This window comes from Sphingobacterium sp. HJSM2_6 (assembly GCF_049316305.1).
In the GTDB taxonomy this organism is placed as follows: domain Bacteria; phylum Bacteroidota; class Bacteroidia; order Sphingobacteriales; family Sphingobacteriaceae; genus Sphingobacterium.
Window position 1 is genome coordinate 1 of record NZ_JBMOXB010000012.1, and the last position, 57,671, is coordinate 57,671.

General features: G+C 36.7%; 46 protein-coding genes and 1 tRNA gene (1 of these 47 running past the window's edge). 35 read left to right on the plus strand and 12 right to left on the minus strand.

Features of this window, described 5'->3' with window-relative positions:
• The 3 genes from ACFRAE_RS11465 to prmC form a co-directional block, all read right to left on the minus strand.
• The coding region (locus ACFRAE_RS11465; RefSeq protein ID WP_422797296.1) for an Arm DNA-binding domain-containing protein at positions 1 to 185 on the minus strand (185 nt) is incomplete at its 3' end.
• A gap of 218 nt (positions 186 to 403) precedes the next feature.
• Positions 404 to 476 (minus strand) — tRNA-Lys (locus tag ACFRAE_RS11470).
• 132 nt (positions 477 to 608) lie between these two features.
• Positions 609 to 1,472, minus strand: coding sequence for a peptide chain release factor N(5)-glutamine methyltransferase (gene prmC, locus ACFRAE_RS11475; protein ID WP_422797297.1), 864 nt, complete (start codon positions 1,470 to 1,472; stop codon positions 609 to 611).
• 64 nt (positions 1,473 to 1,536) lie between these two features.
• Here prmC and ribD point away from each other — a divergent pair, with 64 nt between their 5' ends.
• Together ribD and ACFRAE_RS11485 are read left to right on the plus strand one after the other, a co-directional pair.
• Positions 1,537 to 2,586, plus strand: a complete 1,050-nt coding sequence (gene ribD, locus ACFRAE_RS11480) for a bifunctional diaminohydroxyphosphoribosylaminopyrimidine deaminase/5-amino-6-(5-phosphoribosylamino)uracil reductase RibD (protein ID WP_422797298.1) — start codon at positions 1,537 to 1,539, stop codon at positions 2,584 to 2,586.
• Between the two features lie 44 nt (positions 2,587 to 2,630).
• Positions 2,631 to 3,914, plus strand: a complete 1,284-nt coding sequence (locus ACFRAE_RS11485; RefSeq protein WP_422797299.1) for a DUF2851 family protein — start codon at positions 2,631 to 2,633, stop codon at positions 3,912 to 3,914.
• On the opposite strand, the gene ACFRAE_RS11490 is transcribed toward ACFRAE_RS11485, so the two are convergent.
• Positions 3,915 to 4,565, minus strand: a complete 651-nt coding sequence (locus ACFRAE_RS11490; protein ID WP_422797300.1) for an ankyrin repeat domain-containing protein — start codon at positions 4,563 to 4,565, stop codon at positions 3,915 to 3,917.
• A gap of 592 nt (positions 4,566 to 5,157) precedes the next feature.
• Between ACFRAE_RS11490 and ACFRAE_RS11495 the strand changes: the two genes are divergently transcribed.
• The 9 genes from ACFRAE_RS11495 (at position 5,158) to ACFRAE_RS11535 (ending at position 11,866) form a co-directional block, all read left to right on the plus strand.
• Positions 5,158 to 5,724 carry a UbiX family flavin prenyltransferase gene (locus ACFRAE_RS11495; RefSeq protein WP_422797301.1) on the plus strand — a complete coding sequence of 189 codons (567 nt, stop codon included), beginning with the start codon at positions 5,158 to 5,160 and terminating at the stop codon, positions 5,722 to 5,724.
• 210 nt (positions 5,725 to 5,934) lie between these two features.
• Positions 5,935 to 7,200 (plus strand): dihydroorotase, encoded by a 1,266-nt coding sequence (locus ACFRAE_RS11500; RefSeq protein WP_422797302.1) that lies wholly within the window; start codon positions 5,935 to 5,937, stop codon positions 7,198 to 7,200.
• Between the two features lie 3 nt (positions 7,201 to 7,203).
• Positions 7,204 to 7,872 carry a hypothetical protein gene (locus tag ACFRAE_RS11505; protein ID WP_422797303.1) on the plus strand — a complete coding sequence of 223 codons (669 nt, stop codon included), beginning with the start codon at positions 7,204 to 7,206 and terminating at the stop codon, positions 7,870 to 7,872.
• A gap of 3 nt (positions 7,873 to 7,875) precedes the next feature.
• Positions 7,876 to 8,505 (plus strand): DUF4199 domain-containing protein, encoded by a 630-nt coding sequence (locus tag ACFRAE_RS11510; RefSeq protein ID WP_422797304.1) that lies wholly within the window; start codon positions 7,876 to 7,878, stop codon positions 8,503 to 8,505.
• Positions 8,506 to 8,571: 66 nt separating this feature from the next.
• The gene (locus tag ACFRAE_RS11515; protein ID WP_422797305.1) at positions 8,572 to 9,522 is read left to right on the plus strand and encodes a glycosyltransferase family 2 protein; all 951 of its coding nucleotides are present in this window, start codon (positions 8,572 to 8,574) and stop codon (positions 9,520 to 9,522) included.
• A 3-nt stretch (positions 9,523 to 9,525) separates the two neighbouring features.
• On the plus strand, positions 9,526 to 10,539 hold the full coding sequence (locus tag ACFRAE_RS11520; protein ID WP_422797306.1) for a glycosyltransferase: 1,014 nt from the start codon (positions 9,526 to 9,528) through the stop codon (positions 10,537 to 10,539).
• Between the two features lie 36 nt (positions 10,540 to 10,575).
• On the plus strand, positions 10,576 to 10,848 hold the full coding sequence (locus ACFRAE_RS11525) for a hypothetical protein (protein ID WP_422797307.1): 273 nt from the start codon (positions 10,576 to 10,578) through the stop codon (positions 10,846 to 10,848).
• Entirely contained in the window at positions 10,845 to 11,609 is a 765-nt protein-coding gene (locus tag ACFRAE_RS11530; RefSeq protein WP_422797308.1) for an MBL fold metallo-hydrolase, read from the plus strand. Before ACFRAE_RS11525 ends, ACFRAE_RS11530 begins: the two co-directional genes overlap by 4 nt.
• A 104-nt stretch (positions 11,610 to 11,713) precedes the next feature.
• The gene (locus ACFRAE_RS11535; protein WP_422797309.1) at positions 11,714 to 11,866 is read left to right on the plus strand and encodes a lmo0937 family membrane protein; all 153 of its coding nucleotides are present in this window, start codon (positions 11,714 to 11,716) and stop codon (positions 11,864 to 11,866) included.
• Here ACFRAE_RS11535 and ispD read toward each other — a convergent pair.
• Positions 11,863 to 12,558 carry a 2-C-methyl-D-erythritol 4-phosphate cytidylyltransferase gene (gene ispD / locus ACFRAE_RS11540; RefSeq protein ID WP_422797310.1) on the minus strand — a complete coding sequence of 232 codons (696 nt, stop codon included), beginning with the start codon at positions 12,556 to 12,558 and terminating at the stop codon, positions 11,863 to 11,865. The genes ACFRAE_RS11535 and ispD overlap by 4 nt on opposite strands.
• A 541-nt stretch (positions 12,559 to 13,099) precedes the next feature.
• A complete protein-coding gene (gene queA / locus ACFRAE_RS11545; protein ID WP_422797311.1) occupies positions 13,100 to 14,149 on the minus strand; it encodes a tRNA preQ1(34) S-adenosylmethionine ribosyltransferase-isomerase QueA in 1,050 nt (349 codons plus the stop codon).
• A 260-nt stretch (positions 14,150 to 14,409) separates the two neighbouring features.
• Here queA and ACFRAE_RS11550 point away from each other — a divergent pair, with 260 nt between their 5' ends.
• The 7 genes from ACFRAE_RS11550 (at position 14,410) to ACFRAE_RS11580 (ending at position 28,046) form a co-directional block, all read left to right on the plus strand.
• A complete protein-coding gene (locus ACFRAE_RS11550) occupies positions 14,410 to 16,869 on the plus strand; it encodes a glycoside hydrolase family 31 protein (protein WP_422797312.1) in 2,460 nt (819 codons plus the stop codon).
• 23 nt (positions 16,870 to 16,892) lie between these two features.
• A complete protein-coding gene (gene glgB, locus ACFRAE_RS11555; RefSeq protein ID WP_422797313.1) occupies positions 16,893 to 18,812 on the plus strand; it encodes a 1,4-alpha-glucan branching protein GlgB in 1,920 nt (639 codons plus the stop codon).
• A complete protein-coding gene (locus ACFRAE_RS11560; RefSeq protein WP_422797314.1) occupies positions 18,809 to 20,224 on the plus strand; it encodes a glycogen synthase in 1,416 nt (471 codons plus the stop codon). The genes glgB and ACFRAE_RS11560 overlap by 4 nt, the downstream gene beginning before the upstream one ends.
• Position 20,225: 1 nt before the next feature.
• Positions 20,226 to 21,497, plus strand: a complete 1,272-nt coding sequence (locus ACFRAE_RS11565) for a glucose-1-phosphate adenylyltransferase (RefSeq protein ID WP_422797315.1) — start codon at positions 20,226 to 20,228, stop codon at positions 21,495 to 21,497.
• Positions 21,498 to 22,067: 570 nt separating this feature from the next.
• Positions 22,068 to 25,235: a SusC/RagA family TonB-linked outer membrane protein gene (locus ACFRAE_RS11570; RefSeq protein WP_422797316.1), complete on the plus strand. Its 3,168-nt coding sequence runs from the start codon at positions 22,068 to 22,070 to the stop codon at positions 25,233 to 25,235.
• 8 nt (positions 25,236 to 25,243) lie between these two features.
• A complete protein-coding gene (locus tag ACFRAE_RS11575; protein ID WP_422797317.1) occupies positions 25,244 to 27,073 on the plus strand; it encodes a RagB/SusD family nutrient uptake outer membrane protein in 1,830 nt (609 codons plus the stop codon).
• Between the two features lie 13 nt (positions 27,074 to 27,086).
• Positions 27,087 to 28,046, plus strand: a complete 960-nt coding sequence (locus tag ACFRAE_RS11580; protein WP_422797318.1) for a discoidin domain-containing protein — start codon at positions 27,087 to 27,089, stop codon at positions 28,044 to 28,046.
• A gap of 161 nt (positions 28,047 to 28,207) precedes the next feature.
• Here ACFRAE_RS11580 and ACFRAE_RS11585 read toward each other — a convergent pair whose 3' ends face one another.
• On the minus strand, positions 28,208 to 29,350 hold the full coding sequence (locus ACFRAE_RS11585) for an EamA family transporter (RefSeq protein ID WP_422797319.1): 1,143 nt from the start codon (positions 29,348 to 29,350) through the stop codon (positions 28,208 to 28,210).
• A gap of 6 nt (positions 29,351 to 29,356) precedes the next feature.
• Complete coding sequence (locus tag ACFRAE_RS11590; protein WP_422797320.1) at positions 29,357 to 29,872, minus strand: Lrp/AsnC family transcriptional regulator; 516 nt, start codon at positions 29,870 to 29,872, stop codon at positions 29,357 to 29,359.
• Between the two features lie 182 nt (positions 29,873 to 30,054).
• Between ACFRAE_RS11590 and ACFRAE_RS11595 the strand changes: the two genes are divergently transcribed.
• From ACFRAE_RS11595 to ACFRAE_RS11620, 6 genes are all read left to right on the plus strand, one after another.
• Positions 30,055 to 32,973 (plus strand): FAD-binding and (Fe-S)-binding domain-containing protein, encoded by a 2,919-nt coding sequence (locus ACFRAE_RS11595; RefSeq protein ID WP_422797321.1) that lies wholly within the window; start codon positions 30,055 to 30,057, stop codon positions 32,971 to 32,973.
• 44 nt (positions 32,974 to 33,017) lie between these two features.
• Positions 33,018 to 33,650: a hypothetical protein gene (locus ACFRAE_RS11600; protein WP_422797322.1), complete on the plus strand. Its 633-nt coding sequence runs from the start codon at positions 33,018 to 33,020 to the stop codon at positions 33,648 to 33,650.
• A 115-nt stretch (positions 33,651 to 33,765) separates the two neighbouring features.
• Positions 33,766 to 34,644, plus strand: a complete 879-nt coding sequence (locus ACFRAE_RS11605; protein WP_422797323.1) for a hypothetical protein — start codon at positions 33,766 to 33,768, stop codon at positions 34,642 to 34,644.
• An 11-nt stretch (positions 34,645 to 34,655) separates the two neighbouring features.
• A complete protein-coding gene (locus ACFRAE_RS11610; protein ID WP_422797324.1) occupies positions 34,656 to 35,462 on the plus strand; it encodes an alpha/beta hydrolase in 807 nt (268 codons plus the stop codon).
• Positions 35,463 to 35,590: 128 nt separating this feature from the next.
• Positions 35,591 to 37,948, plus strand: coding sequence for a TonB-dependent receptor (locus tag ACFRAE_RS11615; protein WP_422797325.1), 2,358 nt, complete (start codon positions 35,591 to 35,593; stop codon positions 37,946 to 37,948).
• Positions 37,949 to 37,954: 6 nt separating this feature from the next.
• Positions 37,955 to 38,764 carry a DUF4249 domain-containing protein gene (locus tag ACFRAE_RS11620; RefSeq protein WP_422797326.1) on the plus strand — a complete coding sequence of 270 codons (810 nt, stop codon included), beginning with the start codon at positions 37,955 to 37,957 and terminating at the stop codon, positions 38,762 to 38,764.
• 10 nt (positions 38,765 to 38,774) lie between these two features.
• Here ACFRAE_RS11620 and ACFRAE_RS11625 read toward each other — a convergent pair whose 3' ends face one another.
• Positions 38,775 to 39,383 carry a polysaccharide deacetylase family protein gene (locus tag ACFRAE_RS11625; RefSeq protein WP_422797327.1) on the minus strand — a complete coding sequence of 203 codons (609 nt, stop codon included), beginning with the start codon at positions 39,381 to 39,383 and terminating at the stop codon, positions 38,775 to 38,777.
• Positions 39,384 to 39,453: 70 nt separating this feature from the next.
• Here ACFRAE_RS11625 and ACFRAE_RS11630 point away from each other — a divergent pair, with 70 nt between their 5' ends.
• Both ACFRAE_RS11630 and ACFRAE_RS11635 read left to right on the plus strand, forming a co-directional pair.
• On the plus strand, positions 39,454 to 40,353 hold the full coding sequence (locus tag ACFRAE_RS11630) for a helix-hairpin-helix domain-containing protein (protein WP_422797328.1): 900 nt from the start codon (positions 39,454 to 39,456) through the stop codon (positions 40,351 to 40,353).
• A 2-nt stretch (positions 40,354 to 40,355) separates the two neighbouring features.
• Entirely contained in the window at positions 40,356 to 40,889 is a 534-nt protein-coding gene (locus tag ACFRAE_RS11635) for an adenine phosphoribosyltransferase (protein ID WP_422797329.1), read from the plus strand.
• Between the two features lie 69 nt (positions 40,890 to 40,958).
• Here ACFRAE_RS11635 and ACFRAE_RS11640 read toward each other — a convergent pair whose 3' ends face one another.
• A complete protein-coding gene (locus ACFRAE_RS11640; protein WP_422797330.1) occupies positions 40,959 to 41,489 on the minus strand; it encodes a hypothetical protein in 531 nt (176 codons plus the stop codon).
• 13 nt (positions 41,490 to 41,502) lie between these two features.
• Positions 41,503 to 43,038: a 2,3-bisphosphoglycerate-independent phosphoglycerate mutase gene (gene gpmI, locus ACFRAE_RS11645; protein WP_422797414.1), complete on the minus strand. Its 1,536-nt coding sequence runs from the start codon at positions 43,036 to 43,038 to the stop codon at positions 41,503 to 41,505.
• A 165-nt stretch (positions 43,039 to 43,203) separates the two neighbouring features.
• On the opposite strand from gpmI, the gene ACFRAE_RS11650 reads away from it, so the two are divergent.
• The 7 genes from ACFRAE_RS11650 (at position 43,204) to ACFRAE_RS11680 (ending at position 51,843) form a co-directional block, all read left to right on the plus strand.
• Complete coding sequence (locus ACFRAE_RS11650) at positions 43,204 to 43,617, plus strand: DUF4783 domain-containing protein (RefSeq protein ID WP_422797331.1); 414 nt, start codon at positions 43,204 to 43,206, stop codon at positions 43,615 to 43,617.
• A gap of 74 nt (positions 43,618 to 43,691) precedes the next feature.
• The gene (nadC, locus tag ACFRAE_RS11655) at positions 43,692 to 44,549 is read left to right on the plus strand and encodes a carboxylating nicotinate-nucleotide diphosphorylase (RefSeq protein ID WP_422797332.1); all 858 of its coding nucleotides are present in this window, start codon (positions 43,692 to 43,694) and stop codon (positions 44,547 to 44,549) included.
• A gap of 13 nt (positions 44,550 to 44,562) precedes the next feature.
• The gene (gene plsY / locus ACFRAE_RS11660; protein ID WP_422797333.1) at positions 44,563 to 45,213 is read left to right on the plus strand and encodes a glycerol-3-phosphate 1-O-acyltransferase PlsY; all 651 of its coding nucleotides are present in this window, start codon (positions 44,563 to 44,565) and stop codon (positions 45,211 to 45,213) included.
• 149 nt (positions 45,214 to 45,362) lie between these two features.
• Entirely contained in the window at positions 45,363 to 46,166 is an 804-nt protein-coding gene (locus tag ACFRAE_RS11665) for a M48 family metallopeptidase (protein ID WP_422797334.1), read from the plus strand.
• Positions 46,167 to 46,343: 177 nt separating this feature from the next.
• Positions 46,344 to 47,228 carry an ABC transporter ATP-binding protein gene (locus tag ACFRAE_RS11670; RefSeq protein ID WP_422797335.1) on the plus strand — a complete coding sequence of 295 codons (885 nt, stop codon included), beginning with the start codon at positions 46,344 to 46,346 and terminating at the stop codon, positions 47,226 to 47,228.
• Complete coding sequence (locus ACFRAE_RS11675) at positions 47,221 to 50,868, plus strand: ABC transporter permease/M1 family aminopeptidase (protein WP_422797336.1); 3,648 nt, start codon at positions 47,221 to 47,223, stop codon at positions 50,866 to 50,868. Before ACFRAE_RS11670 ends, ACFRAE_RS11675 begins: the two co-directional genes overlap by 8 nt.
• A gap of 264 nt (positions 50,869 to 51,132) precedes the next feature.
• Positions 51,133 to 51,843, plus strand: a complete 711-nt coding sequence (locus ACFRAE_RS11680; protein ID WP_422797337.1) for an AAA family ATPase — start codon at positions 51,133 to 51,135, stop codon at positions 51,841 to 51,843.
• Between the two features lie 465 nt (positions 51,844 to 52,308).
• On the opposite strand, the gene ACFRAE_RS11685 is transcribed toward ACFRAE_RS11680, so the two are convergent.
• Positions 52,309 to 53,934, minus strand: a complete 1,626-nt coding sequence (locus ACFRAE_RS11685) for an ABC-F family ATP-binding cassette domain-containing protein (protein WP_422797338.1) — start codon at positions 53,932 to 53,934, stop codon at positions 52,309 to 52,311.
• Positions 53,935 to 54,924: 990 nt separating this feature from the next.
• Between ACFRAE_RS11685 and ACFRAE_RS11690 the strand changes: the two genes are divergently transcribed.
• Both ACFRAE_RS11690 and ACFRAE_RS11695 read left to right on the plus strand, forming a co-directional pair.
• Positions 54,925 to 56,382: an alanine/glycine:cation symporter family protein gene (locus ACFRAE_RS11690; protein WP_422797339.1), complete on the plus strand. Its 1,458-nt coding sequence runs from the start codon at positions 54,925 to 54,927 to the stop codon at positions 56,380 to 56,382.
• A 393-nt stretch (positions 56,383 to 56,775) separates the two neighbouring features.
• Positions 56,776 to 57,671, plus strand: the 5' portion of a protein-coding gene (locus ACFRAE_RS11695; RefSeq protein WP_422797340.1) for a Na+/H+ antiporter NhaC family protein. 418 nt of this gene lie beyond the right edge of the window; the window shows 896 of its 1,314 coding nt (coding positions 1-896); the start codon lies at positions 56,776 to 56,778; its stop codon lies beyond the right edge, outside the window.

The following is a 57,671-nucleotide window of genomic DNA, read 5'->3' on the forward strand; positions in this document are numbered from 1 at the left end:
AAGCAGCCATATACACGCTTTGTTTTGCTGTTCCAATTTTTTGCAGGAATTTTCTTTCCAATGGAAAATTCTGACTCTGAAGAATCAACCGTAATACGGCAAATAATGGGTGCTGAACCTGTTTCATCTGCTTTGGATTTTCTGTGCCAAAAAAGGACAGTTAATTTTTGATTGTTTTTCATCATTTTTAAGTTATTTTGAATAATAAAAAAGATGTTCTTACACACTGAATTACAGTGGATTAACACAAAAAGTACTGCCCTAATTTAGTGATTTAAAAAGGGCACCACTTTGGGCACCACTTTTTATGATTTGGAATGACCTATTCTGATTTACAAATCTGCGCTGAGAGCGTTTAAAGCGATATTATAAACAAAAAAGGCGCTATTTCTAGCGCCTTTTGTGATCCCGCTGGGATTCGAACCCAGGACCCATACATTAAAAGTGTATTGCTCTACCAGCTGAGCTACGGAATCTTTTAATTCTTTTTGAGAACTACTTCCTTGTTTGAAGTGATGCAAAGGTAGAAAAATACCCCATACACTCCAAATATTTTAAGGTAATTTTTCCTTCAAACAAAATAAGTGCTTAATATTCAGTTTGAAAAATTACAGCATTAAATCCCATGCTTTGATCATTCTTGCGGCATGATTGATATCTTGAATCACTTCGACATGTTGAAAACCCTTTTTGAGCAATAGTACTTTCGTTTCTTCCGCCAGGTACTGATTCACTTCAAAATATAAAATCCCATTCCGTTTAAGTTGCTGTTGAGCGAAGCTGCTGATCACATCATAAAAGAGTAGGGGATGCTCATCCTCTACGAACAAGGCGCTATCAGGTTCAAAGTCCAAAACGTTACGATGCATATTCAATTTTTCCTGCTGCGTAATATAAGGAGGATTACTTACGATCACATCAAATTGTTCATTCCATAAGGTTAAGTCCCATTCCAATATGTCCAAGCAGCGAAACTCCACATCTGCCCCCAAGCTTTTAGCATTGTCTTTTGCTACGGCAATTGCATCAGCAGAAATATCCACTGCGATCAGCTGACTGTGCGCGAGATGTTTTTTTAAACTAATTGCGATACAGCCAGATCCGGTCCCAATATCGATCAGTTTTAAAGGAATTTTGGTCGAGTGTTGTTTCAAAATTAAATCCACCAGTTCTTCCGTTTCAGGACGTGGTATCAGGGTATGTTCATTCACTCGAAAATCCATCCCATAGAAAGGTGCTTTGCCTAAGATATGCTGAATTGGCTTTCCTTGGGTCAGTTCCTGCAATGCTTCCAGCATTATTTTCAGCTGTGGTTCCAATATATGCTCGTGTAGCCTTAACGGAATCTGTATTTTCGGAATTTGCAGATATTCCAAGCAAAGCAACTGAAATAGTTGTCTAATTTCTTCCTCATCATAACTTGAAGATAATTGATCCTTAAATGCCGAACGAAGATTAGCGAGCGTTTCCATACTACAAACCTACGAAAAACAGGAGAATCTCCATTTTCTAATGAATATTTGATAGTTTTGCACTATGAACAAGGATCAATTGATGATGCAGCGCTGCTTAGATTTGGCGGTATTAGGGGCAGGGAAAACCAGTCCAAACCCCATGGTTGGTGCAGTTATTGTTTATCAAGATCGCATTGTTGGAGAAGGGTATACCGCTCCCTATGGAGGTCCGCATGCCGAGGTGAATGCCATTCAAGAAGTAATCGCTAAGTTCCCAGGACAAGAAGCACAGATTTTTCGCGATAGTACCCTGTATGTATCCTTAGAGCCCTGTGCACATTTTGGTAAAACCCCACCCTGTGCAGACTTAATCGTTTCGAAAAGATTCAAGCGAGTAGTAATCGCTTGTCAAGATCCCTATGCAAAAGTCAATGGTCTAGGCATACAGAAAATTAAAGATTCCGGCATAGAGGTGTCAGTAGGAGTGTTAGAAGACGAAGCAAAGTGGCTTAATCGTAGGTTTTTTACACGTGTTGCCCTTAGTAGGCCCTACGTTATTTTAAAATGGGCAGAGACAGCCAATGGTCTATTTGCGCCCCTAGATGGAACTCAACGATGGATTAGTTCCCCCGCTAGTAAACAATTAGTGCATCAATGGCGAACCCAAGAAGATGCGATTTTAGTGGGAAGGAATACAGCCAAAATAGATAATCCCAGCTTAACAGCACGGGAGTGGGAGGGAAAACAACCCAAACGAATTTTGATTGATCGGGATTTAGACCTTTCTTTAGAAGCGAAGCTATATGATGATGCCGCGGAAACCATTATTTTTAATGCAAAGAAAACCGATTGGAATGGACATTTAAAATTTATTGAATTGGAAAACTTTGATTGGTACCTTCCGCAACAAATTTTATATCAATTATACCTCATGGATATTCAGTCCCTAATTATCGAAGGAGGAGCAAAAACCTTACAACTCTTTATAGATGCGGGGCTATGGGATGAGGCTCGGATTTTTATAGCTCCAGTGAATTGGGAAGAAGGGATGCCTGCTCCTCAATGGAAGGGCACGTTACTTTCAGAAACGAAAGTAGCCTCTGATACATTAAGAATTATTCAAAATAGTTAATCTAAAGTTAATTTACACTTTTAGTTAAGATAGTATATTTAGGGATGCGTGTCCCCGAAGAATTAATTCATTGCATTTGGCAGCATCGATTGTATGCCAGCTCCACACTTACCTGTCAACATGGCCAACAACTAGCGGTCATTTCTCCCGGACAATACCATCAAGATGCAGGTCCTGATTTTCTTTTTGCACACATTCAAATGGATGGCCAGGCATGGCATGGACATGTTGAGATACATGTGTTATCTAGTGATTGGCAAATCCACCATCACGAACAAGATCCTGCCTACAATTCTGTGATTCTGCATGTGGTTTGGAAAGATAATGGCAGTTGTTATGCTGCGGATGGAGCAGAAATCCCAACCTTGGAACTTTCAAAATATGTAAATCATGAATTGCTGCGCAAAGCGCATGAATTACTTAATAATAGCCATTGGATCCCCTGTGCTTACCAACTTAAGAATGTACCCATTTACATCAAAGTGCAAGCAATGCAACGGATGGCTATTGAGCGATTGGAAATACGGTATGAGCAAATTTTGGATTGGTTAAAACAAGGTCGAGGCGATTGGGAACGTGTGACCCTGATGTTATTGGCTTCCAGTTTTGGTATGCGTGTGAATAAAGCTTCCATGATCGATCTAAGTCAAATCATTTCCTTGAAACTAATCCAAAAATTAAAACATCAACCCTTGACTATTACGTCCCTCTTTTTCGGACAAGCTGGGTTTTTAACGGCTATGGATTTGGCAGATCCTTATGTCAAAAAACTGAAAATAGCATATGAGTATTTAAAGCGCTGCTACCAGTTGAAAGAAATGTCGCTCTTTCAGTGGAAGTTTTTACGTATGCGGCCTGGTAATTTTCCCACATTTAAATTAGCCCAACTTTGTGGAATGTATATGCATCAAAGCCAATGGTTTTCGACAATTGTTGAGGCTAAAGAACTAACAGCTATTTTTGAAGTATTACAACAGGTGCATGTTCATTCCTATTGGGAGACACATTATCATTTTTTAAAAATTAGTAAAGGACATGAAACGCAAATCAGTTCAAGCTTAGAGCAGGCTTTAGCGATCAATTGTTTTGCGCCTTTACGATTTGCGTACGCGAAGCATAGGGGAGATCTTGAAGGAATGGCTATAGCAATCCAATGGTTGGAAGCCATTGCGATGGAAGAGAATGTAATTAGCAAGAGGTTTCGAAAAGCGGGTATGCCTTGTTATAGTGCGCTAGAAAGCCAAGGCTTGTTGCAATTGAGGGCAATGTATTGTGAGCCTAAAAAGTGTTTACAATGCCCTATTGGCTTATCAATCTTAAAGCGATAGCTAAGCTTTTAATATGGTTGCAATTTCGTGAAATCCTTTTTCTGCCGCTAGATCAGAAGCTGTTTGTCCCAAATCATTTCGAACTTGGATGTCGGCACCGTGCTCCAAAAGTACAATAATCAAATCTACATTTCCTAGCTGCGCGGCTAAGTGCAATGGACTAATGTTGGAATGTTGCAACACATTGACTTCAGCTCCTGCCTCGAGTAGCATTTTCACAATGAGGTCATGTTGATTCCCTAATGCAGCGTGAATGGGGAAAACATGATAACCATTTTGTGATGAAGCATTTGGATTAGCACCTAGACGCAATAGTATACGAACAATTTCTTCTTTTCCAAAATGGGCAGCTATTCCCAAAGGGTAAAATCCATGGGACGAGATTTCATGGATTACCTCTGGTTTCTGATCCAACATTAGCTGAACTTGTTCCAGTAAACCTGCAGCACATGCTTCATGAATTGTAATGGTGCTTATGTATTTGAGGATAACCTGAATGATCTGGTTTTTTTGATAATAACAGGCAAGTAATAAAGGCGAAATATCGTGGCTGGTGTTTTCCTTCGTTAAATTCGGCTGCCTACTCAACAATAAATCCAGGTCTTGGTAATTTCCGGTCTCAATATATTCTTCCAATTCAGATAAACTCATGTTCGGGATGTTTTGTTACGAAATAAAGAAAAAAAAGTTAATTTTATATTTCCAGAACTCAAAATGTGGAAAAATACCCCAATATCAGCTGCTTATCTCAAAAGAAAATTAAGCAAATAATAAATGTCTCTATAACACTTTTTTTTAACGTTAACGAATACTATTTAATTTTTGTAGCTATTCGTCTACAAAATGTTAAATAGAATTATATTTATTATAAATATTTTACATTAATAATTACTTTTGTAATGCCCTCCCCAAGGGCATGTTTTTCATAGGTAGATGTAGGGTCGAATAAATCTTATTCGACCCTTTTTTATGGCCTTTTATTAGCATTATTAACATTATAGGTTTAAGAGACGGCCACTTTATTTTCTTGCTATAAGGCTGTTTATGGCTATTGTTTACTTACAAAAAGCTATTTTGTAGCTAACTGTTAATTTAATTTCTTGAGGATATGTTGTTGTTTCTTAATTGAAATGTTCGTGTCAGCGGAAGAATTTCATCTTAAAGCGCCTTCACAATATTCTGAATTAAGTCATAATAATGACATCAGCCTGTTTAATTCCAGAGTATTTTCTAGTTTTGCTATATGTTGAAGAAGAAAAAGTTGGTCGTTGCCATTACTGGAGCATCAGGTTCCATATATGCTAAAGTGTTATTGGATAAATTAGTGCTCTTGTCGGATCAAATCGATGAAGTAGGTCTGGTGATGTCGGATAATGCGAAGGATGTTTGGAAATTCGAATTAGGAAATGATCAATATCAACAATATCCTTTTAAGGTGTATCAAAAGCACGATTTCATGGCTCCCTTCGCATCGGGATCTGCCAATTTTGATAGCATGATTGTCGTTCCATGCTCCATGGGAGCACTAGCACGTATGGCCCATGGGATTTCTTCCGATTTAACAAGTCGAGCAGCCGATGTCATTTTAAAGGAACGTAGAAAATTAATCTTAATCTGCAGAGAAACTCCACTTAGTTTAATCCATATCCAAAATATGCAACTCATCACGCAAGCAGGGGCTATTGTTTGCCCGGCTTCCCCTTCTTTCTACAGTAAACCAAGCAGTTTTGAAGAACTTGCTGCCACGGTGGTCGATCGGGTATTGGAAATTGCGGGCTTTAATTTAAAAACTTACCGCTGGGGAGAATAGATTTTATTGTTTTTTATAAAAGGGTATGCAAAGGATTTTGTACTTTTGTTTTTTAATGAAACAGCTGTATATATCCTCACATCAGGTTATTGGGCAATTGGAGCAGATCCTAGCGAATGCTCATTCAACAAATTATCCGTTGAACCATGCTGTTATTCCATTTTTAATTTCTACTAGTTCACTTTACCTATTTGATTTTCAACGAATTTCATGGCAACACTAATCATCACTTCTGCAACCCTAATTTCCTCTTCACATCCTTTGCATTTATCCAAAGTGGATGTGCTTATAAAAAATGGGAAAATTGAGCAATTGGCAAATCACATCCCTGTGGATCCTAAAGTTCAACATATGGATGGAACGGATTGTTATCTTTCCGCTGGTTTCTTTGATTTGAATGTCAATCTAGGAGAACCAGGATATGAAACTAAAGAGGATATTAGCACTGGTACAGCCGCTGCCGCAGCAGGTGGGTTTACGGCGGTTGCGGTACATCCCAACACCAATCCACCAATACATTCTCGTGCCGAAGTGGCTTTAATCGTCAATACTGCAAAAGGTAATTTGGTCGATGTGTATCCTATTGGGGCGGTTAGTAAGAAACGGGAAGGACATGAGCTGGCAGAGCTTTATGATATGAAACAAACTGGCGCACTTGCATTTAGCGATGGTAACCACAGTATTCAACAAGCGGGTTTAATGGGACGTGCCTTATTGTACGCCAAAGGTTTCAACGGCTTAATCATGACATTAGCTGAAGATGAGTCTGTTGCTGGCGGAAATCAAATGAATGAAGGAGTCGTGAGTACGTATTTAGGGATGAAAGGAAAACCGAATTTAGCCGAATCTATTATGGTGTCCCGGGATTTATTTCTTGCTGAATACAACGAATCTAGCATTCACTTCAGCACCATATCCACAGAAGAATCGGTAGACTTAATTAAAAAAGCAAAAGCAAAAGGAATACAAGTAAGTTGTGATGTGGCTGCCCATAATTTATATTACACCGATGATGCGGTAACTTCATTTGATAGCCATTATAAAGTGAACCCTCCCTTGCGCACTAAAAAGGATGTTAAAGCCTTATTGAAAGGCTTGAAAGATGGTGTCATCGATGCTATAGTTTCGCAGCATACCCCCCATGAAATTGAATATAAAAATGTCGAGTTCCAAATAGCAAAAAACGGAATCATTGCTTCACAAACGGTACTTCCCTTATTGTTAAAAGCAGGCCTTTCGCCTGAACTTATTGTCGAGAAGTTAGCCGTAGGACCTAGAAAAATTGTTAATCTGCCTATTCCAAGTATGGAAGAGGGTGAGCAGGCTAATTTAGTGCTTTTTAATCCGCATAAAAAATGGCTGTTCAATGCACAATCCAACCGGTCAAAATCTTCAAATTCCCCGTTATTTAATCAAGAACTTACTGGACAAGTAGTTCTAAGTATCAATAATAATCAAGTCATTTTTAATAAATAAACTATGGATGCTAAAGTAAAAAGTGCATTAGACGCGAGTTTGAACGCGTATGCTGCTAATGAAAATATAGACGCTGCCTTAATTCAACAATCCTTATACCGTATTTTTGATGCAGACGATACATTCATGGGCAAAGTAGCTCAATTGGATGGATTGTTTGATGATCATCAACGTTTTGAAGAATTAAGAGAACATTATTTCGACCTATTAATGATCAACTTCTTTGCAGAAGATGTTCAGAAATTAGAAGAAGATTATTTGGATTCTGAAGAATGGGAAGCTATTGAGGAAGAAACCATCGATCGTGGGTCTGAACTATTGAATGTGTTATTATATTTAAGGGAGTGTTCGGATGATGAGGTTGAACCTTCATTAGATGATTTCTTAAAGGAATTTTTATTGGTGGAAGAGGATGAATTTCAAGATGAGTATGAAATTTATGAGGTAGTTATTGCAAATCAATTATTGATGGAAAGTAACTATGCGCAAATTGCTCAAGTTGCTAATGGTTTAACTGAAAAAGATGAATTACAAGAACTGTTTTATCCCTTGATGTCCTTTTTCTTAGAACCTCAACCAAAACAAGATCAGTTGACTGAATATTCCAATTCGGCAGCAAATAAATCCTTATCTTTGGCTCTTTACCAGTTAATTGTTCATTTTAATAACTAATCTATGAGTTTGGAAAATAATGAAACTCCAAATATATTGAAGAAAACCATTATCTATGGTGTTCTTTTGGGTGTTTTCTCCTTGATTACTTCTGTAATTTCGTTATACATTACCAAAACTGCGACAGGATTAATTACCTCAGCCATTCTAGCAGGAGTGATTAATTATGTGTTGTTTATTGCAGTGGCGGTGTTTTTTACCATCGCATTACGTAAAGCTATTGGTGGATACTGGTCTTTTTCAACGGCCTTGAAAACTATATTTATCATGTTTGCTATCAATACAGTCATTAGTACCTTAGGTACGATGATGGTGAATCAAATGATGCCAACATTGCAAGAAGAGTCTATTGATAATACGTTGAATTTAACCATCGAATTATTGGAGTCTACAGGTGTAAGTGATGAACAAATTGATGCTAAAATTGCTGAGATTGAACAACAAAAAGAGGATTTGGCAAACTTGACTATTGGGCAACAAATTAAAGGATTAATGGTGTATTTTCTATTGTATTTTGTCGTTGCTTTAATATTTGCAGCTATCTTTAAAAAGGAAAAACCTATTTTTTACAAAGTTCCTGCTTCAAACCCTGCTTTTCCCGAGGATGATAATCAAATATCTCCAAATTCTTAAGCTTAATCATTAAAGATATAATAAAAGGTATCAGTTAAAATTGATACCTTTGTTTTTTTATTAATTATGGATATTTCAGTCGTTATACCTTTATACAATGAGGAAGAATCGCTTCCCGAATTATGTACATGGATAACTCGTGTAATGGATGCCAATCAATTTACTTACGAAATCATACTTGTCGATGATGGAAGTAAGGATTCATCCTGGAAAGTGATTCAATCTTTAAAAACGCAAAACGAACATATTTCTGGTATTCGATTTAGACGAAATTACGGTAAATCTGCCGCATTAAATGTAGGATTTGCTGCTGCGCAGGGGGATGTTGTCATTACCATGGATGCAGATTTACAAGACAGTCCAGATGAAATCCCTGAATTATTTGACCGTATTAAGCATCAAAATGCAGATTTAGTTTCCGGTTGGAAAAAGAAACGGTATGACCCATTATCGAAAACTATTCCGACCAAACTGTTTAATTCCGTCACTCGGAAAATGTCGGGAATTGATAACCTTCATGATTTCAACTGTGGATTAAAAGCCTATAAAAAGGATGTAGTGAAAAGTGTCGAAGTCTATGGCGAAATGCACCGTTATATCCCTGTTTTAGCCAAATGGGCGGGGTTTAACAATATTCAAGAACAGGTTGTTCAGCATTTCCCTCGAAAATATGGCACTACTAAATTTGGTCCGGGTCGTTTTGTTAAAGGCTTTTTAGATTTAATGTCTATCTTTTTTGTTGGAAAATTTGCGAAAAGACCGATGCATTTCTTTGGCCCATTAGGGGTATTGAGTTTTTTGCTTGGGTTCTTTATTACACTTTACCTCATTTTTGATAAACTGATGAGTATCGCTAACGGTACAGCGTATAGAAATGTAACCGATCAACCTTTATTTTTCCTATCATTAGTTGCTATTGTCATTGGATTTCAGTTGTTTCTAACTGGATTTGTGGCGGAATTAGTGTCTAGAAATGGAACAGATAGAAATAAATATCATATTGATCAGGTGATTTAAGGTATGTTTTTTTCGATAATTATTCCTTTATATAATAGACCAGTAGAGATCAAGGAGTTGTTAGACTCTATGTTGATGCAAACCTATCGGAATTTTGAAATCATCATTGTAGAGGATGGTTCGTCCCTATCTGCCGAATCTATTGTAGCGAATTACCAAGATCAGTTGGATGTGCATTATTATTATAAAGCGAATGAGGGGCAAGGCTTTGCGCGGAATTATGGTTTTGAACGTGCGAAAGGTGATTTTTTCATCGTGTTTGACTCAGATATTATTGTACCGGCTGATTATCTGGTAAAAGTACAGCAAGGCTTAACCTTAAATCAGTTGGATGCATTTGGTGGTCCAGATGCAGCACATGAATCTTTTACGGATATTCAAAAAGCTATTTCTTATTCCATGACGAGTCCTTTTACCACAGGGGGGATCCGAGGTAATAAGAAGCATATTGGTCAATTTCATCCCCGAAGTTTTAATATGGGGATTTCTCGAAATGTGTGGAACGAAACACAAGGCTTCAAACTTTCTCGTCGTTCCGAAGATATGGAATTTAGCATACGGATGATTAATCAAGGATTTAAGGTAGGTTTACTCAACGAAGCTTTTGTGTATCATAAACGAAGGACGAGCTTCATGCAATTTTTCAAACAAACGTATAATTTTGGTAAAGGTAGGATTGATATATACCAACGCTATCCTAAGGAATTAAAGGCTGTGCATGCATTACCAAGTGTTTTTGTCCTTGGTTTAACCTGCTTGTTGATACTCTTACTTGTCAATGGCCTAACTGCTGGTCAATTACCCTTTATTTCTGGGTTAACTAGCTTGGGTACACTAGCAATTGGATTATACATAGGCCTATTATTTATTCATGCATTAGGGAAAACAAATCGTCTAAAGGTTGCTGGCTTAGCATTAGTTGCCGCTTTTACTCAATTGATTGCTTATGGAACAGGCTTTATCGTTCAGTACATCAGCAGTTGTATTTTACATAAAAATGCTCATTCACTTGTTTAATAACTTTGCCTTCATTAAATTGGTAGGAAATACAGTATGATTGCGTTAACACAAACTAGTTTAGATAAATTAGAAGTGATATTCAAAGATTTAGGGTATCGCTTACGGTTTGAAAAAGGATCTTTTCGTACAGGAGCATGCACATTGCAGGATTCCAAAGTTATCGTTATCAATAAGTTTTCAACAGTGGATATGAAGGTGCAATCGTTAATTCAGATCCTTCAAACCTTGCCTGTTGATGAAACGCTAATTTCAGAGAAATTACGTTCATTTTATCAACAAATAAAACAAATAAAATTATCAATTTGAAAGTAACATTTCTAGGTACAGGTACATCACAGGGTGTTCCGGTTATTGCCTGCCATTGTCCCGTTTGCACATCCACAGATGTCAAAGACAATCGCCTTCGTTCAGCAGTATTACTGGAATACAATGGCTATTCGGTCGTGATCGATACTGGTCCTGATTTTCGCTATCAAATGTTACGTCAACAAGTCAATAGATTAGACGCAGTCTTGATGACCCATTCGCACAAGGATCATGTGGCTGGCCTGGATGATGTGCGCGCATTTAACTATCAACAGCAACAATCCATCCCGATTTATTCGACCAAGGCAACTCATGAGGCATTAAGAAAAGAATTTTATTATGCCTTTTCCGAACATAAATATCCAGGGATTCCACAATTGGAACTGGAAGAGGTATTCCCAGGAATACCATTTGAACTGTACGATCAACAGATCTTACCGATTGAAGTAATGCATTATAAAATGCCTGTATTAGGCTTTCGGATTGGAGACTTCGCTTATATTACGGATGCCAAAACAATCTCCGAAGCGTCTATGAAGGCGCTGGAAGGTGTGCAAGTTTTAGTATTAAATGCCTTGCAAAAAGAACCCCATATTTCCCATCTCACCATGGATGAAGCGATTGAAGTTGCGCAACAAGTTGCTGCCAAACAAACTTACTTCACCCATATCAGCCATCGTTTTGGTCTGCATCAGGATATCCAATCTTGGCTTCCAAAAGATATTTTTTTAGCTTATGATCAGCTAGTTATCGAAATTTAATAAAATTATTTGGCGATTTAAAACAATTTTTAGGCTGATTTGTTGAACATTTTAGAATCAACAGGTTAATAATTAATAATTGTTAAATTAAAATTTTATCTATTATGGGAAATATGCTGTATTTGATCGCTGTAATTTTAGTAATAATTTGGGCAATCAGTTTCTTTGGAGGCTTCGCGACAGGTGGTATAATCCATATTTTGTTGGTAATAGCCATCATTGTCGTATTGTTAAGAATTATCCGAGGAAATGCTTAACTAAATTTATTAAATAAATAATGAGCAATAATTAAATCTTCTTCGTAGGTGATTTTAAGGTTATGGTTTTCACCCGGGATAAGATGGATAATATTGCTCATTTTTTCTACCACGGATGCATCATCCGTAAATAAGAGGTCTTCTTCCTGCTGATAGGCTTCCATCAGCAATTCTCCTAAAAATGTTTGTGGAGTTTGTACCTGCCAGACCTGATTTCGGTCGATGGCTCGGCTATTATGTTGATCTCCAATTCGAATGGAATTGCTGCTCGCTACGGCGGGAATAACTGCAGGTCTCGAACTGTCGCAGGTTGAATAAAGTTGATCGATCAATTGACTTGTTATTAATGGACGTGCCGCATCATGCACCGCAATTTTCGTGTCTTTGGTTATTTTAAACTGTTCTTGTATATATATTAATGCATTTTTCACACTTTGAAACCTGCTGGAACCTCCTACACAGCTATAATGCTCCAGTTCAAACTGGTGTTTTTGACACAATTCATCCCAAAGAGCTTCCATGCCTTTAGCAAGTACCACAATAATTTTTGGATGTATTTGACTAGTTGAAAATTTCAAAATAGTCTGCATCAGGATGGGTTTATCTGCTAATAGCTGGTATTGCTTTGGTAAATCCCCTCCTAAACGAGTGCCAGTTCCTGCAGCGACTATAATGACGAAATGTTGGTTCATAGGCATGGGCGATTTGCGCTAAGCGGTATGTAAAAGTGGATATTTCATTGATTGGCTAAAAATAAGGATTATTTCCTTGTGTTGGAATCTCCTTGTTGAATTTATCCTTTGTACTTTGGAAAAACTATTAAGAGGCTTTGTCTTTATTCCTTTCATGCAATTTTAAGGTTGATTTGTGTAGTTCAACAGGCATTTTAGGCTTTTATTCGTTCTGTAGGATTTCCTCTTCAGGCAGCTACTCGGCTGCTCTTTTCTTCGGATCTTGTTCGGATCTCGTTTGCATTTGGCTAGGAAATCATTTGAAAATTACCGAACAATATCCAAAGGAGTCTCGTTCGAGTTCCATAGGAAAATAATCCATACAGAAATAGCTGATTAAATAAATTGAACGTGTACTACGCTATTTCATGAATTCGATAAATGGAGAAGAAAATTAATAGGAAGCATAGTATGTCTTTTGGAAAGGGAGGGTTTATTGCCTAAAAAAAACAGGTTTGTATTTTATGTAAATACAAACCTGCTTATCCTATTTTGGAATTCCTTATATAATTAACATGGCATCACCATAGCTATAGAAACGGTATTTTTCTTTAACCGCAATTTCATAGGCATTCATGGTGTTTTCATAACCAGCAAACGCAGCAATCATTACTAATAAGGTAGATTGTGGGGTGTGGAAATTCGTTATCATGGAATTTGCAATGCTGAAATCGTAAGGAGGATAAATAAATTTACTCGTCCAATCGTTTGCTGCTTTTAAATGCTTATCTGCAGAAACGGAAGATTCTATAGCACGCATAGACGTTGTACCTACTGCACATATTTTTCTTTTCGAATCTATACCTTTATTGACAACACGAGCGGCTTCTTCTGAAATAATAAACTGCTCGGAATCCATTTTATGTTTTGTTAAATCTTCTACTTCGACTGTACGGAAAGTTCCTAAGCCTACATGTAAGGTAACTTCAGCAAAATCTACTCCTTTTAATTCAAGGCGTTTCATTAATTCTCTAGAGAAATGCAAGCCTGCAGTAGGAGCAGCAACTGCACCTTCATTTTTAGCATAAATTGTTTGGTAGCGGAATTTGTCTTCTGGAGTAGCTTTTCTTTTGATGTATTTTGGAAGTGGAGTTTCACCTAATATTTCGATGTTTTTGCGAAATTCTTCATCAGTACCATCAAATAGGAAACGAATAGTACGTCCACGAGAGGTGGTATTGTCAACAACTTCAGCAACTAATAAATCATCATCACCGAAATATAATTTATTTCCTACACGAATTTTACGAGCTGGATCTACTAATACATCCCATAAGCGTAATTCTTTGTTTAATTCTCTTAACAAGAAAACTTCGATCGTAGCACCAGTTTTTTCTTTATTTCCGTACATACGGGCAGGAAATACTTTGGTGTTATTCAGAATCATGACATCTTTATCATCAAAATAATCCAGTACGTCCTTAAAAATTTTATGTTCTATTTTACCAGTTTCACGATGTAATACCATCAAACGTGATTCATCTCTTTGTTCAGAAGGTTCAGATGCTAGTAATGATTCAGGAAGATTGAAGTTGAATTGTGATAATTTCATATTATAAACATGATGTTATATTCCCTCTAGCCTTACTGGGGCTAGAATTTAAAAAGGAATACAAAAATAAGAAATTTTAAATAATTACAAGGTCATTTCTTTTTAGCTGTTTAAACAATGAAAATCGCTTGTAGGCAATCCTAGACAAATTATTCCTTAAAGGTTAACTATTTTCTAATCTATAATGGTTTTGTACAAAATATATTGTAATTTAAAACGACAATTAAGACTTGTCCTTTACTAATCATGATTTTATAACTATGGCTGATACTACAAAAAAGGAAGATTTTGCGAACGACCTTTTACCGCACACGGATTCGTTGGAAGACGGAATACAACACGTAAATAACCCAGTTCTCGATTTACCAAGGATAGAAAAACAGTTTTTGAGTCGTGTAAGTGGCTATGTGCAGGATGGGAGTGCATTCTATTTTACAGACGGACGTTCTAAAGTAGAAGTTAAGGTATTTACAGAGGAAATTATTCGGGTACGTTTGGCACCTGAAGGTGTTTTTTTAGCTGATTTTTCTTATGCCATCAGTTCTAAAACAGAATTTTATGTGCATTGTGAAGTGGAGGAGAATGAGGAGTACTACCTGGTAAAAACAAGTGCTGTCACTTGCTTTGTCAAAAAGTCAAACTTCTTTATCTCTTTTGGTGAACAAGAGGATCAGCAAATCAATACAGATTCAGCGGCGATGCACTGGGAGGAAAATCCAGATTTTGGTGGATACTATGTGTATTGTTCGAAAGAAGCGAAAGCAGATGAAGTGTTTTTTGGACTTGGAGATAAAGCTTCCAATCTGAATCTAAGGGGAAGAAGGGTTAAAAACTGGAATTCTGACACCTACTCTTATGCTTTCAACCAAGATCCATTATATAAAACCATTCCGTTTTATTTAGGAGTTACCGAAGGAAAGGCTTACGGGATATTCTTTGATAATACGTTTAAAACATACTTTGATTTTGCCTCAGAAAATCCGACACAGACGAGCTTTTGGTCGGAGGGTGGCGAGTTACAATATTACTATATTCATGGGCCACAATTAATGGATGTGGTGAAACGATATCATCGTTTGACCGGAACACATTATATGCCGCCACTTTGGGCTATAGGTTATCATCAATGTCGTTGGAGTTACTACCCAGAAAATAAGGTTCGTGAAGTAGCTTATGAATTCAGAAAAAGGGAAATTCCTTGCGATGCCCTTTACTTGGATATCGACTATATGGATGGTTATCGCTGTTTCACTTGGAATAAGCGCTATTTCCCGGATCCGAAAAAAATGATTGCCGACTTGCAAGCGAATGGCTTTAAAACAGTGGTAATGATTGACCCAGGGATTAAAGTGGATGATAATTATTGGGTTTTCAAACAAGGTCAGGAAAATAATTATTTCTGCCGACGTGGGGATGATTATTTTATGGAAGGATTTGTATGGCCTGGACGTTGTCAATTTCCCGATTATACCAATCCGGAGGTCCGCCAATGGTGGGGAACCTTATATAAAGGGCTCGTTGAAGATGGTGTTGCTGGATTTTGGAATGATATGAATGAACCTGCAGTCTTTGGCCGTGGGACCTTCCCTGATGATGTACGGCATCAATTTGATGGTAACCGTGGATCACACCGCAAAGCCCATAATATCTATGGAATGCAAATGGTACGCGCGACTTATGACGGGTTAAAGAAATTATATAAAAATAAGAGACCTTTTACTATTACGCGTGCAGCATATGCAGGTACGCAACGTTATTCATCGGTTTGGACAGGGGATAATGTAGCCACTTGGGAACATTTAAGAATAGGAACTTTACAGTTACAACGATTGTCGGTGTCTGGCTTGTCGTTCTGCGGTACGGATATTGGAGGATTTACGGGAGAACCTGATGGGGAATTATATACGCGGTGGATGCAGTTTGGGGTATTTTCACCATTTATGCGTGTGCATTCTGCCGGAGATACTCGGGATCGGGAACCTTGGAGTTTTGGTCCTGAATGGGAAGCGATATGTAAGAAATTTATAGAACTCAGGTATCAATTGTTGCCGTATATCTACAGTACTTTTTGGTTACAGCATAAATATGGAGAACCTATTTTGCGTCCAATAGCCTTGTTGGAGCAACATATTGATAAAAATTTACAGCGAGAAGAAGAGTTTGGTTTTGGACATCATATCCTCGTATCTCCAGTTTTACATCCTGGTCAAGTGAGTAAAATTGTTTACCTGCCTGAAGGGTTATGGTATTATTATTTTAATCAAAAAGCGTATGTTGGTGGACAAGAACATACGGTGGCTACACCTATGGATGAAATGCCAATTTTTGTTCGTGGCGGAAGTTTAATTCCTGAATTTCCTGTGATGCAATTCACTGGTGAACGAAAATTGGATTCTTTGAAATTGACTTTATATTATGCGTTAGGGCAACATGAAACTTATTTGTATGTCGATCATGGCGAAACTTTTGCGTATGAACAAGATGTTTACACCGAAAAGCATTTGATGATGGACTGTCAAGCTATGTCATTATCTATTGTTCAAGGGGAGCAAGGCTTATATACCCCACATTTCAGTGATTTTCATTTATATCTCATTGGTTTACCTTTTCAGGTGAATCAAATTACCGTAGACGGAAGAAAATTAGCCATTCAACAAGATGCCGAAGGGTTAAATTATGTATCTGTGGAACAGGATTTTAAGAAAGTGATTATTCAATAACAATAGGACAAATAAACCTACATATGACAAATCCCGTACAAGTATACTCCTTACTATCAGATTTTGATGTTTCCTTATTCAAATCAGGAAGACATTATAAACTATATGAGAAATTTGGTGCTCATGAACTGATCGTAGAAGGAATTAAAGGAGTTTATTTTGCGGTATGGGCTCCTAATGCAGCCCAAGTATCCGTCATAGGAAATTTTAATGGTTGGAATCCATATTCCCATCCTTTGCATGTTCGATGGGATAGTAGTGGGATATGGGAAGGATTTATTCCCGACCTTGGAAATGGGGAGGTTTATAAATATAAAATTAAATCTAATACTGGAGAGCTGCTTGAAAAAGCGGATCCATTTGCATTAATGGCTGAAATACCGCCTAGTACCGCTTCTATTGTGTCAAGTACCTGGTTTGCCTGGGAAGATTCAGAATGGTTGTATAACCGGCGGGAAACGAATGCGCTAGATCGGCCATTTTCGGTCTATGAATTGCATTTGGGGTCTTGGATGCGAAAGGCAGATTCACCAGATCAGTTTCTCAGCTACTTGGAACTTGCAGAACGTTTGGTTCCTTATGTGAAAGAAATGGGGTTTACACATGTGGAATTCATGCCGGTCATGGAACATCCATACTACCCGTCTTGGGGGTATCAAATAACTGGCTTTTTTGCTGCCAGCTCGCGATATGGAGGTCCTCAGGAATTAATGGCATTGATTGATGAGCTCCATAAGCATCAAATTGGGGTGATCTTAGATTGGGTCCCATCGCATTTTCCGGGAGATAGTCATGGACTTTATCAGTTTGATGGTACACACTTGTACGAACATGAGGATCCTAAAAAAGGATATCATCCGGATTGGAAATCCTACATTTTTAATTATGGTAGGAATGAAGTGAAATCCTTCTTGATCAGCAATGCTTTTTTCTGGTTAGAACGATACCATATCGATGGTTTACGGGTAGATGCAGTCGCATCGATGTTGTATTTGGATTATTCTAGAAAAGAGGGCGAATGGGAGCCTAATGAGTTTGGAGGAAATGAAAATTTAGAGGCGGTTACATTTTTGAAAGAACTAAATGAAGGTGTATCCAAATATTTCCCTCAAGTGCAAACGATCGCCGAAGAGTCTACTTCTTGGCCAGGGGTGAGCCGAGCCACTTTTCAGAATGGGCTAGGTTTTGGAATGAAATGGATGATGGGTTGGATGCATGATACTTTGTCGTATTTTAAAGAAGATCCGATCAATCGAAGTTTTCATCATCAAAAACTAACCTTTGCTACCGTTTATTCTTTTACAGAAAACTTTATGTTGCCCTTATCTCACGATGAGGTCGTCTATGGGAAACAGTCGTTGATTTACAAAATGCCTGGTGATGATTGGCAAAAATTCGCCAATCTAAGGTCTTTGTTTTTTTATATGTATACGTTTAGTGGAACCAAATTACTTTTTATGGGTGGTGAATTTGGTCAGACTTCCGAATGGAATGTGAATCAATCCTTAGATTGGCATTTGTTGCAGTATAAACCACATGCCGGATTGCAAAAATTAGTTAAAGAATTAAATCGAGTTTATAAAACGTATCCTGCATTATATGAAAAGGCATTCAGTCCAGAAGGATTTTTTTGGATTGACAATAATGATCAACAGCACAGTGTGTTTGTTTATGTCCGAAGAGGACATGATCTAGACAACGATTTGTTGATTGTGCTAAATTTAACACCAGTGGTTCGGACCAGTTTCAGGGTTGGAGTACCCCATTTGGACCAGTGGGAGTTGGTACTCAATTCGGATGATCTGTCTTTCCATGGGAGCGGAGTTGGTATTCGGAGTAGCGTTAAAGCGGAAGCAATTCATTGGATGAATCAATCGCAATCGATGGTCATAGATTTGCCTCCTTTAAGTGGTTTAGTATTTAAAAGAAAATTAGGATCATGAAAGTTATCCATTTAAGCGTAGAGTGTTTTCCAGTCGCAAAGGTTGGAGGATTGGCGGATGTGGTAGGGGCATTGCCCAAATATTTAAGAAACTTGGGGGTTGACGCCTCCTTGATCATGCCTTTTTACGATCGTAAATTTACGCAAGAACAGGAATTTGATCTGGTCGCTGAAGGAACTTTTTTTCAAGGCTCTAATCCATTGACCTATGAGGTCTTAAAAGAGAAAACGGATATACTTGGATTTCCTTTATACTTGATCCGAATCGTTAATTTATTGGATCGAGCAGAAATCTATTGTTATCCGGATGAGGCGGAGCAATGGATCGCTTTTCAGCATGCTTGCTTACATTATTTAAAAGTAAATAATATTCAACCTGATATCATACATTGTCATGATCATCATGTGGGTTTAATTCCATTCTTGACTAAGCATAGTACTGAATTCAACGTATTTGCTTCGGTGAAAACGGTGTTTACAGTGCATAATGGCCAATATCAAGGTTGGATGAATTGGAATAAAGGAATTATTCTTCCAGGATTTGATACTTGGAAATGGGGACTGCTTGATTGGGGGGGATTGATTAACCCTTTGGCCACGGCTATCAAGTGTTGTGATGCCTATACGACTGTGTCTGAAGGGTATTTAACCGAATTGTATCAAGAAGCTAATGGACTGCAAGATTTATTTTTTGATGAACGCGGAAAAAGTACAGGAATTGTAAATGGAATCGATGTGGCCTATTGGGATCCTGCCATTGATCGATTAATTCCATCCAATTACCAAAAAGAAACCGTAGAGGAAGGTAAATATCGCAACAAATTAGCTATAACTAAAGAATATCAACTTGATCCAGAGTTACCTTTAATCAGTTATATAGGGCGGTTTGCCGCAGAAAAAGGGGCTGATTTGTTAGCGGAGATTGTAAATCTTGTATATGATCAGCATGATGGGCAGGTAAATATATTTATTTTGGGTTCAGGTGATGAACTGATTCAAGAACAAATAAGTCAATTGAAATCAGCTTATCAAAAACATCTAGCAGTATATTTTGGTTATAATGAACAATTGGCCCATCAGCTATATGCAGCCTCGGATATGTTATTGATGCCCTCACGAGTAGAACCCTGTGGTCTGAATCAATTGTATGCATTGAAATATGGTACCATACCAGTGGTTCGAAAAATTGGAGGATTAAAAGATACGGTTATAGATTTATCGGAAGATGGCTATGGGTTTGTTTTTGATGAAGTGGATGCCAGAGAGGCAGCCTTAGCGCTAGATAGGGCAATAGGAGCATGCTTGAACAAGGATATTTTGAAATTATTAAGGCAGCGAGCGATGGAATTAGATTTTTCCTGGGATCGATCGGCAAGTAAATACATCGAGTTATATAATCAATTACTTAAATGATATGGCGCATAAAGTTGTTTCCATTGTACTAGGCGGCGGTAGAGGTACACGTCTTTATCCGCTTACCGATCAGCGTTCAAAACCCGCTGTTCCAATTGCTGGAAAATATAGGTTGGTGGATATTCCTATTTCAAATTGTTTGAATTCAGGATATAATAAGATTTTTGTGCTTACCCAGTTTAATTCAGCATCGTTGAATAAGCACATCAAAAATTCCTATAATTTTTCCATTTTTAGTAATGGGTTTGTAGACATTCTTGCTGCAGAACAAACGAGCGAAGGTGATTCTTGGTTTGAGGGCACGGCAGATGCAGTTCGTCGCACTCAAAAAAATCTAATTAATGTAGATTATGACTATGTGCTCATTCTTTCTGGAGATCAACTTTATCAGATGGATTATTCGGCTATGGTCGATTTTCATGTCAAAAATGGCGGAGAAATTACCATTGCTACCATTCCCGTGACGGCAAAGGAAGCCACAGGTTTTGGTATTTTAAAATCCAATGAAGTCAATGAAGTGGTGTCTTTTATCGAAAAACCAGCTAAGGATTTATTGCCTGAATGGACTTCAGAAGTACCTGATGAATTGCAACATCAAGGGCGTAATTACCTGGCTTCCATGGGTATCTACGTTTTTACGAAAGGTGTCATGCGTCGTTTATTGGCGGAAAACAAAGGGATGGATTTCGGTAAAGAAATTATTCCAGATGCTATTGATAATTGCAAAGTATTAAGCTATCAGTTCGATGATTACTGGACTGATATTGGAACAATTTCTTCCTTTTTTGAAGCGAATATTGGCCTGACAGAAGATATCCCATCCTTCAATTTATTTGGGGAAACAGTCTATACTCGAGCAAGGATGTTACCCCCTTCGAAAGTTTCTGGTACGACCTTGAATAATACGATTATTGCAGATGGTTGTATATTATTGGCAGAAAAAATACAACAATCTGTCATCGGTATTCGGTCTCGAATAGGCAGTGGATCGGTGATTAAAAAGGTGTATATGATGGGTACCGATTACTATGAAGAACTTACCGATGTAGTAGAAATGACGAACAGTCAGCAACCTCCACCGATAGGAGTTGGCGAACGCTGCTATATTGAAAATGCCATTTTAGATAAAAATTGCCGCATAGGAAATGATGTCCGAATTAAAGGTGGTATTCATTTACCAGATGGTGATTTTCCGGAATATACGATTTGTGACGGTATTGTTGTAGTGAAAAAGAATGCTGTAATTCATCATGGGCAAACGATAGGATTCTAAACGGATTAAACATCTATCGTGGTTGGCCACAATAGATTATTTTAGGTTACCTCGTCAAGCGATTGACGAGGTTTCTTTTTGCTTAAAAAGATTGGGTTGCTTCATTATTTAATCTCTTGTTTTCGTGTATTTTATTTACAAATGAAACTCTGGCCCTAAATTATTTCTTCAAAATTTTAAATTAAATATCTTCTTTACATGTAATTGTGACAACAGCGCATATCAATAAGTCTGTTTAATTTATTGTTTCACAATAAATTAAATTTGCTAGCTGAAGTGCATTTTTGCTTGGATTTACAGTTGATATATTTTCAATTCGCAGACCTAAACGTATAATTATTAACCCTAATCCTGTTTAAACCACTTATTTAATAAAATAATACCTAATCATTAAACAAGTGGTTAAACAACTATATGTTAATTAAAAAAAATTCATGCAAACGATTGCTTAATTTAAACATTAAATATAAGGTTAAAAGTTTGTTAAAATTGCGCAAACGTTTGCAGTTTTTTATTTAAAATTTACTCTGTATAATTACGATTATAATCAAAAAAACCACTAATTATCAGATGAAAAAAAGTAAACCAATTAACAAACCATGGGTTACTGCAGTCAAGCATTTCCCTCATTATGGTCGAGCATCCATTGTTGCTTTATTGTTAAGTCAGATGTACCCAATAGGTACCAGTGCTGCTTTTCATGAACGTACTTTGTCTTCGTATGATGTTTCAGAAGCTTATTTACTACAGAGTTTATTTACAGGTACGGTTAAAGATGCCGCTGGAAACGTATTGCAAGGCGTTACGGTTTCTTTAAAGGGACAAACTAAAGCGTTTACATCCACAGATGTAAACGGTCGATTTGTCGCGGAAGTTCCAAACAATACTGTGCTAACATTTAAGCTTGTCGGATTTATTGTCCAAGAAGTTACTGTCACTGAAAGTCAGAAGGACATTACAGTTACCTTGGAGGAAGATTTGGCGGGTATTGATGAAATTGTAGTTGTGGGTTTTGGTACTCAGAAAAAAGCAAGTAACGTAGGTTCACAAGCCACGATTAAAAGAGAGGAACTAAAAGTTCCTGTAGCCAACTTGTCAACCGCCATTGCGGGGCGATTAGCAGGGGTAGTGGCGACTCAACGAAGTGGTGGACCCGGAAGTGGTGGTGCAAATTTATTTGTACGTGGGGTAGCTACTTTTGCCAGTTCTCCACAATCTCCATTATTGATTGTGGATGGAGTTCCTGACCGCGATATCAATAATATTGATCCAGAGGATATCGAAAGCTTTACGATATTGAAAGATGCTACTGCAACGGCCGTTTATGGTACACGTGGAGCAAACGGGGTAATTATTGTCAATACGCGTAAAGGAAAAGCGGGAAAGCCTCAAATTTCTGCCGAACTACAGCAGGGGATTACCGGTTTTACCTATTTACCTGAATTCGTTGATGGACCGACGTTCATGGAATTGTTCAATGAAGGGCTTACTATGCGGGGTAAAAATGCATTTTATGCACCAGATATCATTGAAAAACATCGTACAGGAGAAGATCCAGATTTATACCCGAATGTGGATTGGTATAAGGAGTTGTTTAAAAATAATGCCACGAATAATCGGGCTAACTTAAATATTACAGGAGGAGCAGATATTGCACAATACTACTTATCTTTAGGATACTACAATGAAACCGGACAGTTTAGAACGGCAGATATTGAAAACTACAATTCAGCATTAAAAGAAGATCGTTTTAATTTCACGAGTAATTTAACGGTCAACGTAACACCTAATACTAAAATAGATTTTGGTATTAACGGTTATTTGAAAAACTTTAATGAACCCGCTCGTGGAAGAGATTATATTTTCGCACTCGCTACACAAACTTCGCCTCATGTGATTCCAGTTCAATACTCGACAGGTGAATGGTCTTTTGTAAAAGGAGCTACTGAAAATCCTTACAAAGCCCTAACGCAATCGGGTATTAATAACCGATATGATAATGTGGTTCGTTCAAATATGCGATTGACTCAGCAACTTGGGTTTATTACGGAAGGATTAAGTGCCAATGTATTGTTTGCATTTGATGCTACGGTAGAATCCATACTTACTAGAAGCAGGAATTTGCCTTCTTATTTTGCAGAGGGTAGAGATCCTGATGGGAATTTAATCTTAACCAATACAGAAACAGGTTCACCTGATTTGAGTTTTGGTTTAGGTCGCTCTTCTACTCGTCGTTTGTATTCGGAAGGTTCCTTAAATTATGGTCGTTCGTTTGGCTTACATGATGTTTCTGGATTGTTATTATTTAATCAATCGGATTTCTCTGATGCGGCTACTAGAGTCGATAATTATACCAAAGCAATTCCATACCGCGCTCGTACATTAGTAGGACGTGCTACTTATGGCTATAATACCAAGTATTTATTTGAAACCAACTTCTCGTACTCTGGATCAGATAATTTTACGCCAAATAATCGTTTTGGATTATTCTCTTCTGTCGGTTTAGGATGGGTTGTTTCGAATGAAGCGTTCTTTGAACCATTGAAAGAAACGATAAGTCATTTGAAATTGCGGTATTCTTATGGTACTTCAGGAAATTCAAATACCAATGATCGTTTCTTGTTCTTGACGCGCTATGCGCAAGAAGGAGGAGGTTATAATTTTGGTCTTCCAGGATCTCAACGTGGATTTAGCGGATATACGGAATCTTTATTGCGTGGTGATGTAACCTGGGAAACATCGTTCAGACATAATATTGGTTTTGAAATCAATTTATTTAACAACGAATTGCAATTTATTGCGGAATTATTTAAAGAAGATCGTGAAGGTGTGTTAATGCGTGGCTTGGATATTCCTTATGTTTCTGGCTATAACTCAGGCAATGTGCCTTATAGAAATATTGGAGAAACTGCAAATAAAGGGATTGATTTGACGCTTGAATACAATAAGCAAATGGAAAACGGTTTCTTTATGGCACGTGGTACTATGAATTACAATTCCAATAGAGTTGTGAAAGATAATTTACCACCTTGGGCATTTCCATATTTAGATCGTGAAGGGCATCGTATTTCACAACGTTTTGGATATATCGATCAAGGATTATTTAAAACAGATGATGAAATTGCAAATTCAGCTTCTCAAGCAGGTGATGTGCGTGTTGGAGATATCCGTTATAAAGATTTGAACGGTGATGGAATCATCAATTCAAATGACCAAACAGCTATAGGTTATGGTTCAACACCATTACTTACTTATGGTATTACTTTAGGTGGTGGTTATAAGGGTTTCGATATGAGCTTATTTTTCCAAGGAGCCGGAATGGTGGATTTAAATTATTCTAGTGGATTCTCCGTAACTCCATTTTCTCAAGGAGCTACCTATGGAAATATGTATACAAGTTTATTAGATCGTTGGAATCCGGAAAACCCAGATGCTGAAACACTATATCCTCGATTGTCAACAAATGAGACTGTGACAACCAATTATTATGGCAGTACCTGGTGGATTAACCGTGCAGACTATATCCGTCTTAAACAAGCAGAATTTGGCTATAACTTTACAGAAAAAGGTTGGTTGAATCGTTTGGGATTGGCAAAACTTCGTTTGTATGTGAATGGAAATAATTTATTCACCGTATCAAAATGGGATTTCTGGGATCCAGAAATTGGCGATGGAAGAGGAGTTGTCTATCCTATTACCAGAGTATATAACATGGGATTAAGACTTAACTTTAAATAAGACTAGTGATGAAATTAAATTATAAGAGTATACAAGTAGCCTTGTTATTGACAGCATCGTCACTAACTTTCACAGGCTGTAATGATAAATTTTTTGACGCACAACCGGATAATTTACTAAATATTGAAACTATATTTTCCAATCGTGCGCAAACCGAGAATTATTGGGGAGGATTATATTCACCTATCGAAGATGTTTGGGATCAACCTTATGGGTTTTATTGGTCAGCAATTACAGATGAGATGGATATTTCCAATTGGCAGGAATTTGCACAAAACTCTGGCGCCTTGTCGGCAGATAATGTGACGACTTCCTACGTCACGTACTATAACAAAATAAGACAATGTCAAATATTTATCGATAATGTAGATAAATGTGATGAATTGCTATTGGCTGAGAATGGTGCGACTCTTGTGAAACAATACAAAGCTGAAGCACGATTTTTAAGAGCCTATTATTATTGGGCTGTCATGAAAATGCATGGACCTATTGTTATCATGCCTATGAATGTGGATGAAGCAGCTGCAAGCAATTATCAAATTCCTCGTAGTTCATGGGATGAATGTGTGACCTTTGTTTTGGGATTAATAGATGAAGCATTGGTGGATCTTCCTGCGGAGCACTATCAGTTATCGACCAATACACCTGATGGTACCCAATTGGGACGAATTAATAAGATGGTCGCAGAGGCAGTGAAATCTGAAATAACTTTGTTTAATGCCAGTCCATTGTATAATGGAAACACCGATATGTCCAATTGGAGAAATTTGGATGGTAAACAATTGATTAATCCAACTTATGATGCTTCCAAGTGGGGAGTAGCAGCAACTCAAGCTAAAGCTGCTATAGATTTGGCTGAAGCAAATGGCAAAGGTTTATTTGTTAAACAGGGAGCAGATGCGTATGAAACCGCCTTTAACTCGGTTCGTGATGTGTTCTGGGATGGTTATCAAAAAGAAGGTGTGTGGATTAGACCAAATACGCAAAGAGAGCAATGGGAGCGTCATGCGGCACCTAGAGCGGTAGTTGGAACACCATATAATGGTTTGGCTGCTGTTCAAGAGTTGGTGGATGATTTCCGAATGGATAATGGTTTGACCATTAGTCAAAGTTCCAGTTATAATGAAAACACATATGCTTCTACTGGAAATAAATATTATGTGAATGGCACAAATACGATGTACACCAATCGTGAACCCCGTTTCTATGCTTACATCACTTTTAATGGATCGATCATACCAGGGATTGCTAAAGCCAATATGACTCGTGTAGAGTTTTATTCTTCGGGTAACTCAGGTAAAAATGGAGCACCACGTGACTGGCCTAAAACTGGATATACTGCAAGAAAAAATCTTCATCCTGGATACGGTTTTAATCCACCGAGTGTAACCAATAGAGCCGCGATGTTGATTCGTATGTCGGAGCTGTACTTGAATTATGCAGAAGCATTGAATGAGTCTCAACCCAATCATGCGGATGTATTACTTTACTTAAACAAAGTAAGAACTCGTGCAGGATTACCAGCATTGGAAAGTGGATTGTCGCAAGCAAGGGTACGTGAAGAAATTCGCATGGAACGTCGTATAGAATTATGTTTTGAAGGTAAACGTTATTTTGATGTTCGTCGTTGGAAAGTAGCTGATCAAGATGGTTATAGACAGGGCGGTGCAATTACTGGAATGGATATGACGAAGGGAACTTCTTTGAGCGATCCTGGTTTTCATAAGCGTGTAGTGGCCGTGAATCGTGCCGTATGGAACGATAAAAACTACTTTATGCCTTGGCATCAAATGGAATTAGATCGAAACAAACAATTGGTTCAAATTCCTGGATATTAATCAGTTTAACATTATGAAAAAAATTAATCAATCAATAATAGCAATTTGTCTCGGATTGTGCAGCTTAACTTCTTGTAAAGAAGATGTGCCAACCTATGAAGAGAATAATGACACCCGAGAGCAAGCTTGGTTGTCGGTGCAAAAGGCAGCTAATGGAGTTCAAGACTTGGTTTTGTTTCCTCAAATTGAAGAGCGTAAGGATGCTTTTCGAGTAAATTATGGTGGGGTAGGTTATCCTGCTGAAGATATTGAAGTTACTTTTACTCAAGATCCTTTAGCCTTAGATAGTGTAAATAGAGTGCGTGAATTGTCTGGCTTGGAACCGTATTTGCCTTTTCCAGCTGGAAGTTACAGCATCGATAAATCTTCTGCGGTTATTAAAGCAGGGACAACGAATTCAGACTATTTAACTATCACCTACAATCCTACAGATTTTGACTTATCCAAACAGTATATGCTCGCATTGAAAGCAGATAATACAATTGGTTATAAATTTAGATCTGGAAGTAGTACTATATTATACCTTGCGGCAGTAATCGAAAAAGCGCATGCAAAAACAGGTTGGACAGCTAAGGTTTCTTCCATTCATACGGGAGAATCGACTGGGGTACCTGGTGCAATCGTGGATGGTAATACAGCTACCTTTTGGCATACACCATACGATGCGGCAGCACCTAATTTTCCACATTGGGCAGAGATCGACTTTGCTGGGGAGATTTACGTTACTAAAATCGGGTTGACTAAACGTCAAGGTAATTCTACTGGATTTAAAACTTTCGATATCTTAGGATCCAAAGATGGAACAACTTGGATCACATTGGCTGAGAATCAAGTGATGCAACAGTTTGAAGATGCTATGCAAACTTTCGATATTGAACCTCAATATTTGAAAAAAATCAAATTGAATCTGAAAGATAATTTTGGAACTCATGCATACACGCATCTTGCAGAAGTAGATGCATTAGGATATTAAAATTAGGGTAGAATACATAAATGAAACGGCTGGAGCAATTGTTCCAGCCGTTTATTTTTTGAAGATCTTCAAAGTTGGGTTATTTTGTTCATGCTAATCCAACAAATTACCAGAAGTGAATGATTCCTACCATACGAATGGCGGACATTAGTTTCTATTAGTTAAGGATTCAGATCTGGAGTTTGATTTGGGTTGTGCTCTGTTTTTGGATTTTTTGGTTTCTTTTTCCCAAATTCAGCCACTTCTATAATACGTGGGATGCTGCTCTTAGGAGCCATGTTTCGAAGCTTTTGAATTTTACGTTTCCTTTTGTAGTTTTTAATCATGGAACTGTTGACATATAAATTCCAATTCATAAGCAATACACTGAATAATACGACAGCCAAACCAATGATTTGCATTCTACTAACTAAATGGTCGGTAAAAAAATGAACCAATATTAGAGCGACAATAGGATTTACATAGGCGTAAGTACTAACTTCAGTAGCAGGACGTACTTGTAATAAAAAGATGTAACAGCTAAAGGCTAGAATCGACCCCATTAAAGCGAGATAAATCATAGTTGCCCAATATTCAGGTTCTACAAGCTCGGGTTGGAACCGACTATATTCCCCATTTAATAAAGCGACGGTGGTAAACGCTATTCCTGCAACGACCATTTGCCAAGCCGTTTTGACCATGACATGTAAATCTTCTTCCTGATTTTTAGGATGATCTTTTTCTTGATTTTTTTTCTTTTTATTTTCTTTACTGTATTTGGAGAGCAAAGATCCTACTGTCCAGCCAATCGTTCCAATGGTTAGGACAATCATGGCAATCAGCTTATTTTCACTTTGTGCAGACTCTGCTTCAGGAGCGAAAATCTGCTCGGCAAATAGCATCAACACACCTATAAATCCTAAGATTAATCCAAGCAGCGTGGGCACTGATGAAAAGTTTTCTTTCCATTTTGGTTTATCTAGAATTATAAACCAAATGGCAGTTGCTGCGGATAGTATGGATACAATGGCACTTGAAATGTATTGTTCGGACCATATAATCGCAGCCATATCAATAAAAAGAAGTAAAAATCCGACCATGGCAGCATCCTTAACGGGCTTTTTAAGGTATAAGGTATATCCTTTAAACTTACAATAGGCCATTAATAATGCGCCGGCAATAATAAAGCGGATGGAACCCAATACAAATGGAGAAAAAGCATGTAATGCTTTCTCAATAAAGAAAAAGGTAGACCCCCATACGATATAGACTACTGCGTATGCAAATATGATTGTTCCTACAGTCGGACTTGCAGATTTAACCATGCTTACTTAATCTTTACTCGGAATAACTAATTTATTATCTTCTTTTACTGTTTCTAAAACAATGGTGGTACGTGTAGAGATAATTCCTTCAATTTTACTTAAGGTATTTCTCATTAAATCTACCAAACCTGCAGAATCATTGGTTCTAACTTTGATCAGGTACCCGTCTTCACCAGCAATGTCGTGAACTTCTAATACGTCTGGGATTTCTGCTAAAAGTAACCCTACTTTTTGTACTCCGATGATATCTTGTGTTTTGATAAAAATAAAAGAAAGCATTTTTTGATCTAATGCTGCAGGGTTTATTCTTGCGTTATATTGCAGGATTACATCCTTTTGCTCTAGTTTTTTTACGCGTTCAAGGATAGCAGATGGAGCCATGCCTAATTCACGGGCGATATCCGCATTGTTAGTACGTGCGTTATCTTGCATGATTCTTAGGATCTGTAAGTCAATCTGATCGAGGGAGTATTCTAATTTTGCCATAGCTTGCGAATATCGGTAATTCCGAATTAAATTCAAAATTTATAGTTAAATTTAGAATTTTATTCAGAGAGAAATTTTAGTGTTCAATCGGTATATCCTAGTATCGATAATGGTTAATAGTTGTTAAACATCCTAAAAATGGATATTAAATGAGTTTCCAAGCTTATTTTTTGTGAAACAATGTGTAAGTTTGTTTATCAATCTATCTTATAGTGTCTGTGAAATTAAAATTAGAAGCTCTTGCTCAATCTCTAATTGGAGAATTGTTTTATGATGAAAATTTAAGTCTGCATCAAACTATGCGGTTAGCATATGCTACTGATGCTTCTGTTTATCAACAAATACCATTAGCGGTTTGTATCCCTCATGAAACTGGCGATTTGAAAAAATTAATTCAATTTGCTCATGAAGAACACGTAACCTTAATCCCTAGGACTGCTGGGACTTCCTTGGCTGGTCAAGTGGTAGGAGATGGTATTGTTATCGATATTTCTAGGTTTTTCAATAACATATTGGAGGTAAACGTAGCCGAAAAATGGGCTAGGGTACAACCAGGGGTTATTAGGGATGATTTGAATGCTTATTTAAAACCCATGGGCTTAATGTTTGGTCCTGAAACATCGACTGCAAATCGGGCGATGGTTGGCGGCATGATCGGTAATAATTCTTCGGGACTGCATTCGATCGTATGGGGAGATACGCGTCAAAACTTATTGAGCGCTCAAGTTTTATTAGACAATGGACAGGAAGTATTGTTTGAATCGCTGACTGAACAGAGTTATTTTCAGAAATTATCCTCTCATGGTCGTGAAGGTGAAATCTACCGTTCCATCAACGAATTATTAACGAATAAGGAAAATATAGACGCTATCCAATCTGGATATCCAAAGAAAGATATTACGAGAAGAAATACAGGTTATGCGTTGGATGTGTTGATGGATCAATCGGAACCATTCAATTTATGTAAAATACTCGCAGGATCAGAAGGAACTTTAGGAATTATTACGGAAGCGAAAATCCAGTTAATGGCGCTACCTCCAAGTGAAATTGGCCTGTTATGTGTTCATTTCAACGATATGGTGGAATGTATGCATGGGAATGTGGTTGCCTTGAGAAATCAGCCTGAGGCTTCTGAATTAGTGGATAAGTATATTTTAGATTTCACGAAAGGACATCCAACTTACCAATATAATCGATTTTTTATTGAAGGGGATCCCGAAGCTTTATTAATTATTGAATTTAGAGGAAATACCAGTGAAGAAATTCATGATAAAGCGACGAAACTGACCGAAGAGTTGAAAGCCTTGGGATTAGGCTACGCGTATCCTTTTATCACAGGGGTAGCTAAAACAAATTTAGTTTGGGATGTTCGTAAAGCTGGTTTAGGGTTGATTCGTAATTTACCTGGTGATAGCCAACCGGTCAATTTAATTGAAGATTGTGCGGTATCACCTATTGATTTACCCAATTATGTACGGGATGTTCAGCAGTTATTGCAGGAGGAACAGATTCATGCTTCGTACTATGCACATGCGGGAGCTGGTGAATTACACATAGAACCATTCATTAATTTAAAAACGAATGAAGGTCGCCAACAGTTTAGACGAGTACTTGAAAAAACGACGGATCTTGTGTTGAAGTATAATGGCTCATTGAGTGGAGAACATGGAGACGGAAGGTTGAGAGGGGAGTTTATTGGTAAAGTATTGGGAGAGAAGGTTTATCATTTGCTATTGGAAGTCAAGCATATATTTGATCCAAATGCTATATTTAATGCCAAGAAGATTGTCGATACTCCACCCATGGATACGCAATTACGCTATGATGTTGTGCAAGACGGAAAAGGGATTAAAACCTACTTTGATTTTACGAAAGATGAAAGCATTCTCCGTTTAGCTGAAAAATGTTCGGGCTCTGGCGATTGTCGTAAATCGGAAATTAGTGGTGGAACGATGTGTCCATCTTTTATGGCTACCCGTGATGAAAAAGATACAACTCGAGCTCGTGCAAATATGTTGAGGCAGTTTTTGACCAATTCAACGCAGCAGAATAAGTTTGATCATGAGGAATTGAAGGAGGTGATGGATTTATGTTTAAGCTGCAAAGGCTGTAAAACTGAATGTCCTTCCAGTGTGGATATCGCGAAGATGAAAGCCGAATTTTTACAGCATTATTACGATGCGAACGGAAGTTCCTTTCGCTCTAAGTTGATTGCCAATTTTACGCAATCGCAGAAATTGGGTTCAATGGTTGCACCTATTTATAATTTCTTTGCAACCAATTCATTTACTTCTTCGATCATAAAGTCTGTGGTTGGATTTGCGCCGGAGCGCTCTTTGCCAGCGGTTGCAGGTACGCCATTTTCTGTATGGGCAAGAAAACAGCAAGTGATTTCCTCCGCTCGTAAGGTGTATTTATATAGCGATGAATTTACAGATTTTAACGATAGTGAAATTGGAAAAACAACCTACAAATTATTAACTGCATTGGGTTATGAAGTTTTGGTTCCAAAAATAGGGGAAAGCGGACGTACATTTTTGTCTAAAGGATTTGTAAAGAAAGCGAAAGAAATTGCTATTAAAAATGTAGCTCAAGCTTCAAAGATCATTTCTGGGGATACCCCGCTAATAGGTATTGAACCTTCTGCCATATTAACTTTCCGCGATGAATATTTGGATCTTGTAGATGATTCGATGAAAGTAGCAGCTAAGACGCTGGCATCGCATACGTTTATGATCGATGAATTCCTAGTGAAAGAAATGGATGCTGGAAGGATTCATCAGGAGCAATTTACAGCGCAAGTACAAAAAATAAAGCTGCATGGGCATTGCTATCAAAAAGCATTTAAACTAGTGGATTATACCAAACGCTTATTGTCTTTACCAATGAATTATGAGGTTGAGGTAATTCCTTCGGGCTGTTGCGGTATGGCGGGTTCATTTGGCTATGAGAAAGAACATTTCGAAGTGTCACAAAAAGTGGCTGAATTGGTTCTTTATCCTACTATCCGTAAAACGGAAGAATCAACTTTAATTGCTGCATCTGGAACTTCTTGTCGGCATCAGATCAAGGATGGCTTGGCAAGGAAGTCTTACCATCCGGTGGAAATTATGTATAACGCCTTAATTAAAAAATAATAAACTTTATATTTATCAAGTTGTTTAACAAGGAAAGAATAAATATGAAAAAGTTGGCTATTGTATTATGTTTGAGCATAGGGCTTTCAATAAGCTCATGTAATCAAGCTGCGAAACAAGCGGATGGACAATCCGAAGCTCATGGATCTGCTAAATTAGTAGCACTGACCAATAGTACTTCCGCTGATAAGGTACATTTGTATTTTCAAATCAATGAAACAAATCAAACGGATTCTTCGGTTATTTACGAGGCTAAGTCTCAATATAAAGAAGATACTGTAGGATTGAAGGTTGAAGTGTTGAAAAACATTGTACCCGGATTAAATGTGGACGGAAGTCCTAATGGGGAAGTTGGTTTTCATAAAGGAAGTGTACGAATTAGTTCTATTGGCGCTGCTTCGGATAATTTAGTAAAGGGATTAGGTGAATTGTTTCAGATGCCTACCACAGCTAAGATGACTTCTGAAACCTTAAATCCATTGGTCTTTTCTTCCAATAAGGATGCTGTAGATCTTAGCAAAGCAAGTACCTACTCGTTTAAATACTTTTTTGATAACTCGACTGGTAAAGAGGCCGAGTTATTTGGCGTATTGGATACGTATAAGAAATCTTTCGAATTGACTGAAAAAGATTCCACATACCGAGCAGCGATTTTAGCTACCTTTACAGGTAATTAATTACTTTAGTTATTGTGGTTAAAATTTTAAGAATCAATAAAATATCTATTTATTAGCAGTCTTTCTTTTCCTTTTAGTTCTCTTGAATAGGAAAAGAAAGATTTTTTAGTTTTGCATGAATATTCAACTTAAGATCCTAATAATAATTATATCCGTATGTATTATTAATCCTTCTAAAGGACAGGATCTGATTACCGTTCCTAGAATCCCTTTGGGTAAAGTAACTGCGCCAGAATTGAATGAACTATCGGGCTTGATTAGTTCCAAAACACACCCAAATTGTTATTGGGTTCATAATGATAGTGGAGATCAAGCCAGAATATTTCTTATAGATCAGCAAGGCAAACTAGTGAAGATTTTGAATCTATCAGGTATCGTATCGGTTGATATCGAAGATATAGCCTGGTTGGAGAAGGATAATAAGTCGTATCTGGTAATAGCAGATATTGGCGATAATCGAGGAGTTCGCAAACAAATTAAATTGTTTGTGATCGAAGAACCTGTGTTTGAATTATTGGATGGGAAAGAATACCATTTGAAACAAGAACAAATCGAAGTTAAGACCTTGGTTTATGCAGATAAAGCGAAAGATGCCGAAGCCTTGTTTATTGATCCATGGACCCATGGTTGTTACCTCATTAGTAAACGTGAGTTTCAAAGTACCTTATATTTCACGAATATCTTTAATCTAAATCAGCCTACAGATACGTTAAAGCCAATCAGTAAATTTCCTTTCACCTTTGTGACTGCAGCGGATATTTCGAGAGATGGCTCTCAAGTCATTGTGAAGAATTTGAAAACTATATATTATTGGAAAAGAGATCAACAAGAATCTATAGTTGAAGCAATGCGTAAACCCTATAAACGCTTGAGCTACCAACCCGAACCACAAGGGGAAGCCATAGGCTTTGATTTAAAAGGAGCGCATTTTTTTACAATAAGTGAGCGTCCTTTTGGTTTAGAGTCTTATCTTTATCAATACAACTTAAACTAGTTAGCGTACGTATGAGAAAAACATGGACATTATTGTTTTTATTGGTAGGAATTCAATTTGCATTTGCCGCAAAAGTAGATACCGTGGCCGTACATAGCAAGGCTATGGGCAAAGACATTAAAGTCGTCGTTATCCAACCGGATCAACCTATCAACAAAAATCTTCCAACAGTATACCTGTTGCATGGATATTCAGGCAATTATGCCGATTGGGTTACTAAAGTACCTGCAATTAAATCCTTAGTTGATCAATATCAAATAACCGTGGTATGTCCAGATGGTGGCTATAGCAGTTGGTATTGGGATTCGCCCCTTGACAAAAACTTTCAATATGAAACTTTTGTGGCTAAGGAATTAGTTAGCTACGTAGAAGGCCATTACCCAGTAGCTAAAGATAGAAAGCAGCGTGGTATTACAGGACTAAGTATGGGGGGCCATGGTGCCTTGTATTTGGCAATAAAACATCAGGATGTGTTTTCTGCTGTAGGCAGTACAGCTGGAGGGGTAGATATTCGCCCATTTCCTAATAACTGGGATATGGCTGCTAAAATAGGCGAATACAGTGAAAATAAGGAACGCTGGGAAAATCACACCATTATAGAAATGACTCATTTATTAAAGCCCAATTCATTGGCTATATTTCTTGATTGCGGTGTCAATGACTTTTTTCATGATGTCAACCATAAGTTACATGAAAAACTGACTTATTTAAATATTCCGCATCGCTATTTGAGTATGCCTGGGGCACATAATTGGGATTATTGGAGTACTTCTATTTTATATCAAATGGCATTTTTTAAAGATTATTTTTCTAAATAGGATTATAATGGCTTTAATGGATAATTGTTTTGCGCTATTGAATAATATTAATATATTTGGTCACGTAATTTGATTATAAACCTACACAAGCCATTTTGAACTTCAGAATGGCTTTTTTATTTTTAATAATGATGTATTTATTTAGGTTGCAATACGGCCATCAAATTGGCAAAATTTTTAGTTTATTTCTTCTAATGATGCTGTTTTGTCATCAAGGAATTAGTCAGGAAAAGGTGACTTTAAGTGGGTACATCAAAGACGCTAATTCTGGGGAAACGTTGATAGGTGCGGTTATTCGAATTACCGAATTGAAAACCAGTAGTTACACCAATAACTATGGATTTTATTCGTTAACTGTTCCATCAGGTACTTACAACTTGGATATTAGTTATCAGGGGTATCAGGGATTGAGTAAAGTGGTCACGTTGAATGAAAATCAACAGTTTACATTTGAACTGAATTCACGTTCTAGTGTGATCGAGGAAGTTGTGATTACAGGTAAAAAAGAAAATGAAAATGTGACTTCCGCGCAAATGGGAACATTGAAATTTTCGATGGAAGAATTGAAATCTGTACCTGTCATATTTGGGGAGAAAGATATATTAAAAACAATTCAATTAATGCCTGGTATAGCCTCAGGAGGTGAAGGTAGTTCTAGTTTTTACGTGCGTGGTGGTGGAGGTGATCAAAATTTGATTCTTTTAGATGAGGCTACAGTTTATAATTCCTCACATCTACTGGGTTTTTTCTCAACGTTTAATTCCGATGCAATAAAAGATGCAACCCTTTATAAAGGAGGTATTCCTGCACAGTTTGGAGGTCGAATTTCATCCGTAATGGACATTAGCATGTTGGATGGGAATAACAAAAAGTTTGCTGGAGAGGGTGGTATAGGACTTATTGCTTCTAGGTTGAAATTAGAAGGGCCAATTGTAAAAGACAAGAGTTCTTTTATGTTGAGTGGTAGAAGAACATATGCGGATTTGTTTCTTAAGCTTTCCAAGGATGAAACAGTCAATCAGAGTAAATTGTATTTTTATGATTTGAATGCCAAAATGAATTATAAGTTTAACGATCGCAATACGTTATACTTATCCGGATATTTTGGAAAGGATGATTTAGGTTATTCTGATTTGTTTGGGTTTAATTGGGGAAATGCGACGGCTACTGTTCGCTGGAATCATGTATTAAATAATCAATTGTTTAGTAATACCACCTTGATTTATAGTGATTTTACCTATAATGTGAATGTAAATAACGATGATTCAAACTTTACGATTGCATCTAAAATCAGAAATTGGAATCTAAAACAAGACTTTTCTTATTATCCAAATAATAACCATACCTTAAAATTCGGCGTAAATGTATTAAATCAGCATATTGAACCAGCTAGTTTAAATGCGAATGAAGAATCGGCCGTGAATTCTATATTCGTGGATGATAGGCGTGGAATAGAAGCGGCAGCTTATATATCCCATGAGTGGAAGCCTACAGAAAATTTATCGATGATCTATGGTGTACGTTTAAATGATTTCATGGTTCGAGGTCCTGGTACCTTTTATCAATTTGATCAAGATGGTGAAGTTGTGTCGGAGGAACTGTATGACGCATCCATCATTAAACATTACTTAAATGTTGAGCCACGAGTATCATTAGCCTATTTAATGAGCCCTGCACATAGTTTGAAGGCAAGCTTTAACCGGATTGCTCAGAATTTACATCAATTGACAAATACGACCTCAAGTTTACCTACAGACCAATACGTGGTGAGCAGTTTGAATATTAAACCTCAAATCGCCGACCAAGTTGCTTTAGGATACTTTAGAAATTTCGCCAATAATAGCTATGAGTTTTCTGTAGAAACCTATTATAAATTTATGGGAAATCAAATTGATTTTAGAAATGGAGCCGATTTGCAAGCTAATAAATATTTTGAAGGCGATTTATTAAATGGGATAGGCCGTGCGTACGGGGTAGAGTTTTTACTAAGAAAAAATAAGGGAAAATTAAACGGATGGCTAAGTTATACTTTAGCGCGAAGCGAACGTCAATTTGCTGAAATCAATGACGGAAATTGGTATGCAGCACGTCAAGATCGTACACATGATATTTCTTTAGTTGGAATTTATCAGGTGAGTCCACGCTGGAGCTTAGGAGCTACCTTTGTCTATAATACGGGCAATGCCATTACCTTCCCTAGCGGTAAGTATCAAGTAGATGGTACTACGATGTTTTATTATACAGAACGAAATGGATATCGTATGCCTGCTTACCACCGATTAGATTTATCGGCAAATTTAGAACCTAAAGATAAAAACAAGAAATTCAATTCAAGTTGGTCATTTGGGTTATACAATGCTTATAATCGTAAAAATGCATATATCATTGATTTTAGAGAAAACGAACAAAACGCCAATGTGACTGAAGCCTATAAAATTGCTTTATTTGGAATTATCCCATCGGTAACATGGAATTTTAAATTTTAATAGAATATGAAACCATTATATATCAGTGCTATTTCATTGTTGTTAGTTCTCTTTTATGCTTGTGAAGAGAAAATTGAAATTGACTTAAATACGGTCAATCCAAAGGTGGTGATTGAGGCACATCTTAAAAACACAGATCGATTGCAAGAGATATTTGTGACAAGAACTGTAAATTTTGATGAAAACAGAGCTTTTGACCCCGTAAATGATGCAGAAGTAATTGTCAGAGCGAGTAGTGGAAGAGTCTATTCGTTTACCTCTGCAGGCAATGGTCGATATATCCATAATAATTTATCACTTAATGCTCAGACCAGCTACACATTGCAGGTTAATGTAGCGGATAAGATGTATACAGCCTCTTCCAGTTTACCAGATTTTGTGGAGATCGATTCTTTGGGTATAACCAAAGAAGATATATTCAATGAGACCTATTATTTTGTAAATCTCAAATTTCAAGATGCTCCAAATGTTTCAAATTATTATTTATATACCATGTCTGTAAATGATAAACCATTTACATTCAACACTGTTTTTTCGGATAAATTTAATGATGGATTGAACATAACACATCAGCTTGGAGGCAATGACTTAACGTTAAATTCGGGCGATCAAATTAAAATAAGAAGACATTTAATCAATAAAGACGTTCATAAATATTGGTCTGAATTTCAATCTACCAATCCTGGAAGTGCATCTCCGGGTAATCCAACTAGCAATATCAGTAATGGTGCTTTAGGTTATTTCTCGGTTAGTAACGTGAAAGAATATGCGGTAGAAATTCAAGATCAATCTGTAGAATTAGATCCAGAAGGTTAAGGATTCCCTATTAAAAAAGTTGAAAATTAAAGCCTTTATTTTTTAAAAAAGCAATCGCTTTCGGAAGCGAATACTGCAAATTTGCTATTGCTTTGATGTTGTCATGGAATACAATGATACTTCCATGACGCGTATTATCGATGCAATACTTCAAGCATTGTTCCTTAGAAATACGAGCATTGTAATCTCCAGTTAAGACATCCCACATGATGATATCGTACTTTTTATGAAGAGCGCTGTATTGGGCGTAGGTCATTTTACCATAAGGCGGTCTAAATAGGGAGGTTTTTGTCAGTTCTTGACATGTTTCAATATTTTCTAAATATTCCTCTAAGGTATGTTCCCAACCTTTTAAATGATTGTAACTATGATTACCTACCGCATGACCTTCATTTAAGATGCGTTGAAATATTTCCGGATGCTTCTTTACATTATCACCTACACAAAAAAAAGTCGCTTTCACCTGATGTTCCTGCAAGCAATCTAAAACCCAGGGGGTAATTTCAGGAATAGGACCATCATCAAATGTTAAATAAATATTATTTTCTTTATTTTTTTTCCTCCAAATAGCTTTAGAATAAAATGTTTTAAATAATAAGGGTGGACGTACGATATGCATCTTGCAATAATGAGTTATTTATGTCAAATTTAATTAAGAATTCTTACTTGGGCGATAATTATTCTAAAAAATGCGACGTATTTTCAACTATTTCAGCTTAAATCAACGGGAACGATTAGCGATTATTGGATTGTTGATTTTATTTTTTGTATTCCTAACTACAAGTGTATTACTACCTATGTTTCAGCAAAGCCATGGTATAGCTTATCAACGTATTCAATGGGAGGGGAAACTGACAAGACCTGCTATTGATTCCATTGGCATTATTCCAGCAACTACTATGGCAGAAAAAAAACCGATAACTTATTTCTATTTTGATCCCAATGTACTTCAAAAAGCGGAATGGATACGTTTAGGTTTACGTGAAAAACAAGCACAGGTAATATTAAATTATGTACATAAAGGAGGTCGTTTCTATCAAAAAGAAGATTTATTTAAAATTTACTCTTTGTCTAAGCAAGAAGTAGAACGGTTAATTCCTTATGTTCGGATTGAAGAACCCGCTACTCCTAAAAAGTCGAATGCCTATAATCCTCCATTGTATATTCCTATAAAAACACCTACTCCCATATTAATTGACATCAATCTAGCAGATTCCTTAGCATTTGAAATGCTTCATGGGATAGGACCTTCATTTGCAAGAAGAATAGTAAATTATAGACAAGCTTTAGGGGGCTTTTATAGCATCCAACAGTTGAAAGAAGTATATGGTATTCCAGCAGAGCTTATCGATAAGCTAAGCACCCAATTGAGTCTACAAGCTGAAAATATCCAAAAAATAGCCATTAACCATTGGAGTGTAGAAGAATTAGGCAAACATCCTTACTTAAAATATAAGCGTGCTAGACTGATAGTTGCCTATCGAAATCAACACGGTTCATTTCAATCGATAGCAGATTTGAAACATATACATTCGTTAGATGATGATTTTTTTGTTAAAATTGAACCTTATTTAGATTTTAGCTTGTAACGATGATCGAAGAAAAATTAAAAGCCATCATACGGGATGTACCTGACTTTCCTTCAGCAGGTATTATGTTTAAGGATATTACACCCTTATTGCAACATGCAGATTTAGTTGAATTAGCCGTAGAGAAATTTGTAGAAAAACTGCAAGGGGTAGAGTTCGATGTTATTGCTGGAATTGAAAGTAGGGGTTTCTTATTTGGGTTCCTTTTAGCACAACGATTGAATAAACCATTTATTCCTATTAGAAAACAAGGGAAGTTGCCATACCATACGATATCAGAATCCTATAAATTAGAGTATGGGCAAGCAACTATCGAAATGCACGAAGATGCATTTCCCGCAGGTACCAGAGTGTTGATCCACGATGATTTATTAGCAACTGGAGGAACTGTCGTTGCTGCTAGTAAATTAATAGAAAAACTTCAAGGTGTCGTTGCAGCCTATTGTTTTGTGATAAGCTTGGATTTTTTGAAAAGTGCGGGTCGATTATCCAGATTCTCTGATCAGGTGTTTTCATTAATTCATTATGAAGAATAAGGAGGTAGAAAATAAACCAAAACAGGGCGTTTATATCATATAAACGCCCTGTTTTGGTTTCATTGCTACTTAGAAATTTCCTTGTACTTTATAATAATTTTCGCCCATCACCTGAACATCTTGATTCTTTTCTAACAGGTAAAAACTTCCTTTCTCATACACTAAGAACTCTGAAGTTTGATACAATTTATTTTTCACTTGTTTTTCGATACTCAACATCATTGGATTACCTAAACTATCCAATTGTATTCTAACACAAGATAAATCAGATTTTGGATTTAGAAAATGGTATTGAACAACTTGATCGATTGTATCCACCGCTATTTGACCGGCATATGCAGGCTTATTTAAATCAATATTTTTAAAACTTGCGAATTCAGCATCCCAATCTGAAATTTTCATCGACTTGGTTTCTTCCTCCTGATCTTTGAAAACTGTTTTTTGAATCACAGGATTTCGTTTTTTTAAACTATCAATTTCAGTCTGGATAAATTGAGGCACATCAAAGTACGTCTGCTTCAGCTGATCGCTAGCAGCAGGTTTTGATGCCTGTTGACAAGAAATATTCATCGCTGTTAAAGAAATAACAGCGATTAGCATTTTTGTTATGCGATTAATAGACCAATACATCACCAGTCATTTCTATTGGAATATTCAGATCCAGCATTTTTAATACTGTTGGAGCGATATCTCCCAATTTACCATCATGGATTTGCTTGTAGTTATCATCTATCAGAATACAAGGAACTAAGTTTGTGGTATGTGCCGTATTTACACTTCCATCATCATTCAACATGTATTCAGAATTTCCATGATCTGCTAATATGATAAACGAATAACCATTGTTTAATCCAGTTTCGACTACTTGTTTGGTACATTGGTCTACTTTTTCTACCGCTTTTACTACCGCTTCAAACACACCTGTATGTCCAACCATATCCGGATTGGCAAAGTTAAGGCAAATAAAGTCTGGACCATTCACAACCATGTCTTCACAGATAGCATCAGTTATACCTTGTGCACTCATTTCAGGTTGCAGATCGTAAGTAGCGACTTTAGGAGATGGGATTAATAATCTGCGTTCTCCTTCAAAAGTTTCTTCTCGACCACCAGAAAAGAAAAACGTCACATGTGGATATTTTTCAGTTTCTGCTATGCGAACTTGTGTTTTATGTTGTAAGTATAGTGTTTCGCCTAAGGTTTGGGTTAGGTTATCTTTTTGAAATACGACTTTTACATTTTGAAACGTTTCATCATATTGAGTCATAGTGATATAATACAAGGAAAGTGGCTTCATGTTGTATTCAGGAAACTCTTGCTGGGTTAAAGCAATGGTAATCTCACGACCACGGTCTGTACGGAAGTTATAACAAATGACTACATCACCTTCTTGAATAGTCGCTTTTGGATTTCCATTAGGATCCACCAAAACCACAGGTTGGAAAAACTCATCTGTTACATCGGCTGCATAAGATTGTGCTATGGCGCTTTCTAAATCTGTCACAGGGGCTCCAATACCTTTTGTCAATAGGTCATAAGCTAATTTAACACGCTCCCAACGATTATCCCTATCCATGGCGTAATAACGGCCAATAGCCGAAGCAATAGTACCTACGGATGTTTTTAAGTGCTCATTTAATGATTTTATATATCCTAAACCACCATTAGGGTCTGTATCACGACCATCTAGAAAAGCATGAATAAATACTTGTTCACTGCTTAGTTCAGCTGTTTTAGCGGCATCACACAATGCTTTTAAGTGATTGATATGGGAGTGGACACCTCCATCTGATACTAAACCAATAAAATGAATGTTTTTTTGATTTGACTTGGCATAATCAAATGCCGCCTGAATGGTTGGATCTACGGTAAAGGCTCCTTCTTGAGCCGCTTTATTGATTCTACCTAATTCTTGGTAAACAGTACGTCCAGCACCTAAATTCATATGGCCTACCTCCGAATTTCCCATTTGTCCAGCAGGTAAACCTACCGCTTCTCCAGAAGCTTCTAATTTGGAATTTGGATAGGTTGCAAGTAAGTAATCTAAAAAAGGGGTTTGCGCAGCTATAACAGCGTTTGAATTATCATCTTTTCCGTAGCCTAATCCATCCAGGATTAATAGTGCTACTTTTTTTTGCTCAGAACTCATTACACAAATATACTTTATATTCATGAATTTCAATAGAATTGGAACTATTCCTCGCTCACTTGAAATTATTTTGAGCATTGGCATAATTTTAGTTATAAACCATCAAAGTAAGTTTGTCTATGATGGTTTTAATATTTCAAGAACAGTTCTCGTTTACTGACGCATATGGTATTTAGCAGGGGGTCTTCATTTTTTAAATTAGGTATGTTGAGTATCATGATGTTAATGATTATTTCATTAAAATCAGCTTATGCTCAATTAGATTTATCGAATGAAATCCTAGAATCATTAAGAAGTGGACAGGCCAAAAATATATCCAAGCATTTTAACACAAATGTTTCGTTATCCTTAAAAAATGACGCTGGATTTTATTCTAAATTTCAAGGCGAAATGATACTCAGTGATTTTTTTCGATCCAATAGAATATCAGAAGTTAAATTAATTCAGCGTACCAATAAAAGTAATAACAGCTATTATATGGTATGTCAATTAAAGGCTAATCATAAAGGTTATCGCGTATTTGTGAAGTTTAATATCCTGGATGGTGAATCTAAAATTACCGAGTTACGTATCGAATAAACTTCAAATTTTATCCGCAGAAGTTTCCATTTAATCTATTTTTTCTTCATCTTCGCTTAATTTTAAGTTGATAAATGGATAAATCATTCAAAGAAAAACTTATACTTTTCGTTAAAGAGGCTCTGGCAGAAGATGTTGGAAATGGTGATTATACCACCTTATCCACTATTGACCCAGCACAGCAGGGTGAAGCACAATTATTAGTTAAGGATACAGGGATTTTAGCAGGTGTTGAAATTGCTGTTGAAATATTTAATTATTTAGATCCGGAAATGGTCGTAGAAACTATCTTAAACGATGGTGCATCGGTTAAGTATGGAGATATTGCTTTCCGTGTTCGCGGAAAAATACACGATATTTTAAAAGGTGAACGATTAGTGTTGAATATTATGCAGCGCATGTCTGGAATTGCTACGCAAACTTCCAACTATGTTGCCGCTATGGCAGGAACGAAAACTAAAGTGTTAGATACACGAAAAACAACCCCATTATTGCGGTTTTTAGAAAAGAAGGCGGTAGAAATAGGAGGAGGGGTCAATCATCGCTTTGGTTTGTACGATATGATATTAATAAAAGATAATCATGTGGATTATGCTGGCGGTATTACTGCGGCAGTCACACGTGCATTTGATTATAAAAAAGAGCATCATTTGACTATCCCAATTGAAGTAGAAGTAAGAAATTTTGATGAATTAAATCAAGTTTTAGCTTTGGCTCCTGTAGATCGTGTGATGTTTGATAATTTTACTCCTGAGCAAGTTGCTCAAGCTGTCACATTAGTAAATGGCCGCTTAATCACCGAAGCTTCTGGAGGAATCACATTAACATCCATCCGTGCCTATGCTGAAGCAGGCGTGGATTACGTATCAGTTGGAGCTTTAACACATGCTGTTAAAAGCTTAGATTTAAGCTTGAAAGCAAAACTAATTTAGTAAATTGTTGGACATGATATCAATTTACCTAGTTGGCATTGTCATATTAGCCTATATTTTTGGATCCATTCCAACAGCTGTTTGGTTTGGCCAAGCATTTTATGGCGTGGATGTTCGCGAGTATGGCAGCGGAAATGCTGGGGCAACCAATACGTTTAGAGTATTAGGAAAAAAACCCGGTATCATTGTGATGTTTGTCGATATTTTAAAAGGATGGACAGCCACCAATTTACCCTATCTATTGGATAGCAGTGTTATTGGTAATCACGATGCTCCTCAATTTGTTAATTTTCAATTAGCATTGGGAGTGATAGCCGTATTAGGACATCTTTTCCCTGTTTTTGCGGGTTTTCGTGGTGGCAAAGGTGTTGCTACCTTATTTGGAATGGTACTCGCCATTCATTGGCCTGCTGCTTTAATGTGTGTATCCGTATTTCTATTTATACTCCTCGTTACCCATTATGTTTCTTTAAGCTCCATTATGGCGGGCTTTACATTTCCTTTTAGTGTTGCCTTTATTTTTAAGACTACTGTCCCCGCAATATTGCTGTATGGAATTGCAATCTGTGCATTAATTTTGGTTACACATCAAAAAAATATAGAGCGATTGTTAAAAGGTCATGAATCGAAAATATATTTGTTTAAAAGAAAACAATCGGGTTAAACAGCCTTTCTCAGTAATCCCATTCATTGGAGTTTAGGAGCGGAGATGGTTTTTATTTGTAAAATTTTGAGTTAGTAAACATTTGGGTACAAGTTTTGTTTAGTATCTGAATTGAATATAGACATTGGAATAACATTAAGATATTTTTTATGAAAAGGATTTTTAAATATACTGCGATGCTGTTGATGGGTGCTACGCTTGCGGCATGTGCAACATCGGCAATCACAGGAAGGAAATACTTAAAATTAGTGGATCCTAAGCAAATTAATGATCAAGCCGCATTAGCTTATAAGGAATTTTTAACTTCAGGCAAAACAAAAGTAGTGACGGGTACTGCTGCTGCAACTCAAATTAAACGAGTGGGTAATAATATAGCCATGGCGGCAAACAAGTATTTGTCAGAACGAGGTATTGCAGACCAATTTGATTTCAATTGGGAATTTAATTTAGTACAAAGTGACGATGTAAATGCTTGGTGTATGCCCGGTGGTAAAGTAGCGGTATATACCGGTATATTACCAGTAGCAAAGAACGATGCAGGATTAGCGACGGTGATGGGGCATGAAATTGCACATGCGATCGAGGAGCATTCTGTAGCGCAAATGTCCAATGCTTACGCAGCTCAAATGGGAGCACAGGTATTGGGTGTAGCGGGTGCCATGTCCAATAGTAAAGCAATTGGTATTATCAATCAATTTTATGGAATTGGGTATCAGGTTCAATCCTTAAACTTCTCTAGAAAAGATGAATTAGCAGCGGATAAAGCAGGTTTAATATTGATGGCTATGGCTGGTTATGATCCTCGTGAATCAGTTTCATTTTGGGAGCGTATGGCTCAAGGAAAAACTGGTGCAGCGGCGCCTGAATGGTTAAGTACACACCCTAGTGATGCAAGAAGAATTTCTCAACTTCAGGCTTTAATTCCTGAAGCAATGAAATACTATAAGAAATAACAACAATTGAATTAATTAAGAAGCCGACTTATGTCGGCTTTTTTTATTTCTAGGCTTGTAGGGAATGAGGATTTTTTCCTTAAAATGGATCAAATTAAATCTGTAAAAGAAATAGTTCAGTTCTTACTGTTACTAATATTAAGTTTTAGCGACTAATAGGTAAAATGTGGAATATATATGGAATTAAGCATCAGTAATCTAAGTAAAACCTACCCAAATGGTGTTAAAGCACTAGATCAAATCAATTTAACCATAGGACCAGGTATGTTTGGCTTGTTAGGGCCTAACGGCGCTGGGAAATCCTCCTTGATGCGTACAATAGCTACCCTGCAAAGTCCTGACGTAGGCGAGCTTACCTTCGGAGATATTAATGTCCTTCAAGATAAAAATGAACTTCGTAAAGTGTTGGGGTATTTACCTCAAGAATTTGGGGTCTATCCGAATATGTCTGCGGAAGAATTATTGAATTATTTTGCAGATTTAAAGGGTATCAACAATAAACAAGAGCGTAAGGTAATTGTAGATAAGGTCTTAGAAATAACAAATTTAAGCTCGTTTAGAAAAAATAGTGTAAGTGGTTATTCTGGAGGTATGAAACAACGCTTTGGCATTGCACAAATGCTTTTAAATAATCCTAAATTAATTATTGTCGATGAGCCAACAGCTGGACTAGATCCGGCGGAGCGACACCGCTTCTTAAATGTATTAAGAGAAATAGGTGCTGAACACACGGTTATTTTTTCAACACATATCGTGGATGATGTGCGAGATTTATGCCATGAATTGGCGATCATGAATGCGGGCAAGGTCTTGTTCAGAGGAACTACCCAAGAAGGGACTGCTCAGTTGATGGGGAAAATATGGACTAAACGTATAGATAGAGCTTCTTTCGATCATGAAAACAGCTTACACAACATTATTTCATCAAATTACAATCCGGATAATAGCTTGAATATTCGAGTATGGAAAGATGAGCAGCCAAATGATACATTTGCTGAGGCTAAGCCAATATTGGAAGATGTCTATTTTGTTGCCCTAAAAGCAGAACAAATCCATGTTTAGTACCATATTTTTGTTCGAAATAAAACGTTGGTTGAAGCAACCTGTGTTTTATGTGTATTGTGCCATTTATTTCAGTTTAGCCTATTTCACCTCCTTATCGAGTTTAGGTGCTTTTGATGGGGTTACGAGCACGACTGATACCCCCGTTTACATCAATGCGCCTTTAAATATTGCTGGATTTTTTAACTCCTTTTCTACATTGATCTATTTTCTTTTACCGACTATCATAGGAGCGTCAGTAATCAGGGATTATATGTATCAGGTTCATCAGGTATTATTTTCTTATCCATTGCATAAATTTACCTACCTGTCGGCAAAGTTTTCCAGTTCCTTTTTAGTAGTCACGTTTATTGCTTTTTTATGTGCTGTAGGTTTCTATGCAGCTCAGTTTTACCCAGGCATAAATTTGAAATTATTAGGGCCCAATAATTTTCAGGCGTATTTAGAGGGCTTTTTTGCGACTATTATTCCAAATTTCTTATTATTTGGAAGTATCATTTTTGCTTTAGTTACGTTTACTAGAAGTATTTATGTCGGATTTATTTGCGTAATAATCCTCATGTTACTCCAAACATTGTTGGATATCGCTAATGCAAATGTTGATAACCGGTACCTAGTTGCTTTATTAGACCCTTTTGGATTTGAAGCCATCATGTACCATACCAAGTATTGGAGTATAGCGGAGCAAAACACCAATTTATTGCCTTTTAAAGGAGTTTTACTTTATAATAGGTTGATTTGGTCATCCGTTGCCCTGCTTATTTTGGCTGCAGTATATTATACCTTTTCATTTTCTCAATCCGGATTTAATTGGTGGAGAACTAAAAATGGGAAATCCGTTTCAAAAGACAATTTTGGAAATATCATAAGAATCAATCTTCCCAATGTTTCGATGAATTATTCTTTTTGGAATAATTTGAAATTAAGTTTTAGACTTTCGAAAGTCGATTTTAAATTCTTAATTCGCAATTGGACCTTCTATATTCTGTTATTTGTCGCTTTTATTTTCACGTTGATCGTCATCAGCATGACGGGTGAAATATATGGTACAACAACCTATCCTGTAACCTGGCAAATGTTGAATGCGACGTCTTCCATATATGGATTTTTCTCACAAATCATGCTTTTGCTATTCTCAGGAATGCTTATACAGCGTGCTCGGATGAGTAATATCAATTTATTAGTTGATGCAACGGCAACTCCAAATTGGGTGCTGCTCTTATCAAAGGCAATTGCACTTTATAAATTAATGCTGCTAGTTTTTCTAGTCAGTATGCTCAATGGAGTCATTTATCAACTTGTTCATGGATTTTATGATTTAGAATTAGGTCATTACTTTTTTGAACTCTTTGTTTTAGGAAGTGTTAAAGCGGTATACATGATCCTATTCAGTTTGTTGATTAATAGCTTTTTCAAAAATTACTTTATTGGTTTTATTTTGGGATTGTTCATTGTCCTTGGCGTACCTCTTCTTGCTAAAATTGGTATTGAACAAAATATTTATAAACTTAATGCAGATCCAGGCTATAATTATTCGGATATGAATGGCTATGGCTCATTAAGACATTTCCTTTATTATAGACTCTACTGGTTTTTATTAGCCTGTATATTTTTTATTGCAACTTTGCTGATATGGCGAAGAGGAATTGTTGTTTCTGCTAAAGAGCGTTTATTGCTTGCCGCGAAGCGTTTCAATGTATACCTTAGTTTGCCACTTGTGTTATTTTTGCTTGGCTTTTTGGGATTAGGCTACAGTTTTTATTATATGAACAATGTCGTTGAGCCGTTTCAGTCGAACCAAGAAAGAGAATTGCTTCAAGTAAAATACGAGAAAGATTATAAGCGGTATGAATCCATACAAGAACCTCGTTTAACACAGGTTTTTGTGACCGTAGATTTAGATCCTGAGCAGCGAAACATGCAAATTAAAGGAGATTTTACGTATAAAAATAAATCGGCAGTTCCCATTGATACTTTATTTATGAATTTGTCATCCGCAGTCATTACTGAAGTAAGTTTTTCCAAAGCTGTTTCAGAGATTTTGAATGACAAGGAATTGGATGTTAAAATTTTTGCTTTAGGTCAAAGCTTACTTCCTGGAGATAGTTTGCAGATTACCTATGCGATTAAGAATAAGCCGAATAATTTTTTGTATGATCAATCGCCTGTAAAAGAAAATGGAACCTTTATTGATAATTCCATGTTTCCTACCTTGAAGTATGCCAACGCGGCTGAATTGGCTAATAATGCCATTCGACAAAAATATGATCTCCCTAACAAAACCAGGATGCACGATCCAAGAGATAGCTCTCAATTGAGAAACACGTATATCTCTCAAGATGCTGATTGGATTAATTTTGAGGCGGTGGTCAGTACCGTAGACAATCAGACAGCACTCGCACCGGGGTATTTGCAGAAAGAATGGACCAAAGATGGTAAGCGATATTTTCATTATAAAATGGATGCACCCATATTGAATTTCTATGCGTTTATGTCTGCCCGATACGAGGTGAAAAAGGAACAATATCAAGGTAAGAGCCTCGAGATTTACTACCATCCAAATCATACTTATAATTTGGATAGAATGATGCTTTCCATGAAGAAGTCCTTAGATTACTACGAGCCAAATTATAGCCCTTACCAATTTAAACAGATGCGAATCATTGAATTCCCTAAAACGAAGGGTACTTTTGCGCAAGCATTTGCCAATACGGTTCCGTTTTCTGAAAGTATTGGATTTATTGCAAAGGTGGATGAAGATGATCCTAAAGCTGTAGATTATGCTTATACGGTGGTGTCGCATGAATTTGCGCATCAATGGTGGGCTCATCAAGTCATTGGGGCTAATGTACAAGGTGCTACCATGCTTTCTGAATCTTTGGCAGAATATAGCTCCTTAAAGGTGTTGGAAAAGACCTATGGAAAAGATCAAATGCGGCGGTATTTGAAAGAATCCTTAGATTCTTATTTAGCGGGAAGGGCTTCTGAAGCTCTTGGAGAAAGTCCGCTTATGTATAATGAGGGGCAAGCTTACATACATTATAACAAAGGTTCTTTGGTTATGTATGCAATGAGTGAATTGCTGGGGGAGAACAATTTTAATCAATTCTTGAAAACTTATATTCAAAAAACGGCTTTCCAAAACCCACCGTATACCACTGCCATTGAATTTGTGGATCAGCTAAAAACAAAAGTTCCAGACTCTTTATCGTATGCAGTTAAGGATATGTTTGAAACGATCACTCTTTACGATAACTATGTCAAAGAGGTGAACCTTAAAGAATTGGCCAATGGAAAGTATGAAGTTACCTTAAATTTTGTGGTTTCCAAATACAGATCGGATGCCAAGGGCAAGAAAAGCTTTTCCGATAGCGATACTCCAAATTTAACCGAACAAGTAGATAAGAAAGAGGTGAAATCTTTACCCTTGAACGATTATATTGAAATTGGAGTTTTTGCAGAACAAAAGAAAGAAGGAAAGCACCTTTTGGAGCAACCCTTATTAATCAAAAAAATGAAAATTAATAAGATTAATAATTCCATAAAATTAATATTGGATAAAAAACCTGTATTAGTTGGTGTAGATCCTTATAATAAATTGATTGATACCAATTCAGGTGATAACCGGAAGGATATTTAATATTTCGTTCGGTTGTAAAACCGAACGGATATTAAGTCTTATTTAATAAAAAACAAGAGGTTTTATGGTTATAGAACCTCTTGTTTTTTGTATAGTCCATACAAAAACCTCTTATATCTATAGGCTGGGAATAGGAATAGAGGATATTCCTATTATTGTCGGGATAATTAATGAGCGAACAATTAAAAAAAACAAGAACATAATAATGAGCTTAAATTTTGTTAAGAATGATCTTCGTAATAAAAAGCTCTGTAAATTTGCGGCATGCATATCCAAGATTTAATAATTAAAGATAAATCTCCTATTCGATTGGAAGATGTATTTTTAACTCCAGATAATCTTCAACAGATTCAGCAATTGATTAAAGAGCATTTGTATGTAGAAGATCTAAAACAATATGGTTTGCCTGTAACGCATAAAGTACTCTTGTACGGCGCTTCGGGTTGCGGAAAAACAACGACTGCAAAAGCTATTGCCAATACGTTAGGAAAGCCCCTAATCATTTTAAATCTGAGTAATATTATCAATTCCAGAATTGGTGAAACCTCCCAACATTTGAAACAAGTGTTTGATCGAGCGGTAAGAGATAAAGCTGTTTTGTTTTTGGATGAATTTGATCAAATTGCCAAGTCTAGGGGAGAAGATGATCAAGATGTTGGAGAGATGAGAAGGTTAGTGAATACATTGATCCAATTAATCGATTATTTTCCGGAAGAATGTGTTTTAATTGCAGCGAGCAATCATGTGCAAATCATAGATCCAGCTATTATCCGCAGATTTCAAATACGAATTTCTTATGAATTGCCCAATCAGGCAAGTCTTGACCAGTATTATGATGCTATTTTGCATAAATTTCCTGCAGAACTACATCCGGAATATAGAAAATACCATATCTCTTATGCGGAGGCTAAAGATTACGCTTTCTCTGTAGTGAAGGGTAGATTGCTCCTTAAATTGGAAGCTCGGAGAGCATAATTATTTTGAACTGTCTTCTGCCAATAGGCTCGTTTAATCTTATTTCATCGATAAGAATTGAACTAGCCTATTTTGTTTTTGGTCCAATAGTTACAGAAAACGGATACCGACATCGAAACCTAAATGATTAATGGCTGCTATACTTTTGTTTATTTCTAATAGTTGTCCTTTTTGGATTGACTGTATATCGGACCTTGACCGGAACTTAATCGGATTTATTCACTTGAGTTCCGCTTGAATTCCGGTAAAGATCCGATGAAGATCCGTTGAAGATCATAGCAAGCTTAAAAAGACAACCTGTGGATTACGGATGTAAAGCGTTTAAATTTTGCAGCAAATTGCGAAAAAAGGTAAAGCAAAAGTGGGGGGTATTAAGCAAAATAGGAGCATAAAAAACCACCAAGAGGTTTTCTTGGTGGTTTATATCTTATAATAAGTAGATTTCTCCTAAAATTAACTCCAATATTATTTATACATCGCTTCACGCTGCGCTTGCACAGCCTCCGATTTGATGTACTCATCATAGCTCATCAATTTATCAATAATTCCTTTCGGAGTTATTTCAATGATTCTGTTGGCTACTGTTTGTGTTAATTCATGATCTCGTGAAGTAAATAACATAGAACCTCTAAAATCAGTCATGCCGTTGTTTAAAGCGGTAATAGATTCCAAATCCAAGTGATTGGTTGGTTCATCGAAGATTAGGAAATTAGCACCTTGCAACATCATTCTTGAGAACATACAACGCATTTTTTCACCACCAGAAAGTACAGAACATTTTTTAAGTACTTCTTCTCCGGAGAATAACATTTTTCCTAAAAAGCCACGAATAAATTGTTCGTCAGCATCAGGCTTCGTGGTATAATCTCTTAACCAATCAATTAAGTTGTCTGTCTTCCCTTCGAAAAAATTAGCATTCTCTATAGGCATATCGGCAGGAGTGATGGTGATACCCCATTTAAATTCGCCTTTAAAATCCTGATCGCGACCACTCAAAATTTGGTAAAAAGCAGTAGTTATTAAGTTGTTTTCTGCTAATACAGCGATTTTATCGCCTTTATTAATCATGAAACTTATGTCCTTAAAATATACCTCTCCATTTACTGTTTTGCTTAGTCCTTCTACATTCAATATTTGATCGCCGGGTTCACGATCCATTAAGTTGAACATAATCGCAGGATATTTTCTATTGGAAGGTTTAATTTCTTCAATATTGATTTTATCCAAGGCTTTTTTACGGGAAGTCGCTTGTTTTGATTTGGAAGCATTGGCAGAGAATCTACGGATGAATTCCTGTAGTTCTTTTACTTTATCTTCCATTTTCTTGTTTTGATCAGAGCGTTGTTTTAATGCCAACTGCGATGATTCATACCAGAAACTATAGTTACCAGTATAAATAGACATTTTTCCAAAGTCAATATCTACGATGTGTGTACACACCGCGTCTAAGAAGTGACGGTCGTGAGATACCACCAAAACAATAGCTTCATAGGAAGCTAAGAAATCCTCTAGCCAAGCTATGGTGTTGATGTCCAAATCATTGGTAGGCTCATCGAGAATTAAAATATCCGGATTTCCGAAAAGGGCTTGTGCTAACAAGACTCTTACTTTTTCATTACCGTCTAATTCTTTTACCTGCTTATAGTGCAAAGTTTCTTTGATCCCTAAGTTGCTTATTAAGGTTGCTGCATTATTTTCTGCATTCCAACCGTCCATTTCAGCAAATAGACTTTCCAGTTCGCCAGCACGTTCTCCATCAGCATCGGTAAAATCCTCCTTCATATAGATCGCGTCTTTTTCTTTCATGACCTTATAAAGCTCTTGATTTCCCATCATGACGGTCTCAAGTACGGAGAATTCATCAAATTCGTAATGGTTTTGTTTTAATACAGACATGCGCTCACCAGGAGTGAATGCTACAGAACCAGAAGTTGGATCAACTTCACCAGATATAATTTTTAGAAATGTAGATTTACCAGCACCGTTTGCACCAATAATACCATAACAATTTCCGGTAGTAAATTTTAAGTTTACATCTTCGAAAAGTATACGTTTTCCAAATCGAAGGGATAAATTAGAAACATTAATCATGGCGCAAAGATACAGTTTATTCTTGAGATAAAAAGTTGTGTGAAAGATAGATTTTGGATCTATTCCACTGGCTAATTAAATGAATTTAAAGGGCCTGTTGGGCATTGAATTATTATTTCAACAAACGTTCTTGTCTTTAAAAATTGGTAAATTTACTGTTGCGATACTACCCATATTTAAAGGCGTAGGAAATCAATTTATTTTGCACTAACACGCATGAATTTTTTGCTAATGCCCGTTGTAAGTTGAAATTAAATACTGTCTTTAGCATAGGTTCTAATTGATGTTGAGATTGCGAATCGATTCAAAATGAGGTAGGGGAGCATATCTATAATAAAAAACGCCTAAAGACAGTTAGTTTACATATTAAAGGCAATATTCCTCCTACAATAGCAAGTGTTGAAAATCCTATCAGCTACCTTAAATGGAATAGGGAATGTACAGAAACGATTGAAATAGTATAGATACTGTTTCCATAGACTAAATTGCCCGGATTATTCCTGTATTCGTCCAAAATAACAGCAGTTTGAGTGAATCTTCATTGTACATAGTGGATTGGAAATAATTGAATTTGCGTCTTAATAAATCGTGTAAAATTTAAGAAAACACATTAAATCTTGAAATTTATTTAATAAAATCAATGCATTTTCATTTTTTTAAGTGAAAATCGCATTTATGAAATGTCTTTTTAGATTATTTTAAGGTTTTGCTGATTTTTATTTGATTTTTTTATATTAAAATGAATGAAAACAAGGTGAATTGGTTGGATTGTGGATTGGTGGTGAATATTTTTAATCAAAAAGTGACTTTTGTTTTTTGATTTTAGCATTAAACCTTTCTGTAACTCATTGAAATATTTGATATGTTTAGGTTAATTTGTTGCTGTAAATTAATAAATTGATAAAAAGTAACGTAAAAAGTGTGATTTTTTTTAAAAAAAGTAGTTTCTTTACAAATAATTTATGCTAAATAACACTTTAAGCCCAATAAATGAATAATTTTATTTCTACCCTATCCAACCTTGTTTGGAGCGATGTTTTCATCTATTTATGTTTATTCACAGGACTTTATTTTTCCATACGAACCGGATTTTTGCAAGTCACCTTTATCAAGGATATGTTGCGCTTATTGTTTGCCAAGAAGAAATCCGATGAAGGGATTTCATCATTTCAGGCCTTTGCATTAGCCATTTCAGGTCGAGTAGGTACAGGTAATATCATTGGTGTTGCGACGGCAATTTTTTACGGAGGTCCAGGGGCTGTCTTCTGGATGTGGGCAATCGCATTTCTAGGTTCCGCATCTGCATTTATTGAAGCGATGCTTGGCCAAGTGTATAAGAAAAAAGACGGAACAGAATTTCGTGGAGGTCCAGCCTATTATATAGAAAAGGGATTAGGTGTAAAATGGTATGCGGTCTTATTTGCGATATTAACGATTGTAAGTGCAGGTTTGTTGCTGCCAGGCGTTCAAAGTAATGCCATTGCATCTTCTATAGAAAACGCATTTGCTATACCTGCAAACTATACCGGGATAGGTATTGTCGTGCTATTGGTACTCATCATTTTTGGTGGAGTAAAACGTCTTGGTACCGTTGCGGAATATGTTGTTCCATTTATGGCGGGGGGATATATTTTGATGACATTGGTAATTATTGGAATGAACTTTTCGCAAATTCCTTCGGTTTTTACGTTAATTTTTAAAAGTGCCTTTAGCCTAGATGCTACCTTTGGAGGGATTATAGGTATGGCGATTTCCTGGGGAGTAAAACGCGGGATTTATTCGAATGAAGCGGGGCAAGGAACTGCTCCACATGCAGCTTCAGCGGCGGAAGTAACTCATCCAGCGCAACAGGGATTAGTTCAAGCATTCTCGGTGTATGTAGATACTTTATTTGTTTGTACTGCAACGGCTTTAATGATATTATTTACAGGAAAATATAATGTGACTGCAGTAGATGCTGCAGGGAAAACAACGAACTTTATTCAAGAAAATATCCCTGGAATTGATTATAATGGATTTACACAAGCGGCTGTATCACATCATTTTCCAGGAATAGGGAATGGTTTTGTCGCAATTGCTTTATTTTTCTTTGCTTTTACGACCATAATGGCATATTTCTACTATGCAGATACGAATATTGTTTATTTAATAAAAAATCCTAAATATAGAAATATTGCAGGATGGGTTTTTAAAGTCGTATTCTTAATTACCGTTTACTTTGGTACTGTACGTACGGCAGATACTGCATGGGCTATTGGGGATATCGGTGTGGGTTTGATGGCTTGGACCAACTTAATCGCGATCTTGCTGTTAAGTGGAACAGCGATGAAAGTATGGAATGATTATAAGCGGAAAAGAAAACAAGGAATCTTGGATCCGGATTTTAAACCTACAGAAATAGGGGTTAAGAATGCGGAATATTGGGAAAGTAAGGAGAATAAAGATTAATCCTATAAATTATGATCTTGCTGTATGGTTTTATCTTTTTTAACGCGTAAAACGCTTCGCTTCGAAAATAATAACCTATAAAAAAGGGGCTCATCAAATATTATTTGATGAGCCCCTTGATGTTTTACTTGTTATTGTAGGCCAAAACAAGTGGTTGCAAATAACAATATAGCCGCTACTACTAAAAGTAGCACTAGCGTTGTCAAAGGCGTTCTTTTCATGTTTATGTTGTTTTTGCATTGGTGTTTAAACTAAAGTTATGTAAAATTTTTAATTTAGCACTTAAAAATTATAGATTTAGGAATTAGTTAAATTTATTAATTTATAAATTTCCTGAGATTTTGAGTGATTGCTTCATATTGTAATCCTTTGGTTTGTATTTAATTTTCTGAAATGAAAAACGGTAAATTTTGGGCATTATTCCCATTAATATTTTTTGTCATCGTCTATTTTGCAGGATCCTATAGTTTAGGTGATTTCTACGCATTACCTGTATTATTGGTATTTATTTTATCCTTATTTGTTGCATTTGCACAATATCCTAAGGTCAGTTTTAATCAGAAATTGGCCAGTTTTGCCAAGGGCGCTGGCGACGAGAATATTTTAATCATGATTCTCATATTTCTATTAGCAGGTGCATTTGGTGAATTATCAAAAGATATTGGGGCGATTTCCTCTACGATTAATTTTTCTTTAACGTACATTTCCCCTGAATTTATTGTTGCTGGTTTATTTTTAGTTGCCTGTTTTATATCAACCTCCTTGGGTACTTCGGTTGGGACAATTGTAGCTTTGGCGCCCATTGCAGTGGGTTTAGAGGAACATATTCCTCATGTTATGCCGATTGCTTTAGCAGCAGTGATAGGTGGATCTATGTTCGGTGATAATTTGTCTTTTATTTCGGATACGACCATAGCAGCTACCCGTACTCAACATGTCGGCATGCGCGAGAAATTTAAGGTAAATTTTAAAATGGTATTGCCTGTCGCGATTTTGGTATTTGTAATCTATTTGTTTTTAGGTTGGCAATTGGTTTCTACAGGCCAGGCTATGGAGGTTGGTCAATACGATTTGATAAAAATCATACCTTATGTATTGGTTTTTGTTTTGGCATTATTAGGATTGAATGTAATTTGGACCCTAGGTATAGGGATCATCACGGCAACCCTAATTGGCTTGTATACGCATTCTATCGATTTTTTAACGGTATTAAGTTCCATCAATTCTGGGTTTGCTGGTATGTTGGAATTGAGTGTGCTTTGTTTAATTATTGGAGGAGTAGTAGGCAT

Bases quoted from the DNA above. Each gene is read 5' to 3' on its own strand.
- prmC (WP_422797297.1), bottom strand. From the start codon at position 1,472: ATGGAAACGCTCGCTAATCTTCGTTCGGCATTTAAGGATCAATTATCT.
- ribD (WP_422797298.1), top strand. From the start codon at position 1,537: ATGAACAAGGATCAATTGATGATGCAGCGCTGCTTAGATTTGGCGGTA.
- ACFRAE_RS11485 (WP_422797299.1), top strand. From the start codon at position 2,631: ATGCGTGTCCCCGAAGAATTAATTCATTGCATTTGGCAGCATCGATTG.
- ACFRAE_RS11490 (WP_422797300.1), bottom strand. From the start codon at position 4,565: ATGAGTTTATCTGAATTGGAAGAATATATTGAGACCGGAAATTACCAA.
- ACFRAE_RS11495 (WP_422797301.1), top strand. From the start codon at position 5,158: ATGTTGAAGAAGAAAAAGTTGGTCGTTGCCATTACTGGAGCATCAGGT.
- ACFRAE_RS11500 (WP_422797302.1), top strand. From the start codon at position 5,935: ATGGCAACACTAATCATCACTTCTGCAACCCTAATTTCCTCTTCACAT.
- ACFRAE_RS11505 (WP_422797303.1), top strand. From the start codon at position 7,204: ATGGATGCTAAAGTAAAAAGTGCATTAGACGCGAGTTTGAACGCGTAT.
- ACFRAE_RS11510 (WP_422797304.1), top strand. From the start codon at position 7,876: ATGAGTTTGGAAAATAATGAAACTCCAAATATATTGAAGAAAACCATT.
- ACFRAE_RS11515 (WP_422797305.1), top strand. From the start codon at position 8,572: ATGGATATTTCAGTCGTTATACCTTTATACAATGAGGAAGAATCGCTT.
- ACFRAE_RS11520 (WP_422797306.1), top strand. From the start codon at position 9,526: ATGTTTTTTTCGATAATTATTCCTTTATATAATAGACCAGTAGAGATC.
- ACFRAE_RS11525 (WP_422797307.1), top strand. From the start codon at position 10,576: ATGATTGCGTTAACACAAACTAGTTTAGATAAATTAGAAGTGATATTC.
- ACFRAE_RS11535 (WP_422797309.1), top strand. From the start codon at position 11,714: ATGGGAAATATGCTGTATTTGATCGCTGTAATTTTAGTAATAATTTGG.
- ispD (WP_422797310.1), bottom strand. From the start codon at position 12,558: ATGAACCAACATTTCGTCATTATAGTCGCTGCAGGAACTGGCACTCGT.
- queA (WP_422797311.1), bottom strand. From the start codon at position 14,149: ATGAAATTATCACAATTCAACTTCAATCTTCCTGAATCATTACTAGCA.
- ACFRAE_RS11550 (WP_422797312.1), top strand. From the start codon at position 14,410: ATGGCTGATACTACAAAAAAGGAAGATTTTGCGAACGACCTTTTACCG.
- glgB (WP_422797313.1), top strand. From the start codon at position 16,893: ATGACAAATCCCGTACAAGTATACTCCTTACTATCAGATTTTGATGTT.
- ACFRAE_RS11560 (WP_422797314.1), top strand. From the start codon at position 18,809: ATGAAAGTTATCCATTTAAGCGTAGAGTGTTTTCCAGTCGCAAAGGTT.
- ACFRAE_RS11565 (WP_422797315.1), top strand. From the start codon at position 20,226: ATGGCGCATAAAGTTGTTTCCATTGTACTAGGCGGCGGTAGAGGTACA.
- ACFRAE_RS11570 (WP_422797316.1), top strand. From the start codon at position 22,068: ATGAAAAAAAGTAAACCAATTAACAAACCATGGGTTACTGCAGTCAAG.
- ACFRAE_RS11575 (WP_422797317.1), top strand. From the start codon at position 25,244: ATGAAATTAAATTATAAGAGTATACAAGTAGCCTTGTTATTGACAGCA.
- ACFRAE_RS11580 (WP_422797318.1), top strand. From the start codon at position 27,087: ATGAAAAAAATTAATCAATCAATAATAGCAATTTGTCTCGGATTGTGC.
- ACFRAE_RS11585 (WP_422797319.1), bottom strand. From the start codon at position 29,350: ATGGTTAAATCTGCAAGTCCGACTGTAGGAACAATCATATTTGCATAC.
- ACFRAE_RS11600 (WP_422797322.1), top strand. From the start codon at position 33,018: ATGAAAAAGTTGGCTATTGTATTATGTTTGAGCATAGGGCTTTCAATA.
- ACFRAE_RS11605 (WP_422797323.1), top strand. From the start codon at position 33,766: ATGAATATTCAACTTAAGATCCTAATAATAATTATATCCGTATGTATT.
- ACFRAE_RS11610 (WP_422797324.1), top strand. From the start codon at position 34,656: ATGAGAAAAACATGGACATTATTGTTTTTATTGGTAGGAATTCAATTT.
- ACFRAE_RS11615 (WP_422797325.1), top strand. From the start codon at position 35,591: ATGATGTATTTATTTAGGTTGCAATACGGCCATCAAATTGGCAAAATT.
- ACFRAE_RS11620 (WP_422797326.1), top strand. From the start codon at position 37,955: ATGAAACCATTATATATCAGTGCTATTTCATTGTTGTTAGTTCTCTTT.
- ACFRAE_RS11625 (WP_422797327.1), bottom strand. From the start codon at position 39,383: ATGCATATCGTACGTCCACCCTTATTATTTAAAACATTTTATTCTAAA.
- ACFRAE_RS11630 (WP_422797328.1), top strand. From the start codon at position 39,454: ATGCGACGTATTTTCAACTATTTCAGCTTAAATCAACGGGAACGATTA.
- ACFRAE_RS11635 (WP_422797329.1), top strand. From the start codon at position 40,356: ATGATCGAAGAAAAATTAAAAGCCATCATACGGGATGTACCTGACTTT.
- ACFRAE_RS11640 (WP_422797330.1), bottom strand. From the start codon at position 41,489: ATGCTAATCGCTGTTATTTCTTTAACAGCGATGAATATTTCTTGTCAA.
- gpmI (WP_422797414.1), bottom strand. From the start codon at position 43,038: ATGAGTTCTGAGCAAAAAAAAGTAGCACTATTAATCCTGGATGGATTA.
- ACFRAE_RS11650 (WP_422797331.1), top strand. From the start codon at position 43,204: ATGGTATTTAGCAGGGGGTCTTCATTTTTTAAATTAGGTATGTTGAGT.
- nadC (WP_422797332.1), top strand. From the start codon at position 43,692: ATGGATAAATCATTCAAAGAAAAACTTATACTTTTCGTTAAAGAGGCT.
- plsY (WP_422797333.1), top strand. From the start codon at position 44,563: ATGATATCAATTTACCTAGTTGGCATTGTCATATTAGCCTATATTTTT.
- ACFRAE_RS11665 (WP_422797334.1), top strand. From the start codon at position 45,363: ATGAAAAGGATTTTTAAATATACTGCGATGCTGTTGATGGGTGCTACG.
- ACFRAE_RS11670 (WP_422797335.1), top strand. From the start codon at position 46,344: ATGGAATTAAGCATCAGTAATCTAAGTAAAACCTACCCAAATGGTGTT.
- ACFRAE_RS11675 (WP_422797336.1), top strand. From the start codon at position 47,221: ATGTTTAGTACCATATTTTTGTTCGAAATAAAACGTTGGTTGAAGCAA.
- ACFRAE_RS11680 (WP_422797337.1), top strand. From the start codon at position 51,133: ATGCATATCCAAGATTTAATAATTAAAGATAAATCTCCTATTCGATTG.
- ACFRAE_RS11685 (WP_422797338.1), bottom strand. From the start codon at position 53,934: ATGATTAATGTTTCTAATTTATCCCTTCGATTTGGAAAACGTATACTT.
- ACFRAE_RS11690 (WP_422797339.1), top strand. From the start codon at position 54,925: ATGAATAATTTTATTTCTACCCTATCCAACCTTGTTTGGAGCGATGTT.